We start from the raw sequence: 55783 nt of genomic DNA, 5'->3' as shown, positions 1-55783 counted from the left end.
TCCATGACGGCATCAAAAAAACGCGTTTTGCTTTTAAAGAAATCTGTACCGTTTCTGCAGCATCGGGTGCAGTGATTGATAATGAGTAATCGCTTTTTCATACATTGAATCCGTCATTTCACTTCTCTCTTTCGTTTTGTATGCCAGGCGCTCGGCAGCTTGGGCTTAAGAATCATTGCGGCTATCGTAAGCACCCCTAATGAGATCACGAATCCGCCGCCCGAATATAGCAGTGCCGTTACACAAAAGAAGACTGACTGCCCGGTGTGAATCAGCCACTTTCTCCGCATGGGAAGCAGCCATAATACCCCTAACCCCGTCTCCAGCGCTCCCCTCACGATCTCTGCATCGGCACAGCCATCATGAAAGCCTTGAAAAAACCAATACAGACTGAATACGAGACACATAAAGACATAGACAAACCCGAAACGGAATGATATCTTCGGATGTCTGTTTTGTTCTATCCAAAGCCGCAACGCATCAAAGCTCCATGCGGTAGCCCAGCTTAGCAGAGGACGAAATAAAAACCGGTCTATCCAACTTCCCGGCAGACCGCGGGCCGTTTCATATTGATATTGAGTCAAAAATGCGGTTTGTCCGTTATCCCGCTCTATATACTTCCAGTAGCCCCTGCCTTCTTTTATAAGTGACAGCGGATGATCAGAGGCAAAAGCGAGCGAAGACACTCTTTCTGACGAGCGAGGCCTTATGTCACCTATTGATTCGCCCGTGCCGGATACCTTCAGCCCAAAACCGATTCGTGTTTCATATAGAAATCTCTGCGGTTCATCTGGCAGCCTATGAAGATATGTAATGTCAGAAAAACGCAGATCCCATTCCTTATGAAGATGCGGGTTTTGCGTATATTCCCAAAGCGTTTCTATATCAGATGCAATATTGATTTCGACATATATCGGCTTCTGCTTCATGTCCCCTCCTCTTCCCTTCTTTTGTAAAAAATTCCTATATTATCATAGGAACAGATCAAGCGGCAGAACGAAAAGGCCATCCCGTTATCTGCAGGACAGCCTCAGTGGCTTTGATAACTTATCAATAAGGTATCGTGTCTTTTTTATCTTCAGAAGCGGTTTGAATGATAATCGGGCGCACGAAACGGATTACCGCAGCCGAGGCCAAAACGGCTAATCCGCCTGCAAGCAAAAACGCCCCGGAGAATGATCCGCTTTTGTCGGCGATAAAGCCGGTTAAAGCAGGCCCGATAATACCGGCCGTGTTTGCAAGAAAATGCATAAAGCCGCCGACTGATCCGACATTCCTTTGATCAACCACATCATGAATCACCGCCCAATAGATAGAGCCCGTTATATATAAAAAGAAGACTGATAAAGCAACGAGAATAACGGCACTTACGGTAGTGGTAACAAGTCCGGCCAATCCGATCAGGACAGCGGAAGCGAACAGACAAGTGACAAGAATGACTTTCCGTGAGAACAAAACCCCTTTTCCGGCGGTTTTTTTGAATACATAATCAGAAATCATTCCGCCTGCCGCCAAACCGATAAATCCAAGAATCCAGGGAATAACAGTCACCACGCTCATAAATTCAACACTTAAACCGCGTTCTTTCACCAGATAGCTCGGAAACCATGTTAAGAAGAAAAATAAGATGTAATTGTAGGCGAAAAAGGCAAAAGCCGTGAAGAGAACCGTTTTTTGTTTCAAATAAAAGGTCATCGGGATATGCTGCTCATGCGATTGAATCTCCGCTTTCATTGCCGGGGCGTCTTCCGTCGGCGCCGGCCGTTCTTTTACAAATTTAAACCAGATGACCGTCCAGACTAAACCGATGATCATGATCAGGACAAAGGAAACCTTCCAGCTGAACGCCACAGCAATCATCCCGACAATCGGGCCGGAAATCGCCCCGCCGAGCGGCGTGCCGCTGTTTGTCAGGCCGATGACCGTGGCGCGCTGAGACGGAGGAAACCAATTGTTGACCATTTTGCTTATGGCAGCCGACAGCGGCCCCTCCCCCATACCGAATAAAACACGGATAATCAAAAGACTTACAAATCCGAAAGCAAGCGCAACCGCTCCGCTGAAAAGAGACCAAACGATCATCGCCGTACACAATGTCAATTTAGCCCCGTACCGGTCAGATGCAACACCGCCGAGAAAGTTAAACACAGCGTATCCGACAGAAAAACTGCTGAAAATCAGCCCCATTTGGGTTGCAGACAATGTGAGATCCTGCTGTATGAACGGCGCTGCAATAGACAGCGCTGAGCGGTCTAAATAGTTAATCACCCCGGCTGAAAATAAAAGAAGAATAATAGGGAATCTATCCTTTGAGAACATAAAATCCCCCTCTCATTTCATAATATTCAGACATTTAAATTGCCGGAGTAAACCGGTTTATGCAATGAAACCGGTTATCCGGATTGCCTTGCGAGCAGCACCGGTTTATAGCGGTGAATCCGTTTTTCACCGCCATCTTTTTCTTGTATCTGGCGAAGAAGAAGGCTTCCCGCTTTTCGCGCCATTTCTGCCGCAGGCTGGACGATCGTCGTAATCGGGGGAGTAAAAAAACCCGCAAAAGGAACTTCATCAATTCCGATGACGGCTGCCTTATCCGGAATTGTCATATCATGCTCCTTCATATACTTCAGCACCTCAACAAGAACGATATCGTTTGCCGCCAATATCGCTTTCGGAGGCTCCTCAAGTGAGAACAGCTCTGACAAAACATTGGAAATATCAGCCGCATCGGCTGTTTTGATATATTCGTCCCGCACCATCATTCCGTGGCGGTCAAGCGCCTTTTTATACCCTTCAATCCTTTCTACCCTCGGACTGATTTCCCGAATAATAGACGTCGTAATAATCGCGATTCTCTTAATGCCGCTTTCGATAAATCGGTCAACGGCAAGACCGGCTGCATGATGGTTATCAAGCATCACTGTCGGAATCCCGAGTTCTTCAATGGTTCTGTCCATAAACACGACCGGAAACGTATCGCGTTTCATCTTTTCATATAAAGAGAGATTTTCGCCCGTCGGAAAAATAATAATTCCGTCCACCTGCTTAGCCCGCAGCATTTCAATATATTTCTTTTCTTTTTCCGGTTCATCATCCGCATTGCAGACAATAATATGAAATCCTTGTTCATGAAAATAGTCTTCCACCGCCCTGATGACCTGAGTGGAAAAGGTGTGAAGAATATTAGCCACCACCACACCTACCGTAAATGTTGATTTCTGTTTTAAGCTGCGGGCGACGAAATTCGGCTGATAGTTCAGCTCTTGAATGGCCGCTTCTATTTTTTGTTTCGTTTTCTCGCTCATATAGTCATAGCGCTGATTTAAAAATTGAGATACGGTGCTTTTAGATACGTTTGCATATTTTGCCACATCAGAAATTGTAATGGTTTTCATAGACTCATCCCCGTCTGTCTTCATTTTTCACTAGTATAAGTCAGAAGTAAATAGTTTACAATCTGACAGGGACATGGATTCTGTCACACTCCGGAATAAGCCATAAAACCTCCGTCGACGGGAACGGTGACCCCGGTGACAAAGCCTGAGCATGAATCATCCGAAAGCCACAGGAGCGTTCCCAGAAGGTCTTCCGGTTTCCCGAAACGTTTCATCGGTGTATGTGCCATAATCTTATTGGATCGGTCTGTCAGACTTCCATCTTCCTGTAATAACAACCCACGGTTTTGCGCAGTCAAAAAGAAACCCGGGGCGATGGCATTCACCCGCAGCCCTTTTTTTGCGAAATGAACAGCCATCCACATCGTAAAATTCTGAAGCGCCGCCTTGGCCGCGCTGTAGGCGGGCACCTTTGTCATCGGTGTATACGCACTCATAGAAGAAATATTAATAATCGCGGGACATTCCGCCTTCAAAAGGTCTTTTCCAAACACTTGCGATGCCAGAAATGCACCGGTAAAGTTGGTTGAAAATACGCTGGAAAACCCCGTTTCGTCCATATCAAAAAAGGATGTGCCCTGCTCATCCTCTTCATACGTCTCGCTGGCAGTGATCGCATCAGGGTGGTTTCCCCCGGCTCCGTTAATTAAAAGATTGACAGAACCGAACCGGCTGATAATCTCGTCTTTTGCCTTTTCGAGCGAATCACGGGCTGAAACATCAGCCGGTACAGAAACCGCGGTTCCTCCAGCGTCAGCAATCTCGCCCGCCGCACGCTCTGCTTTATCAGTATTCCGGCTGACGATCGCAATTTTCATCCCCTGCCGTGAAAGCTCCTTTGCCATTGCTGAACAGAGAACACCGCTCCCGCCTGTTATGACAGCGGTTCTTCCTGATAAACGTTCATGAATCGGTTTCATCTCTTCACCCCTTTCTCATGAGACGAGAACGCATCCCACAGCCCGTTCAAATACATAATTCCTAATGCACGATCATATAAACCATAACCCGGCCGGCATTGTTCGCCCCAGATATGACGGCCGTGATCAGGCCGTACATATCCTTTATAGTCTTGGCCGTGCAATTCTTTTACAACACCGGTAATATCAATGGACCCATCACTGGTAAGATGCGAAGTTTCCGTAAAATCACCGTTATCGCAGATTTTCACATTTCGTATATGGGCAAACGGCGCAGCTCCCGCATAGTGTTTGGTGATCTTCACCATATCATTGGCGGGATCCGCTCCCATCGAACCCGTGCATAACGTAATACAGTTGGCGGGTGAATCTGAAATCTCTCGCAGCTTTTCATAACTTTTCTCACCGGTGATAATACGGGGCAGGCCAAAAATTGACCAGGGCGGATCATCCGGATGAATGGCCATTTGAATGCCGTGTTCCTCCGCTACAGGAAGGATTTCATGTAAAAAGAATTCTAGATTGGCCCAAAGCTGTTTTTCTTCAACCGTTTGATAGGCCTCAAACAGTTCCTTGATCCGGGCCATTTTCTCCGGCTCCCACCCGGGAAGCGTCAAATCAGAAGATTCTTCAACCGTGCGGATGAGTTCCTCAGGAGGGAGACTTTCCACTTTCGCTTTTTCAAAAAACAAAGCGGTTGACCCATCCTCCAGCGCGCGGAACATATCGGTACGCGTCCAGTCAAATATCGGCATGAAATTGTAACAGATGACTTTCACGCCGAATTCGGACAGATTGCGAATGGTCTGTTTATAGTGCTCAATATATTGTCCGCGTTCTTCATGACCTAGTTTAATGGCTTCATGAACATTCACGCTTTCCACGACCTCTGCATGAAACCCATAGGATTGAATGAATCTGACTTCCGCTTCAATGTCCTCCTTTTCCCATACTTCGCCCGCGGGCTTCTGGTGAAGAGCCCAGACGATGCCTTTGACCCCGGGAATTTGTCTGACATGTTCAAGAGTCACCGTATCATTACCTTGGCCGTACCAGCGAAACGTGATATTCATGTTACACCCCCGTATATTCGTTTTTTCGGCAGACGTATTCTTTGCTGAGGGATACGGCAGCTTCATAGCCGCCCTTTTGATAAGCTTTTGTCAAGTCGCTTCCCACACCGACCGCGACCGCTCCGGCAGAGAGCCAGTCATTCATGCTGTTTAATGAGATACCCCCGGTCGGCATAATGCGGACATTCGGCAAAGGACCGTTGACCGACTTGATAAATGAAGGGTCAAACGAATTAGCGGGGAACAGCTTTACCACATCACATCCGGCTTCGAGCGCCAAAGCCATATCAGACACGCTCATGCATCCCGGAAGATACGGTACGCTGTACTGGTTGCATAGAGATGCTATCTCTTTTACAAAATGAGAGCTGACGATAAATGAGGCACCTGATAAAATGGCGTGTCTCGCCGTTTCTGTATCCATTACAGAACCGGCTCCAAGAAGAATATCTTGATGCCGGAGTTCCTTAAAGACATCTTCCACTTCAGGAGTTGTGTATGTAAGCTCAATGGCGCTGATACCTCCTGAAATGGCCGCTTTTGAAACTTCAAGCGCCTCTTGGCTGTTTTGTCCCCTTATGACAGCCACCACTTGTGCATGCAGAAGTTTTTCGTAAATGGCGTACTTAGGCAGCATTCTCGCTCCTCCTTTAATCAAACGTAATGATTGCTTTTCCCACCTTGCCCGGGTGCTGTTCGATCAACTGAAATGCTTGATGGACGTCATCTGCTGAAAATGTATGTGTAATAAGACCGCCGTGCGTTAACAGGCCTTTATTCAGTAAGTCTGTAATGTACGGAAACTGATTCGTCTGCAATCTTGAACCGGTTATCGTGACTTCCTTTTTTGTGATCGGAAGCTGAGAAATGCCGACAGTCCTCTCATCAAAACCAAGCACAACCACATGACCGGCCGGAGACACCGCGTCAATGGACGTTTCAAACGTTGACGGGAGACAGACGGCATCAATGACGACATTGGCGCCTTCTTTTTTTGTCCATTCGTTCACCCGCAAAACGGGATCTTCTTTTTGCGCGTTGACGGTAACGTCCGCACCGTTTTTTTCAGCGAATGCCAAGCGTTCATCATTCAAGTCGGTTATCATGACGGAAGCGCCTTTGAACTTTGCCATTTTTAATATGCAGATTCCGATCGGTCCCGCCCCATGAATCAAAACGGTATCTTCCTTCTCGACACGGCCTCTCCAAACGGCCTGGGCGCCGATCGTATATGGTTCTGCCATGACCGCTTCCTCCCAGGGCAGATCGGGGGAAACGGCATGCAGCTGCTTTTCCGGAACCACGATATATTCCCGCATCCCGCCATCTTCATGAACGCCGAACACCGAAAGCGCTTTGCAGACGTTCGGACGTCCTTTCCGGCAGGCATAGCATGTTCCGCAATAAGATATCGGTTCAACCACTACGCGGTCACCCGGCTTGAAACGCCGAACATGAGAACCGGTATTTGCGACTTCCCCTGTAACTTCATGTCCGATTACTCTCGGCAGGGACGCTAACGGATTTGTCCCATGATAAATATGCAAATCTGATCCGCAAATTCCGACCCGCTTCACCTTGACAAGAACATCATCCGCGTGGACAACAGACGTTTTCTCACATTCCGTCACCACCAGATCAAATGCTTTCCGTACTAGAACCGCTTTCATTTTCTCACCCGCTTTTTATGTTGTGCTTGCTACCGTTCAATCACAGTCTCTTTGTTTACGAATGACAGAACCTCTTCTAGATAGGGAAGCCCTTCATTGTCACCGGAAACTGTGGTGACGAGCGCACCGACCGCATTGGCAAACTCCAGACGTTTTTCCGGTTCAAAACCATGCAGATAACTGTACAGGTAGCCGGCATTAAAGCCGTCACCCGCTCCTACCGTGTCAACAGGCGCAACCGGGAAAGCCTCTTTGTGAATCCACTTATGATCATGATACAGCGCAGAACCTGATTCACCGTCTTTTATGACGAGCTGACTGATTGAATAGGTCTCTGCAAACCGGGCTAATGCTTCATTTTCCCCTATACCTGTCAGCTGTTTCATTTCGTCCCGGCCCGCCAGAAGAATATCAGTATGCGGAAAGATTTGATGAAATGCCGCACGCGCCTCCTCAATCGTCCACAGCTTCAGCCTGATATTCGGATCAAAAGATACGGGAATCTTTCTTGCTTTGGCGATGGAAAGCACCCTTTCAGCAATTTCAAGATTTTTCTTATCAAGCGCGAGGAACACACCGGTAAGATGAACGATGTGAATGCCGTCAAACATATTCTCTGTTATATCTTCCGGTGCAAGAGTCAGAATTGGTGAATTGAAACGATAATAAAACGTTTTGCCTGAACCGTCATTTCTGATCTCTTTGACATTTAAAGATGTAGGAAAGCCTTCAACATAGGAGACGTCAGTCACATCAATTCCTTCTCCTCTGGCAAACTGATAAATCACTCTGCCGAACTCATCCTTCCCCAGTCTGCTGACCCACTTTGAGTGCAGATTCAATCTGGCGCATGCAATCGCAAAATTCAGTTCAGCTCCTCCTGCTTTTCGTTCAAAATGGGTAACAAAACGCAAAGGTCCTGTGCTTGCGGGATTTAAGGTGATCATCGCATCACCGATCGTAAAAATGCCATAATCAGAAGCCACATCAATACTCCTTTCTTTGAAGACTAAATCGGTTTGGTAAACCGGTTTAGTAAAACTTTATATGAAAACCCTTACACACGCAAGAGAAAAATACAATAATTTCAAAAAAATCTGTTTTCAGTAAAAATAACCCGATTTTTCACATGAAAAAACCCCTCACAACAAAATGTAAGGGGTTTTTTGAAAATTGTATGCATGTTTCCTCAGTTAGCAGTCTTACGTTCGGGGCTTGTACCTTCTTCTTCCGCCCATGTTTCAATATGCTTGAGCTCCGGGGTATTCTCGGCTTTGAATACAGGATCAAGACCTTTTTTGCGCTGAGCGGCATAATCCTTATAGATCTTGTAGGCTACATTACTCAGCAGTAAGATTGCCACTAAGTTAATGAGAGCCAAGAGTCCCATAAACAAGTTTGCCATGTCCCAGACGATCTGGAAGTCAGCCAAACATCCGTACACCACCATCACTACAACGAATACGCGGTAAATATTAAGCCATGTTTTGCTTGTTTTAATAAATTCAATATTCGTTTCACCATAGTAATAGTTGCCGACGACAGAGCTGAATGCGAATAAAAACATCGCAATCGCAATAAATGTCGGCGCCCATCCGCCGAGGTGGTGCTGCAATGCGGCTTGTGTCACTTGGATGCCGTCGCCTTTAGGCGTAAAGCTGTACAATAAAATGATAAAGGCAGTCGATGTACAAACAATAAATGTATCAAAAAACACGCCGAGCGTCTGAATTAATCCCTGCTTAGCCGGATGCGACACATGTGCAGCCGCTGCGGCATTCGGCGCGCTTCCCATACCCGCTTCGTTTGAAAACAGGCCGCGCTGCGCACCGATAATAATGATGCTTCCTAAGCTTCCGCCGACGATCTGCTCAAGACCAAACGCATTTTTCACAATCGTCATAAGCAATTCAGGTACCGCGGTAATATTCACAATTACAACATACAACGCGATCAGAATATACATACCCGCCATGACCGGAACGATAAATTGCGAAACGGATACAACACGTTTCAGACCGCCGAATATAATGAAAGCCGTTAATACAGCTAAAATGATTGCGATAACTGTTTTATTCACATGGAATGCTTCGTCAAACGCCACAGAAATCGTATTTGACTGCACGGCGTTAAAGATAAGTCCGAAAGAAACGGTAATCAATACCGCGAATAAAATACCGAGCCAGCGGGCGCCCAGTCCCTTAGCCATGTAATATGCCGGACCGCCGCGGAATTCGTCACCGGAACGCACTTTATACAGCTGCGCCAAGGTGCTTTCCACAAAGCTGGAAGCCATACCGACAATCGCTACGATCCACATCCAAAATACTGCGCCGGGACCGCCTGTTGCAATCGCCAGCGCGACGCCGGTCAAGTTTCCGGTTCCGACACGAGAAGCGGCTGAGATAAAGAATGCCTGCATTGAAGACACTCCTTTATTTCCTTGCGGCTTCTCCCCGACGATTCTAAACATTTCAATAAAGTATTGGAATTGAATAAAGCGAAAACGGAACGTAAAGTACAATCCGATCCCGACTAAAATATAAACAAGATACTTCCAAATAAAATCATTTGGAACATTTATGATTTCACTGATGAAAGCCTCCATGTTTAACCTCCCTTTTACATATCTTTTACTGTCATTTTTGCTGCATATGTTAGATCTTTTAACACAACGAGTATTATTATATCACAACAACAGTGGTTGAGAAGTTTTTTTAAGAAAATGTTTCGGTTTCTTCATCACGTCTTTTGCTGTCATGCCCCGTTTTTTATCTTACTGCCCGAAAAATGTTTTCACGTCATAAGGAATGCGTGCATATCATAACAAATAGGTCTTTAAGAAAAAAGAGATGAAAAGATGAATGGAATGGTATATACTTAACCAGGATAATAATTTTTTAAATTTAATAAATATGTTTACTTTACATTTAAATTAGGGTATTATAATAAAAATATTCAGACTTATGAAGGGGGGAGAACATTTGAAAAAAATCTTGTTTTTAAAAGCTTCTATTTTATTTTTAGCGATTGCAAGCTTTCATTTGCTCTCCATTCCCCATGCGTTTGATACTGCTCATCATTTTAAAGCGGTAGCCGACCAGCAGGAAATGCACGAAATGAAGGCCGGCCAAAATGCTGATGATGAGAAAAAATCGCTGACGGGCTCATATATCTTGACGGCGCTTTTTGCCGCTTCTGTCTCACTGATCGTGATATCAGACAGGAGACGCCCCGCTTCCCGGAGAAGACAGCGAAAGAAAAGCTTTTTAATCGCTAAATTTTATCAGTCCTCTTATTTCGATGAGCTTCATGTTCAACATCGCCTATCTATGTAACATAAAATGAGGAGGTTGTTAAACATGTTGTTTATCTTACGAATGGTGATTTTAGGGTTATTTTCATTCACTGCATTGAATTTATTTGTATGGCAGGGAATCGAAGTCGTTCACGCTATCACTGACTTATTCGGCAACCATGAAAGCTAAATAGTAAAACCTCCGCTCAATGAGCGGAGGTTTTTTATTTTAATTTTACTCTTAAACATCAGACGCGGGGATACGCCATACGTCTGTTACCGGCCCTGTCTCATCTTCATCGGTAAAGAAGGAGCCGTTGCTGTATCGGTCATTCGCCCGCAAGGACTTCACGGCGATTTCGATTCTCTCGCCTTTTTCTGTTTCCGCAGCGATCATGTCGGCTAAAGCGCACGCGAATACGCCGACTGCGCGATGCGGGTTCTTTTTAAGCTCACGCAGCATGATGACACCGCGCTTCGCCCTGGATGTTTTTTCGAATTCAGATAGGTTCATCCGCTTGATTGCTCCCCGCTGTGTGACAAGGACAAGCGAATCTGTCTCATGCAGGATTTGTCCTGATACGACGGTATCACCGTCTTTTACATTTATGCCCTTTACGCCGGCCGCACGGGCACCGACTACATTTACTTCATCTTCACCGAACCATAAACCGTACCCGAGACGGGTGGCGATAAACAGCTGGCTGCCGCCGTCTGTGACATGAACATCAATCAGCTCGTCGTCCCCTTTAAGGTTAAGGGCAACAAGCGCTTTCGAGTAACGCTGCGCTTTGTAATGCGTCATTTCAGTTCTTTTCACCATGCCGTTTTTCGTCATAAACAATAAATATGAAGATGGATCAAATTCTTTTACCGGTATAGCTTTCACGATGGTTTCATCACGGTCAATCGTGATGATGTTCGTTACGTGCTGCCCCATGTCTTTCCACCTGATATCGGGAAGCTGGTGAACCGGACAATAAACATAGCTTCCCTTATTGGTAAAGAGCAGGAGAACATCCGTTGTATTCATTTCAAATTGGTGAATCAGCCTGTCAGTATCCTTCATACCGAAATCCTGGCCGTTAGAAGCGGCAAATGACCGCTGACTTGTTCGTTTTACATAGCCGTCTTTTGTGACTGTCACATATACGTCCTCAGAGGCAACCATGACTTCAAGATTGATTTTAATTTCCTCAATCTTTTCTTCAATGACAGACCGTCTGCTGTCAGCATAGGTCTTTTTCAATTTTTTCAGGCTGCTTGTAATGACTTTTAACAGCTTTTTATCATGACTTAAAATGGCTTCGAGCTCCTGAATTTTCTTGCTGAGCTCTTCCGCTTCCTCTTTTAGCGCCGTAATATCCGTGTTTGTCAGACGATACAGCTGCAAGGATACGATCGCTTCGGCCTGCGGCTCCGTAAATGTGAATTTAGACATTACGTTTTGTTTCGCATCTTTCTTGTCGCTGCTTGCCCGGATGACGGCTATGACCTCATCTAACACAGACAGTGCCTTCATCAGTCCTTCAACGATGTGGTGCCGCTCTTTTGCTTTTTGCAATTCAAAGACGGAGCGGTTTGTCACCACTTCCTTCTGATGGGAAATATACGCATCCAGGATGGCCGTAAGACTCATCAGCATCGGCCGGCGGTTATGTATGGCGACCATATTAAAGTTATAAGTTGTCTGCAGATCAGTGTTTTTATATAAGAAATTCAAAATGCCTTTTGCATCGGCTTCTTTCTTTAACTCAACGACGACCCGAAGCCCCGTGCGGTCAGTTTCATCCCGGACTTCAGAAATGCCTTCGACTTTTTTGTCTATGCGGTATTCGTCCATTTTCTTTACGAGATTGGCTTTGTTTACTTCAAACGGAATTTCTGTAATGACGATCTGCTCCCGTCCACCTCTTACGGATTCCACTTCAGCCTTGCCGCGGATAATAATTTTGCCTTTCCCGGTTTCATAAGCCTTCCGAATGCCGTCGACTCCTTGAATAATGCCTCCTGTCGGAAAGTCAGGCCCTTTAATCACCTGCATCAAGTCATCGACGGTGCAATCCGGAGATTCAATCCGTTTAATGACGGCATCAATGACCTCACCCAGATGATGAGGGGGAATATCAGTCGCATAGCCCGCTGAAATCCCGGTTGATCCGTTGACAAGCAAGTTAGGGAACATGGCGGGCAAAACAACCGGTTCTTTACTAGTGTCATCAAAGTTCGGAACGAATTCAACCGTATTTTTATCGATGTCACGCAAAAGCTCTGACGCGATAGAAGATAATCTCGCTTCCGTATAACGCATGGCAGCCGGCGGATCACCGTCAATGCTTCCATTGTTGCCGTGCATCTCAATCAGCACATTCCGCACTTTCCAATCCTGGCTCATCCGCACCATCGCTTCATAAACAGAGCTGTCACCGTGCGGATGATAATTACCGATAACGTTTCCGACCGTTTTCGCCGCTTTACGGAAATTTTTATCGAATGTATTTCCGTCCGCGTGCATGGCGTATAAAATTCTCCGCTGCACCGGCTTTAAACCGTCACGAGCGTCGGGCAGCGCCCTGTCTTGAATAATGTATTTACTGTAGCGTCCGAAACGGTCGCCGATTACTTCTTCTAACGGTAAATCATGAAATAATTCTGGCTGTGCCACTATTAAACCTCCTCAGCGACCGACAAGTTTTCATTTTCTAAAATATTGCTTTCCTCATCTAATCCGAAGGCAACATTTTTTTCAATCCATTTTCTTCTCGGTTCTACTTTGTCTCCCATTAATGTCGTTACACGGCGTTCTACCCGTGCCGCATCGTCGATCTTGACTCTGACGAGCGTTCGCGATTCGGGATTCATCGTCGTTTCCCAGAGCTGGTCTGCGTTCATTTCTCCCAACCCTTTATAGCGCTGGATGGTATACCCTTTGCCGACTTTCTTTAAAACGCCGTCCATTTCTTCGTCGGACCAAGCATATTCAATAATCTCTTTCTTACCGCTTCCTTTGCTCACTTTGTAAAGAGGCGGAAGGGCGATGAAGACTTTTCCGTGCTCGATTAAAGGTTTCATATAGCGGTAGAAAAATGTTAACAGCAAGACTTGAATGTGCGCGCCGTCGGTATCCGCGTCCGTCATGATGATGATCTTGTCATAATTGATGTCGTCTATCTCAAAATCTGCGCCGACACCGCCTCCGATCGCATGAATAATCGTATTGATTTCTTCATTTTTGAAGATGTCTGCAAGCTTTGCTTTCTCTGTGTTGATGACCTTTCCGCGAAGGGGCAGCACGGCTTGGAATTTCCGGTCTCTTCCCTGTTTTGCAGAACCTCCCGCAGAGTCTCCCTCCACCAGATACAATTCATTCTTCGCCGGATTTCTGGAACCGGCCGGTGTGAGTTTTCCGCTCAGCGTCGCTTCTGATTTTTTGCGCTTTTTGCCGCTTCTCGCTTCTTCTCTCGCTTTTCGGGCCGCTTCACGGGCCTGGCTTGCTTTAATCGCTTTTTTGACAAGCAGGGTTGCTGTATCGCGGTTTTCTTCCAGGAAATAAGCAAGATTCTCGGAAATGACGGCATCCGCGGCGGATCTCGCCTCACTTGTGCCAAGCTTCCCTTTCGTCTGGCCTTCAAATTGCAGCAGTTCCTCCGGGATACGCACGGAAATGATTGCGGACAAACCTTCCCTGATATCGGCGCCTTCAAGGTTCTTGTCTTTCTCTTTTAAAAGGGCGACCTTTCGCGCATACTCGTTAAACGCTCTTGTCATTGCCGTTTTGGCTCCTGATTCGTGGGTGCCGCCGTCCTTTGTTCTGACGTTATTAACGAATGACAGCATATTTTCTGAATACCCGTCATTAAACTGAAACGCGAAATCGACTTCAATGTCATGATGCTCGCCTTCAAAGGAAACCACTTCGCATAAAGCGTCTTTTTCCTCGTTTAGATAAGCGACAAACGCTTCAATTCCGTTCTCATAATAAAATACTTCTTTTACGCCGTTCCGTTCATCAATTAATTCTATTTTCAAACCTTTTAACAAGAAAGCCGATTCGCGCAGACGTTCTGACAGCGTGTCAAAATTATAAACCGTTGCGCTGAACATTGACGGATCAGGTTTAAAATGGGTAAGCGTTCCTGTTTTTTTGGTCGTTCCGATTTTTTCAAGTGAAGTCACGGGCTTGCCGCCGTTTTCAAACCGCTGTTTATACACATATCCGTCACGCTCAATAGTAACCGTCAGCCACTCCGATAATGCGTTTACGACAGATGCACCGACACCATGCAGACCGCCGCTTGTTTTATAGCCGCCCTGTCCGAATTTCCCCCCGGCATGCAGCACGGTGAAAATAACTTCCGGCGTCGGCTTTCCGAGCTTATGCATCCCGGTCGGCATTCCGCGTCCTCTGTCCTGTACGGAGATGCTGTTGTCCTTATGTATCGTTACGATAATATGATCTCCGTAGCCGGCAAGAACTTCATCGACGGAATTGTCGACGATCTCATATACCAGATGGTGCAGGCCGCGTGCGTCCGTCGAACCGATGTACATTCCCGGTCGTTTTCTGACGGCTTCCAGGCCTTCAAGCACCTGTATGGCATCTTCGTTGTAATCAAATTGCTGTTTTCTAGCCAAACGTACAAACCCCTTTCAAAAAACCTGCTCTTAATCATTTTCTTTTTTAAATGTTTTCATGTCTTTGTTTTTCAGTATGCGCAAGCTTCGGTCCAATTCTCCTCGGACTCACAATTATAACCAATATGCTTGATTTCGCAACATATTTAAGCGAATGGCTCGTTTTTTAGGCCGCAAGACATACATTCGAACGGCTTTTCATCTTTCTGGTGCCCTTTCCAGCGAATAAGAACATGAGTTCGCTTTCTATTATATAGCTTTATGCCGGCCATCGCAAACAGACTGTAAACCCCTGTATAAAGGGGTTTCTAAAAAAGCTGTTCATGCTTTATTGTATCTGTTTCATCATCATACGCAAAGAGTATTCTTTCAATAAAAAAGCAAAAACCCCTGATTTGCCAAGGATTTTTGCCTTTTTTGTTCCTATTTTATAACAGCGCGGGCGACTTTTATACATAAATCCATAACAGCCGTCCGTCCTTTGTCTGTAATCATGCGATACGCTTCTTCATTTGCAAGGCCCTGCTGCGCCCAAAAAACGGGAGCGTCCGTCTGTAAAAATTCTTCAGCGACGCCGGGAAGCTGCTCAGAGCGTCTGAACACATTCACGATATCAATCGGTCCCTCCACGTCTTTTAATGAAGCGACGGCTTTAACGCCAAGCGCCTCATCAATCGTTGGATTGACGGGAATAATTTCATACCCTTCATCCTGCATCGCTTTGGAAACCATGTAAGAAGTCCGGTCGGGACGGTCTGACAGCCCGACGACTGCGATCCGTTTGCTCCGATCCAGAATTTCTTTAATCTCTGATTTTGAAGGATTTTGCATCTTTACCATCTCCTTTTGATATATTGTACATGACCGCTTCGCCGGAATCAAAAAAAGCGCTTCGTCAGCTTAATTCTCAAAAAACTTGTCATCAGACGGTAACAACTCGTGTTAAAATAGAGTGAAGGGACATTGAAAAGGAGAAATGTAGATGTTGATTGCTTTATTGATTATTTTGGCCTATGTAATAGGCAGCATCCCGTCAGGTTTAATCGTAGGCAAACTTGCGAAAGGGATCGATATTAGAGAACACGGAAGCGGCAATTTGGGCGCTACAAATGCTTTTCGCACGCTTGGCGTTAAAGCGGGATCTGTTGTCATCGCAGCCGATATTTTAAAAGGCACCTTGGCCGCGGCGCTCCCATATTTACTGCACGTCCCCATTCATCCTCTTCTCGCAGGGGTGGCAGCAGTAATCGGCCATGTATTCCCCGTGTTCGCAAAGTTTAAGGGAGGCAAAGCCGTAGCCACATCAGGGGGCGTCCTGCTGTTTTATGCTCCGCTGTTATTCGTTACGATGGTTGCAGTATTTTTCGTATTTTTATTCCTTACGAAATTTGTTTCTCTGTCTTCAATGTTAACAGGGATTTATACGATTATTTACTGTCTGTTTGTAAAAGACCCTTATTTATTAGTCGTAGTGACGCTCTTGACCGCGTTTGTTATCTACAGACACAGGGCAAACATCAAACGGATTATAAACAAAACAGAACCGAAGATCAAATGGTTTTGATGAAACTTCAATTTTGACATCAAAATGCCATATGCGTTTATAATAGAGATAATTTCTTTATATGAGAAACAAAAAGGGAGTGTTCCGGATGAACATGAAAGTAACGAAAGGCGCGCTGGATTGGTACAAAGAAGAGCTCGATCTGGAAACAGGCGACCATGTCCGTTTCTTTGTCCGTTACGGGGGATGCAGCAACGTTCAGAAAGGCTTTTCTCTCGGCATTTTAAAAGACCGGCCGATGAACATCGGCACCAGCACGGAAGTTGAAGGCATTACCTTTTTTATTGAAGAAAGCGACTTATGGTACTTTGATAATCACGATTTGTCAGTCACATATTCAGATCAGGCAGAAGAGCCGGTATTTGATTACGTGTAAGAAAAAAAGAACGCAGCGGATGCGTTCTTTTTTTTACAGCCTGAACCTTTTGAGATGATCAGTCAGATGTTCTTTTTCTAATATGCTTCTTTGCGTATCACCGAGCAGGTCAAAGTGGGGAAATTCATTTTTATGGTGAATCCACTCCGGCTTCAGCCCGTATTCCGCTCCCCATCTGATCAGTTTATTGAGATCGCTTGAACCGGCCTTCGTCACGGTCTTAGCCTCCGGAAAGCGGTCGTCCAGCCAGTAATGCGTTAAAAAAGCGATTTTCCCTTCCGATACATCCCGCTTCCATCTTTCCAGTTCCTTACGCGTAATTCCAAATGCCATAACTGCAGCCGCTCCTTATTTTTTTGCCTTTTCGTAAGCGGCATGCCAATCAGGAAAAGCCTTGCGAAACTGAATCGGTTTGAAGCTCTCTTTATCAACGCATATATGAGAGGATGTCGCTTTGATGGCAAGTTCTTGATCCGGATTATAGATGTGGTAGCCGTAAACGGTTTTAAATCCGTTAGATTCTTCAATCCAAGTATGTACGACAGCCGTTTCTCCGTAGCGGAGTGGCTTTTTATAAGAAATGCTGATATCCAATACAGGGGACAGCACTCCTCTATCTTCCATATCCTTGTAAAGGAATCCGAGTTCCTTAATCAGCGCCGTTCTGCCGACCTCCATCCAGACTAAGTAATTGGCATGATAGACGATGCCCATTTGATCTGTTTCCGCATAACGCACTTCTATTTCTTTTTTTGACACATGCAACGTTCTCTGCTCCCTTATTATCAGATTAGCCCCATTTTATCACAACGAGCCGGAAAGAGAAAAAAACCAGGTTTCCCTGGTTTTTATTATGATTGATAGCCGTTTTCTCTTGCAGCCGATTCATCCTGGATTTCACTGCGGAACGATTCAATGCTTTCATTGCGTCTGGCATTCTTCTCTTGAATGCGCTGTTTTTCCTCATCTGTCGCAAATTCCATTGATTCTTTGGCTTCTTCTATATTTTCAATTGTATTCTGCACCATATCCTGCAGCTTTTCAACGTTATCGGAACGGTCATCCGGATTCGGTTTTTGATAATTGTTTGTCATAATGTCTGCTCTCCTTTGATGATGTTATTCGCCTTTCGTCTGCATGACAATCGGATGTCCGTTTGACTTGTCATGAAACTTTTCCCCTTTGTTGCGTTTATATTTAACGGGTTTTGTCCCTAAGTGGCTCGGAGCGTATTGCGGCTGGCCGTCTTTCTTGTTTATGCCCATGTTCATCCCTCCTTAAGAGTATATTTTGCAAAAGGAGGTGCAAACATGACTGCAAATTAAAGGTTATTTTTGTTTGAACCGCTGCTCCAGCTTTTCTTCAAGCTGATTCAAATATTCCGTATTGGTCATCAGCTCACGTTTATTTTCCATAACCAATTCATGAAAAGAACGTTTTCGCATTTTTTTCAATCTTCTCACCTCCGTGTTTTCATTCATTTTTTCCAATTTTTCAAAACCTAAGCCCTTCACAATAAAAAAACTGAACCTCTATTTGAGATCCAGTTTTTCTTTCATTTCTTTTTTTGTCATCGTGCCTACGCGAATATGCTGAATGGTTCCTTTTTCGTCTAATATGTATGTTGTCGGATAAGAAAGCACGTTGAAATCTCCGTTAATTCCGCTTTTGTCAATCAGAATAGGAAAGGTCAGCTGATAATGATCAGCAAATGATTTCACAGCCTGTATATTTTTTTCAGAGGATGTAAAATTAACGGCTGCTACCGCAATATCAGGATATTCTTTCTGCAGCTCCTGCATATCGGGCATTTCCATTCGGCACGGCTTGCACCACGTCGCCCAGAAATTGAGGAGCACTTTTTTTCCTTTATAATCAGAAAGGGAGATACTTTTTCCTGACAATGTATCAAGTGTAAAGTCAGGGGCTTTCATCCCTTCTTCCGTCCCTTCTTTCGGACTTTTTTGTACAGAATAAATGTTCCAGCCCGCATACACTAACAACCCGATAAGTAACATTCCGCCCAGCCATTTCGCAAGCATCTCAAGGCCTCCCGCATAAAAAGAGAGAAAGCAGACTGCTTTCTCTCCTTTGTTCATACTGCTACTGTTTCATTTTATCGCGAAGCACCATTTGTAAAATGCCGCCGTGGCGATAGTAATCAATTTCCACTTCACTGTCAAAACGGACAACAACTTCAAATGTTTTTACCGTACCGTCTTCACTGATTGCTCTGACAGTCAGCAAGTCGCGCGGACGTACAGATTCATCAACATCCACCTCGATGACTTCCTTACCGGTTAAGCCGAGTGTATCCGCGTTTTCACCCTGTTTGAACTGAAGCGGCAGCACACCCATGAAGACGAGGTTGCTTCTGTGAATTCTTTCAAAGCTTTCGGCAATGACTGTTCTGATGCCAAGCAGGTTTGTTCCTTTTGCAGCCCAGTCACGTGAAGAGCCCATTCCGTAATCTTTTCCGGCCAGGACGACAAGACCCGTTTTATCTTCTTTATACCGCATGCAGGCATCATAAATAGATGTCACTTCCCCGGTAGGCCAATGTGTTGTGTATCCGCCTTCTGTACCCGGTGCGATTTGGTTTTTAATGCGGATATTGGCGAATGTTCCTCTCATCATGACTTCATGGTTTCCGCGGCGTGAGCCGTAAGAGTTAAAGTCACGAGGAGAAACGCCTTTTTCCTGCAGGTATTTGCCCGCCGGTGTGTCTTTTCCGATCGCTCCGGCCGGAGAAATGTGGTCAGTCGTCACAGAATCGCCGAATTTGCCGACAACGCGAAGTCCTCTTAAAGGCTCAACTTTTCCCGGCTCTACAGACATTTCCTCAAAGAACGGCGGGTTTTGAATGTAAGTGGAATCCTGATCCCACTTGTACAGCGCTTCATCCGTCGTTTCGATTTCGTTCCAGCGCTGGTTGTCGTCAAATACCGTTTCATACTCTTTGCGGAATAATTCCGGCGTAACAGTCTGTTTGACGAGAGAATTGATTTCATCCATGGACGGCCAGATGTCATCGAAATAAACATTTTGTCCGTCATTTCCGACACCGATCGGATCCGTTTTCAGGTTGATATTCACAGTGCCTGCTAATGCGTATGCGACAACAAGCGGAGGTGACGCAAGGTAGTTTCCTTTGACAAGCGGATGGATCCGGCCTTCAAAGTTTCTGTTACCTGACAAGACAGAAGTGATCAAGAGATCATTTTTAGCAACCGCTTCTTCAATCTCTGGAGAAAGCGGGCCGGAGTTCCCGATACATGTCGTACAGCCATACCCTACGAGGTTAAAGCCAAGCTCCTTCATGTAAGGAAGCAGACCTGAGTTGACTAAGTATCCAGTAACAACCTTAGACCCCGGTGCAAGTGATGTTTTAACATAATTCGGCACTTTCAAGCCTAATTCTACCGCTTTTTTGGCTACCAATCCGGCACCGATTAATACAAAAGGGTTTGATGTATTCGTACAGCTTGTAATAGCGGCGATTGCAATCGCCCCTGTTTTCATAACCGCATCTTCACCGCTGTTAAGTTTAAATGAAATTTCTTTGTTCTCTTCAGCAGCATCCGCTCCGAATCCTTGGTTGCCGGCCGGGCTGACAAGATGTTTTTTAAACGTTTCCTGCATAACGGAAAGCGGGATTAAATCCTGCGGACGTTTCGGTCCTGATAGGTTCGCTTCAATTTTTGACAGATCAATTTCCACAACGTCTGTAAAAATCGGCTCTTCCGCGTCAGGCGTATAGAATAAACCGTTGTTGCGGCAGTATGCTTCCACAATATCGATCTGCTCTTCTTCACGGCCGGTCAGACGCAGGTAAGAAAGTGCTTCCTCGTCAACCGGGAAGAATCCGCAAGTCGCTCCGTACTCCGGCGCCATATTGGCAATAGTCGCCCGATCCGCAAGCGGAAGCTCAGCAACACCAGGACCGAAGAATTCAACAAATTTATTGACTACGCCTTTTTCGCGCAGCACTTGAGTGACTTTCAGCGCCAAGTCAGTCGCCGTCGTTCCGTTAGGCAATTTTCCGACAAGTTTCGCGCCGATGACCTCAGGAACAGGGAAATATGAAGGCTGGCCGAGCATTCCCGCTTCCGCCTCAATACCGCCGACACCCCAGCCGAGGACGCCGATTCCGTTAATCATTGTTGTATGGGAATCTGTTCCCACCAATGTATCAGGATATGTCACAAGTTCTCCGTCTTCCTCTTTCGTATGAACGACACTTGCCAAAAACTCAAGGTTTACCTGGTGAACGATACCTGTTGCAGGCGGAACGGCCTGATAATTGTTAAACGCTTTCTTTGCCCAGCTTAAAAATTTATAACGTTCTGCATTTCTTTCGAATTCTAAGTCCATATTAATGGCTAACGCGTCTTCCGTACCGGCTTTGTCGACTTGTACGGAATGGTCAATGACCAGGTCAACCGGAATTTCAGGATTGATTTTATCAGGGTCTCCGCCGACAGAAGCCATGGCTTTTCTTAAAGATGCCAGGTCAACTACGGCCGGAACGCCGGTAAAGTCCTGTAGAATAACCCGTGACGGTTTAAACGGCACATCGATATCTTTTAATTCAGCAGTACCCCATCTTGCTAAATTTTCAACATGTTCTTTTGTAATGACGCGTCCGTCTACCTGACGCAAAACGGATTCCAAAAGAACCTTAATAGAATAAGGAAGTTTTGAAACATTGCCGACCCCTGCGTCTTCCAATGCTTTTAATGAATAGTAGTTGTATGTTTTCCCATTTGAAGAAAATGTTTTTCTTGCTTGGAAAACGTCTTGTGTTGCGACTTTTTGCTGATTTGTCATTTCCCAAAATCCCCCTTCAATGATCAAGATCGTTCTTTAGATGAATGTTCACATTCCATCACAATTTTCTCACAATTTCATCTTAGTATAAAATCATACATAAGTAAATATCAATGTTTTTATTAAATACAATAAGATCGTCTTATCAGCATGATTTTCGGTAAATTTTGTCCGATTTTCCGCCTCATACAACGGGCTGTAAAGAGCCATATTAATGTTGAGGTGATGATCATGGTAAAACGGAAAGCCAATCATGTCATTAACGGCATGAATGATGCGAAAAGCCAAGGCAAAGGCGCGGGTTATATAGAAAATGACCAGCTCGTCCTGACGGAAGAAGAACGGCAGAACAATAAAAAAAGAAAAACAAACCAATAGCCGGAACACCTTAAAAAGGAGGCTTTAACATGACAAATAAAAATACGAGTAAAGATATGCATAAAAATGCTCCGAAGGGCCATAACCCCGGCCAGCCGGAACCGCTGAGCGGAAGCAAAAAAGTGAAAAACCGCAACCATACAAGACAAAAACATAATACAAGCCACGATATGTAAAACAGACCCCGTGTCTGTTTTTTTGTGCCATTCACCCATTCAAAGCTTCTGCATACGTTATAGCAAGGCTTTTTAATATGGAGGGATGCTTCCATGAATCACTCAAAAAACGCTGAAGAATTTGATGATACGGAAGAATGGCTGCGGCAGTTTTACGAGGACCCGTATGCTTGGTATGACGAGACGCTGCCGATCGATCTATATGAAACAAGCAGTCAATATATCATTGAAGCCGACCTGACGATGCTGAAGCAGGTGCAAGCGATAACCGTCACTCTTTCGGGGAATGAATTTATGCTCTCTGTTAAAACGCTTGAACGGACGTTAAACAAACAAATGGTGCTTCCTTTTTATCTGAATGACAAACATATTTTCACTGATTTCACCAACCATATTCTGACCGTCTCCATGAACAAGGAGCCAAATGAGACTCCTGCCTCATTTTCCTTTCAATTTCCTCTATAACATAAAAAAAGCCGCTTTCATCCCTCAATGGAAGCGGCTTTTTTGTCCGGTCATATCAGTCATATACCCTCAAAGTGAATCTCCCATGGCCAAATAGCAGAATCACTATACGATAGAATATGTTCTAGCAACCGGAATGACTGGACATCTATCATTTTTTCTATTCTTTTTTTCATGTGTTCTTCTATTCTGTCTTCGTTTACAATATGGTTAAAGTAAGGAGGAGATAGAACAATGCTGGAAGGCTGGTTTATGTGGTTTATTTTATTTTGGGTCATCGTGATGATCGGATTGCTGTCTATCGGCGGGTTTTTTATGTTTCGAAAATTTTTAAAACGCTTACCGAAAGAAGACGGCCGGTCAGAACTGGATTGGCAGGACTATTATATTGAAAAAAGCAGGCACTTATGGAATGAGGGTGACAAGGCGTTTTTGGATGAACTGGTCGCCCCCGTGCCGGAGCTCTTCCGGGATGTAGCCAAAGCGAAAATCGCCGGAAAAATCGGTGAACTTTCCTTAGCGGAGGAAGCTGAACAAATAAACCGTGATTTAATCATCAGGGGTTACATACTGGCCACTCCTAAGCGTGATCATCAATTTTTAAAAAAGCATCTCCGGGAAAAACAGATTGATCTTACTCCTTATCAAGCCCTGCTCAAATAAAAAACCTTTCCGGCGGACGGAAAGGTTTTAATTCATCTGAATATCAGCGGTCTTCAGTTCATTCGAAAGTTTGCGGTAAGACAAAAACATCGCGATGCGCCACGGGACAATCATTCCGAAAGCCAGAATCCAAAACATTCCGCTTAAAGCTCCGTAATCAATCGTCGTGCTCAAAATGGATTTCATAGCGATTCTGATAACCAAGAGACCAATCAGGATAAACACAAACGCTTTTGACCGTTTTAAATAGATTTCATTATTTTTAATCTCAAATTTAGATGTTTTAATCAGAAAAATAGAGAAGATCACGCCCAGCGTAATGGCCTCCAAAAATTCTTCGCCCGTCACTCTGAAAATCGGAAAAAGGAACATAAGCGCTCCCGTACTCATGAAAATCGGCGGGAGAATTATTTTTTTAGGTGAAGCGGGCTTGTCGGAGGATTTAATCCTGACGATCATCACGGAAATTGCCATGGCCGCTGCAATAACGGATGAAATTATAATCATCATCTTTATCATTCCTTTGCTTGCACGGAGTTTGATACTATATACTATACTCCAAAAACATAAAAAAAACCAATTTGAAAAGAGAACACGTTTACGTTCCCGTTACCCGGCCTACGGCCTCCAGCACTTTAGATGCTTCAAACGGTTTAACGATAAAGTCTTTAGCGCCTAATTCAATCGCTTCCAGAACGATCCGCTGCTGCCGCATGGCGGTGCACATGATGATCCGGGCTTTCGGGTCAAAAGCTAAAATATCCTGCAGGGCCTGTATACCGTTTTTGACCGGCATGGTAATATCCATTGTCACCAGGTCGGGACGGATTTTTTGATATACTGCCAGGGCTTCCTCGCCGTCAGCCGCTTCCCCGGCCACTGTGTAATTCGCCGATTCCAGAATCTCTCTGATTTTCACCCTCATGAACTTGGCGTCATCTACAACTAAAACTCGTGTCATATTCCCCTCCACATATTTAACATTAACTAGTCTTATTGTACCAAAAACAAAAGGGTATATAATAGTTCAAAAGTTATTAATCCGTTACAGACCCGTAAATCCTCCGAAAAGATTTGACAGAACGATCAGAATGTAGCTCATCCAGTTAAAAAACAGCATAACTCCGATCAGAATCATAAGAATGCCGCCGATTTTCATGATAAGCAGCTGATGCTTGCGAATCCAATTCATTCTGGTAATAAAAAATGAAAGAACAAGAAAAGGAATCGCAAATCCGAGAACATATAAAAACATATACGGCACTGCTGAAGAAGGATTTGTATTGGCCAGCGAAAACACGGCTCCTAAAATGGGCCCGCTGCACGGCGACCAGCCGGCTGCAAACGCAAGACCGATCAGAACCGAACCGATAAACCCCTCCGGACGGCGCTTAAAGTGAATGCGCCGCTCTTTCATCATGAATTTCGGCTGAAACACACCGGCAGTAACCAGCCCGAAAAGGATCAGCATGATAGCGCCAAACTGGCGGATCGCTTCATGATATTGGGTAAAAAAACTGCCGATAAACGAAGTTCCATATCCCAATGCGATAAAAATCACGGAGAAACCAAGCAAAAAACAAAGTGTATGCACGAGGCCGCGCTTTTGCAGCATCACCTTTTCTGTTTTCACCTCGTCCATACTGACACCAGTTATGTAAGATAAAAAGGCGGGGTACAACGGCAGACAGCATGGAGAAATGAAAGACAGAAATCCGGCCCCAAACGTCAGAAAGTAATTAAAACTCACGATGACACACTCCCTTCGAGTTATGACAAAATCATTTCATTTTTTTAACACTTTTCCGAGAAGGATTACTTTTTATAGAAAAAGCTTATATAATTTAATTTGACATCGAGATATTATACTCCTTCTTATTTGAAAAACAGTATAAATGTGGATATAATAATAGGAACTCAGGTGAAAGATTTATGTATGAAAGGATATATCCCTGTGATTAGAGAGCATCTATTAAATGAAATTGAAAAAAAACGGGCAGAGCTGCTTAAAATCGTCATGACAAACGGAATGACATCAAACATTACGATAGAACTCAGCCAGGAGCTTGACCACCTTCTCATACAATACCAAAAAGAACTGCACACCGGCAGTTGGGGTGAAACATGACGCCAAAATAAAAAACCCTCTCCGGGTTTTTTATTTTTATAACCATGTATATCTATATCATAATCTGTACGTATTATTTCGCTTGATTATTCATGGCTTTCATCATTTGATTAATTTTCTTTTGAGAAGGTTTCATTCCCATTTGCATCATCATCATGCGTAACATTTGTTCATTAATAGGCGGATTCTTTTTCAAATAGCTCATCATATATTTACGAGCAATAAAAAACCCGAGTGCAACACCTATGAGCAATGCGACAACGCCCACTAGGATGCCAACCCATAAAGTCATTTTATTTCCTCCTTCATGTTGTCTAGTTTAAAGTGTACTAAACCAAAGGCTATTATACAACATTTACATCTCTTTTTCCTCGTTTTTAGACAAAATTTCTTTCTCTGACCGGATTTAACCACCCGTAGCGCCGTGTCTTGAAATCCATTGCAAGAAAACAGGGGCTGATTTTACGCAGAATCTCAAAGAAAATCGTTTCCGCCTCATAATCTCCCGAAGCCGCAATCTCAATTAAACTGTCTTTCATCATGAAGGTGGCGCGGCCCTTTTCTCCGGGCAGTGTAAGCCGGTAAATGGAATCCAAACGGCTGTAACTCATTCGGTTTAAATGCAGCTGGAGACGCTGATGCATATGTATCACCGGAATCGGTTCCGTTATATATTGAACTTGCTTTTCTGTCATTTGATATTCCTGGGGTGTCAGGTCTGTCCAATGATAGTCTCGAAACAACTCAAACATAGCCGTTTCCCGCCCGAAGTAGTGGTTCGCAAACTCATCCTTTATCAGGTGTGTATAGTAATGACGTTCCATTTCCTCATCCCCTTTTACTGCGCTTCGTTATTGCTTTCTATTATACAAAAGGAGAAAAGAAAGAATTGTCTATTACTGTTACGCCGCCCCTTCTATTTTTGTCGCATAAACAGGAAAAAGAGGATGATTTGACTCATCCTCTTTTGTCTCGTTATTTGTTTAAAAGTTTTTTCACGCGGTCAACCACGTTTTCTGCAGTAAACCCGTATTCTTTCATAATTGTTTCTCCCGGAGCTGAAGCACCGAAACGGTCAATTGCGAGAACGTCTCCTTCAAGACCAGTAAATTTACCCCATCCGAAGCTTGAACCCATTTCGATCGCAAGACGTTTCGTCACATTCGGAGGAAGCACGCTGTTTTTGTACTCTGCCGATTGTTTTTCAAAGCGGTCCCAGCTCGGCATGCTGACTACAGATACGTGAATGTTTTCTTCAGCCAGTTTCGCTTGAGCTTCGATCGCAAGTCCGACTTCAGAACCTGTCGCTAAAAGAAGAGCGGCCGGTGATTCCGTTTGGGCTTTGGAAACGATATAAGCCCCTTTTTCCACGCCCGCATACGCTTCTTCAGCCTGCTGATCAATCGTCGGCAGGTTTTGGCGTGTCAATACAAGAGCTGTCGGATGATCTTGGCTTTGAACGGCAACCTTCCATGCAGCTGCGGTTTCATTTCCGTCAGCAGGTCTGATCACAGAAAGGTTAGGAAGTGCGCGTAAAGAAGCAAGCTGCTCAATCGGTTCGTGAGTCGGCCCGTCCTCTCCTACGGCAATACTGTCATGTGTGAATACATAAGTGACGGGAAGACCCATCAATGACGCCAGACGAATGGCAGGTCTTAAATAATCAGAGAACACAAAGAATGTGCCGCCGAATACGCGGAGGCCGCCGTGAAGCGCCATTCCGTTTAATGCAGCGCCCATCGCAAATTCACGGACACCGAACCAGAAGTTTTTCCCGGCGTAGTCTTTGGCCGTGAAGTCTCCTCCATTTTTGATTGTCGTTTTATTTGAACCCGCAAGGTCAGCAGATCCCCCGACAAAGAAAGGAATTTTCTTGGCGATCCCGTTCAGCACCTCACCTGAAGATGCGCGGGAAGCAAGGCTGCTGCCTTTTTCATAAACGGGAACTTCCTGATCCCAGTCTTTAGGAAGCTCGCCTTTCATGCCGAGTGACAGCTGTTCAGCAAGCTCAGGATATTTTTCTTTATAAGCCGCGAACAGTTCATTCCATTCCTGTTCTTTTTTCGAGCCGGCTTCTTTTACAGCTTGATTGAAATGCCCGTATACTTCTTCCGGAACATAAAAATCTTCTTCAAACGTCCAAGCATACGCTTCTTTTGTCAGCTTGCTCTCTTCTAGTCCTAACGGAGCGCCGTGAACGCCGGATGTCCCCGCGCGGTTTGGAGAACCGAAACCGATTGTCGTTTTCACTTCAATCAAAGTCGGTTTTTTATCATTCTGGCGCGCTTTTTCAATTGCAGCCGTCAATTCAGCGATGTTGTTTCCGTCCTCAACATAAAGAACTTCCCAGTTCATTGCTTCAAAACGCTGCTTTACATTTTCAGAGAAAGAACGGTCTAAATCGCCGTCTAAGGAAATGTCATTAGAATCGTATAATACGATCAGGCGGCCTAATTCAAGATGGCCTGCAAGAGAAGCGGCTTCGGAAGAAATGCCTTCCATTAAATCGCCGTCTCCGCAAATACTGTATGTATAATGATCAACTACGTTGAATGAATCACGGTTATATGTCTCAGCCAGATGGCGTTCTGCAATTGCCATTCCCACTGCCATTGCAATACCCTGTCCAAGCGGCCCGGTAGTTGCGTCTACTCCGGCTGTATGCCCGAACTCCGGATGTCCCGGTGTTTTGCTTCCCCATTGACGGAACTGTTTCAAGTCTTCAATGCTGAGGTCATATCCGCTTAAATGCAGCATGCTGTATAAAAGCATTGAACCGTGGCCTGCTGATAAAACAAAGCGGTCGCGGTTAAACCAGCCCGGATTCTGCGGGTTTACATTCATAAATTTCGTCCACAGCGTATATGCCATCGGAGCGGCTCCCATCGGCATGCCCGGATGTCCGGAATTCGCTTTTTCAATTGCGTCTATAGATAGTGTACGAATGGTGGCAACTGATTTCTTTTCAATTGTATCCATTATAATCCCCTTCCATATTGTTGTACCTTTTCATCATAAAGCGATGCTGACTTTTTCTCAACTCTTTCAGCTTAAATTTGAGATAAACTTGTTGAAAATTGTCGTAAAGCACATCCTGATATTAGTATATACGAAAAAAGAATACGTATTGCCGTATTCTTTCTGTTTAATGAAGATTATTTTTCTGTTGTTCTCTTTTTAATTTTTCAGGGGTGACATCGTTGCCTTCCGGATCAATCACTTTTACGCTCTTTAACGTATTTTTCATTGAGGAGCGGAATCCTTTCAAATACTCCTGGCGAAGCTTTTGCTGTTCAGCTTTTTCCTCATCCGTTATCGTGTTTGATTTAGCTTTTTGAGCCAATTCGTTAATTCTTGCGATTTTTTCTTTAGAAATCATAATAAGCTCCTTTGGTGCGTGTTGATTATATACTACTAAAACGCAGTCTTTTTTACAACTGATGCGCGTCAGCTGCCTTCTGTGTCTGCGGTATATTCCTGAAACCGCCGGTGAACCGTGGCTTTGGACACATCGTAGCCGAATCCCCTTAAGGTCGCTGCGATTTCTGCAAAGGTAAGCTTGTTGGCTCTCAGCCTGATAATTTCCGAAACCGGAACCTCTTTTTTTTCTTTTCCGCTGTTTTCATGTCTGTTTTTCAGATTCCGTTCAGGTTTGTAGCCGTTTTTCACGGCTCTTTTCATTCCCCGCCGGATTTTCATATTGTGAATTTTCCTTTGATATTCCTCAACAATACTGACGATTTCGAGTACCATCGAATCAGCTTCGGAAAGCTCCAGTTCACCTTTATGAGCCGTCGTATATATTTTTACGTTCTCCCTGTAAATGCAATGCAAAAGCGCAATCTTGGCGTTTCCTCTTCCCAATCTCGTTTCGTCCTGCACCAATATCGCGTCAATATGTGATTTTTTAATTTCATCAAGCATTTCAAATACTCCGTCGCGGTCCATTTCGTAACCGCTGGCTTTCTCAGAAATGACTTTCACGACTTCCATGCCGTTTGCAGCAGCGATCTCACTGAGCTCCTCTTCCTGTCTTTTTAATGACGTTTGCTGCTGTTCTTTGTTTGTGCTTACGCGGGCATAAATGAGCGCCTTCATTTCTCTCTTTCCTCTCTAATTGACAATGGCCAGCTGATATACGGCCGGATGCTTTTTCTTAACCGGAAGAATAAGTTCGTCTCCGGGCTTTATATCAGCAGTTTGGAGATGATTATTCTCCGTCACCCACTCAATGAAATCTTCTTTATTAATGTGTTTCTTTTCTGCTACATGATCCGCAAGTGACCAGAGTGTATCGCCGTCCTGAACCTTTATTTTAACATATTGGCTGAGGGACTGATCATTTCCCGCACATGAGACAAGTAAAATAGCGGCACTTAAAATCGCAGTAAACAGTCCGACAAATATAATAGATTCTTTCGCCATGTAAACAACCTCCGATAAGAATGTTTGTTCGCTTTTTATACCTTTCAGTATATACGAACAAACGTTTCTGTCAATCGTTTTTTTCGAACCTATGTTTGTACTGTCAGGAAAATCATGCTATAATCTACTTAAAATCGACGTTTTGAGGTGCGAAATATGACGAAGCTATCAAAAAGGCAGCTTGATATCCTGCGTTTTATTAAAGAAGAGGTAAAAACGAAAGGATATCCGCCTTCTGTAAGAGAGATAGGAGAAGCAGTAGGACTGGCTTCCAGTTCAACCGTGCACGGCCATTTGGCGCGGCTGGAGACAAAAGGCCTGATCAGACGGGACCCAACTAAACCGAGGGCGATTGAGGTATTGGATGAAGAAGAAGTCCAAATTCCGAAAAGCCAGGTCGTAAACGTTCCGGTCATCGGGAAAGTGACGGCGGGTATTCCGATTACGGCTGTTGAAAATATCGACGAGTATTTTCCGCTTCCTGACCGGATGGTTCCTCCGGGCGAACATGTCTTTATGTTAGAAATCATGGGAGAAAGTATGATCGACGCCGGCATTTTTGACAAAGATTACGTCATTGTCAAACAGCAAAACACGGCCAATAACGGAGAAATCGTCGTAGCTATGACCGAAGATGATGAAGCGACGGTCAAGCGCTTCTATAAAGAAGACAATTATGTGCGGCTGCAGCCGGAAAATCCGACGATGGAGCCGATTATCCTGCAAAACGTAAGCATTTTGGGGAAAGTTATCGGCGTATTCAGGACCGTACATTAATTCTATTAAACTTCATTTATCGTAAAAAACCCCTTACAGAGGGGTTTTTTTGCATAAAAAAGCAGATTCGCCCTGGCTTAAGAAACGAATCTGCTAAGGAGGAAAAACTTACATTCTTATTATCCGACATCACACTTTTGAAGTCAACTAATAATGTTTCCCTCGAGAAACTTTTCATTCATTTTTTAACTTTGTATATTTGTGCGTGATGAATTTACTTTTGTTTATGTTTTCTTTGGGCGGGTGCATTAAAATTTATGTATGAATATTTAGTACATAGTATAATAAGTTATATTTAAATATAAAAAAACCCGCTGCCTTTAGCGAGTATCTATTTTCAATCAAAATGATAATATTCTACACCGTAAAACCCTTTAATATAGACGGGGCCACAGACGTTTGAAGAACTTTCAACCAGAATTCTGTATTTGTGATACGGATCAATTGATTTTTTATCCTGGGCACTGAGGTTTAACCAGCTGCCGCTGTAGTTTTTAGAACTTAATGTATAAAAATTCCCGTTCAGCGCCATCCGCTGGAGTTTCATGCTTAAACCGCACGAAGAGTTGTTCATTATGGTGAACTTATATCCTAAAAAGTAATCGTCGGCAGCTACAGCCCCCGGATTTTCAATATGAAACTCTTTTGCATTTCCCTCCAAAGTGAAGCTTGTTTTTGATCCGAATTCAGTGGTAGCTGCTTTAGCTGAGTGTATTCCGCTAAAACATAATAAAAAAACAGCAATACATATCCAGTATTTTTTCATTTGCATCCCCCTTTTTACATATTTTAACTTGCGAATCCTGTGATGTCTATTCACATTTTATTAAAACGTATACTTTATAACCACTATATACCAGTTTAAAAATTTGCGGATTGCTTACAATGAAGACTAAACGAAATAACGAAGGTGGTTCAAATGAAACACGTAATTGCTTTCGCTTCTAAAACGGCGCTCACACTTGCTTTACTGTACATTGTTTTGGATCTTATGTACCAAGTAACCTTTTTAAACGTTCTGTTTATTACAGTGATCTTAAGTTTAATCACTTATTTTGCGGGTGATTGCATGATTCTGCCGAGAACAAGCAATTTCACAGCCGTTGCAGCTGATTTCGGAATTTCATTCATTATATTATGGATATTCCTTATGAACATTGGCGGATTTAATGTCTCTCCTGCCGTGGCATCAGTTATCTCTGCACTTTGCATTTCTGTTTTTGAGGCATTTTTTCACCGGTATTTGCAGCAATATGTACTTCCCGAAGATTATCAGGACACAACAGAGACGGATAGCACGCTATGGAGCTATCAAACCGAGGCGTCTGAAGAATTAGTGCCGGAAAAAGACCCTCAGGAAAAAACATAAAAAGGAGGCAATCGCCTCCTTCTCTTTTTATTTTTGCTTCTGATCGTCCAGCGGCAGCTGCAGCAGTGAGTCTGTGCCTGTCGCTTTCGGCGTTTTTCCGTCCCATTTTTCAATCCATTTATATTTGATCATTTCATCGGACATTGATTTCTTTATGATTTCGTTATAATCAGCGATCCCTTCCGCTTCAATTTTTTTCTTTTTCGCTTCGGCTTCGGCTATTTTAATTTCAGTTTGTGTCCGTTCAAGTTCCTGTGAAGACTTCACCCTTGCATCGATAGCTTCCTGTGTGGCTTTATCCGGCTTCGGTACGCCAAGCGTCAGATCATCAATTAAAAATCCAAGACTCTTCATATCATCAGCAAATCTCTTTTGAACATCGGCAGCGGCTTCTGCAGATTTTTGCCCGTATGTGTCAATAACCGAGTATTTGCTGATTGATTTTCGCGCCGCATCCCACAGCCTTGTTTTTAAATATGTATTTTCAATCGTTTCAACGTCTACCGCTCCGAATTTGTTAAACAGATCGACTACTTTATCAGGCTGCACGACATAGTTGTAAGCGATATCCATTTCTATATTTTTACCGTCTGAGGTTGCCACTTTTATATTTTCATTATTCACTGTCTGCATACGCACGGGATATTCCGTTACTTTATTAAATAATCCGACTAAGTGCCAGCCTTGGTCCAATGTGTCGGATTTTACCCCGCCATTCGGTGAGTATACAACCCCGACATAACCGTTCGGTATTTTTTCAATGAATAGTGACGCTGTAACGCCCGCAATTAAAAGGGCTGCACCTATAATCACACCGCCGATAATTTTTTTTGTGTTTCCGCGCTTATTTTCGCTCATGCTGATCTTCTTCCTCCCATGACTTTTTGAATTTTTTGGCTCCGCTTCCCACTTGTTTAAAGATTGGACTAAGCATCAGCCATAAACCGAATCCGATGATGACAAGAAGAATGATAGACCCGATCATCACTTTCATTTGCCCACCTCTTTTCTTTCATCCTGTCAATTATGTATACGATCTTAAGAACTTAAAGTTTCATAAATTTCAAAAGAAAAAGCCCCGCCGACAAAATAGGCGTGCTTATTAATAATTGTCACTGATAAAATCAGAAATCGTTTTTGTGAATTGATAAAAGGTCCCATTTTGTGTGGATGCTCTGCTTTTCAGCGTAAAAGTGTCAAATAGTGATCTTCTGAAGCCGGTGCTCATTTCGATTTGAATACTCAATCCGGATGAAGATTGATTGGCAAGGTTGTTCGGACTGACGCCTGCATATTTATCATTTATGCCAAGAAGAACGGCAGGATACCCGTGCCGTTTCAGCACATCGGTCAAAAGTTCGGCCCGTTCTCTGTCTGTACCGCCGATTTTTATCTTTTTATCGTCACTGCCGTAACCGTGCAATGAAATGACATGAGAGTGCTCTTTCACCATTTGCACGGCCTTCGGTTCATCGAAATGCGAACTTGTCAAATGCAGAGCCGCATTACCGGCTGGTTTTAACCCTTCAAATAAATATAAACTCCGGTTTTCGGCAATTTCACTGGCTAACTCACTGGTCCCCGGCTCTATGCCTCCTCCGTGTATAGCTAATATGAGGACAGAAGGGTCATGCTCTCGCGTTGAAATGGAAAAATCGAAAGGATCTTCATTCAGCTTTAATTCCTCGAAACTGCCGTAAATATCTGAAGCGGCATCAGCCCGAAAGAACGGCAGAAGCAAAAACGGTAAAATTAAAACTAAAATTCCTTTTTTGGTTATTGATGGCATTTGTATGTTTATGTTACAATACAAATGCTTCAGCCTTTGAAGCGAACGGCAGAACAGGGTGACTTTGGACGGTTTCTTCTGCTCTGCCTCTTTGCCAGCTGCTTTACAGTCTACTCTTCTAACCCTTTTTGCCATAACATCATCCTTTCTTTTGTTTACACTTTTGTCACAATATTATATACGTTGGACAAAACCTCCGTTCATCTTGAAGAATAAAAACATCAAAACAACTTCTATCCTTTAACCTAAAAAAGTCTTTCTGTTCAAAGAGACGGAAGGCTTAAATGATAAAAATGAAACCCTTCTCCTTAGTTTTGGAGGAGAGTGAGGACTGCTGGGAAATCATTTTATCAATATGCTGAGCTGGGCTGGCGTCCGGCTCAAATATTTGCTCCCGGCATAGACGGTTACGGAGCGGCCGCTTATTTCGAAGTCAAATTCGAACGTGACGTATGATTTCCCAATTCAAGAATCCCCGAAACAAATTGAATGTAACTGCTGTTTCCATAAAAAAAAGACTGCTGTTAAGCAGTCTTTTTTCGTTTTATTTCGTGCCTGTTGATCCCAGTCCGCCGCGGTCATTGTTCCCGAGCTTGTCTACTTCGATCAGCTCCACTTCAGGCATTTTCTTCATGATTCTGAATTGGCAGATCCGCTCCCCCTTGGAAATGTCGGTATCCCGAAGCGCGAATGCAGGAAAAAACCAGAAGTCATTGTCGCCTTTATAAGATTCATCAATGACTCCCATTGAATTTGTCTGAATGATACCGAAATGCTTATATGTACTTGAACGCGGAACGACATGGGCCTCATATCCTTCCGGCAGTTCCATCGCAACTCCAAGCGGGATAAGTTTGAATTCACCTTTTTTGATTGTTATATCTTCAGCTGCCCGCAGATCAATCCAATCGCCCTGTTCAATTTTACTGATTCTCGTTTGCGTATCATCTGAATATTTAATTTTGATTTGTAAAGTCATGTTCGCTGCTCCTTTTGCTTCCCTATTTCAGTCGTATTGATGACCAATCCGTGCCCCATTATACCATTTAACTGATAAGAATGTTGATTTTGGTGTATATACAGCCGAAGAGGAAGCACTGCGAAGCCAATGAGAATAAACCTAAAATGAGGGCCCCTCCTATCAGTTTTTTCCTCCATTTTCACATGACAGCTTCAATTACCATAATGCAAAGCTTTATATCCGTTCTTTCAACAGAGCTTTTTTAAAATTTCACCTTGGTTTCAAAAGGAATTTCGTTCTGAATAAAGAATTTGAAGAATAAGCGCTTAAAGGGCGCGCGACTCTTTTCTGTCCCCTGCCTCAGGCGCTTATATCAAAAGAAAGAGGTGTCTTTAGAATGGTTCAATTTAAAAACTTTCCTGATCCGTCTTTAAACGCCCCATTGCAGTCTCGCCCTGCACAGCCCTCTGAATTGGAGCATCTCAAAGCAAGGATGCAGAATTTTATTAAGCATTCCGCAACGGATGATAATCTTGAGATCGCAGATGCCCGGGTGACGGCGGAAGGAATGGTCACCTCACTTTTAAAAGAACGGCTTGATACAGAATACGAAATGCTTATGAATAAAATCACCCGGGAAGTGAATGTGGAGGACTACGGAGCGATCCCTGACGGCCGGGACAATACGGAAGCCTTTCGGAGAGCGATCGGGAACGGCCGGGTCAAAGTAAATGTTCCCGCAGGAGAATTTTTGGTTCAAGGGATAAAACTCCCCTCATGGACTACCATTTACGGTGAGGGACAAGGGATTACCGTGCTTAAGCTTCATGAGGACACTCCCGCATTCGAATGGGTCATTACTAACGATGATTACGAAAATGGAAACCGTAATATTTTTGTCGAAAACATGACTTTAGACTGGAATCCTGATCGTCAATGCGGGGTCAGGAACCCCGGAGGACAGTTTTCCAGCTGTTTAACGTTTGCTAATGTGCAATACGGCTGGATTAAGAATGTTGAAACGGTTAACGCGGGTCTCCATGGTATTGATATTACATCTCCGACTTACGATCATTTGCCTGAAACAGAATGGACGAAAGACGGCTGCCGATATATATGGATTGATAACTGTGTGGCATACGGCGCCGGAGACGACGGCATTACCACCCATTACAGCGAGTATATTTTCATCTCCAACTGCCATTCCGGAAACCCCCGCGGCACAGAGCATGCTGAGGGCAGCGCAAACTCGAACGGCATTGAAATTGACGACGGCTCTAAACATGTATGGCTTTTAAATAACTATACGAGCGGAAATATCCGCGGGATTGAGGTAAAGGCGCACAGCCTGTGGCCGGCTTCTCAAAATGTTCATATTATCGGTCATGTTTCGTATCGTGATGTACGTTCATTTGATATTCGTCATATCGGCCATCATCAGGCCTCAGACCCCGAAAGCACGACGGCTTATGATGTTACTTTAACCGATTGCACCGCGATTGAACCGGTATTCAATGCTCTCTATGACGGTGTGACCCCGAGGGCGCTGGTCATCTCTGCCTATAAAAACGTTAATGTAAACGGATTCACAGCTATTGGTGATCCCTCATACGACTATGGCGGGAATCCAGTCGTGGCTCTTCAATACCGCAGTCAAAATATCACGATCAACGGCATTAAAATACGCGGCTTTACACAAGCAGGTGTTGACATCAATATATCCGGCGGATCAAATAAAACCGATTATGTTAAAATTTTAAATTTTGATATATACAAGTCATCTCCTAAAGGCATCTCAATCGGCGGAGGCCAATATAACGTAAATATTATGAACGGTACGATGATCGGAGACGGCGGTTCCGTCGGAATTACGTCCCCTAACAGTCAGGCCGTCATTCTCGGGGTGCAAGCGGAAGGTTACAGCGCGGCCGCATCTATAAAAGGACAGACTTATGAGCAGATCCCCGTCAATTTAAAGGGAGGCGCACAGCTCGCGACCAGCTCCGGTTTTGCATTCAACCCGACAAGCGCCGTTATTGCGGGAACAGGCGATATTACGGCCAGAGGTGACAGAAATGCGATCATCAGCTCTTCCGGAGGTTCAAGTTCTGAAGGTTCAAGGGCATTTATCGCCGCTTCAAACAATGCCCATATTACGGGCAGCAAAGTCTCCAGAACGATTCTGTCATCAGAAAGCATTACATTGGAAGAACCATACACGGTTGCCGGAGGGCATCAGTCCATCAAATGGAAACTGGATTCAGCGGGCGGCCACGGTACGTTCGCCGGAGCTGTCACCTCTTCCCTGTCAGGGTACGGAGAATATTTTGAAAGTGTAACCGGCCAGACAATTCCCGCCGGGACGATCGTCACAGTGAAAGGCGAAAAAATTGAATCGGCTCACGTCGGAGATTACATGCTCGGCGTCATTTCAGAAACAGCCGCTTTTATCTCAGGAGCCGCAAGCTTCGGATGGCAAAGCCGCTTTTTGACAAACGAGTTCGGCGGTTTCATATACGAAAATGTGACTGACGAGGAAACAGGAGAAACGGTACGCGTGCCGAAACAAAACCCAGACTGCAGTCCGGCTCTTGAAGCTGACTATGAAGCACGCGCGGCCAGAGACGAATGGCACATTGTCGGACTCAACGGCCGGCATTACGTACGGGTCGACAGTACGGTCAGCCCGGGAGATTATATCACGGCCCATAACGGAATCGGGACTAAAGCCGCGGAAGGCTGGAAGGTATTGAAACTGACAGCCTTATACAGTTCTGAAAAAGGGTACGGCATTGCAATTGCGGTTATCAAATAGGGTCTCAATATCAGGATCATCTCCTCTCTTTTCTATCGGGCGGGTATGATCCTGTTTTTTATACCGAATGAGATGCCTCTTTTTCAGCATACCGTTTCATTTGTCCAAGCCATCCATGCTTTCTGTCATAGAATACTACCGTCAGATGAAAAAAGGAGGAATATGAGTATGGATATGGATATGGGTATGGATATGGGTATGGGTATGGGTATGGATATGGATATGAACGGACATTATGATCACCACCCAAAGCAGCCTAAACAAAAAAAGAAGAAACAAGATAAAAAGCACCTTGATTATGATTACATCGTTGTTTATAAAAGAAAATGCAAAAAATGTAAAAAATGCTGCTAACTTGACATATCAACACTTTTTACACCCGGTAAACTCCGGGTGTTTTTCTTATTATGGCGTTTCTCCGGGCTATTTTCACCCAAAATCCGGTCATCCTATCACAATACATAAAAAGACTCTATTATTTTCTTCCCTTTTCACCTAATGAAAAGTATTTCATTTACAGAAAACAACACAAATAGAATGACATGACTTTTGAGAAAATCTACTCTTTGCTTGGTCAATTTTTCTGCGATACCATGAATTTGCAACAATTTTTAAAAATTTCCTCAGGAGGTCATAGCCATGAAAATCGCCAGAACGATAGTCGGATCATGCTTAGCTTTATCTCTAACAATTCCTTTCACAGCCAGTGCCTCAGCAGCCAGTCAGTCTGAACACGCAAACGCGTCTCACGTTTCACCCGTTGCAAATCCGCTAGAAAGTAAATTATCCCAAACAGCAGACCAAAACGTAAAAGCAGCAGGTGTTGATGCCGGGCTGAACGTAAACGTAGATGTTCTCGGAATCTCAGATCGCATTGCTGAAGCGGTTAAGTCAGATCAAAACCGAACCGGCTGGGTAAAAAATGTCATGGAAACAACATTTTACGCATCAGGACAGAAGTACAACGTCATGGTGTTCAATTTAAATCAAGAATATGAAGACCGGTTTAACGGCGTTCAATTTTACGGATCAGCCGTTTATGACGGTATTACTTACGGAATCTGGGTCTTCGAAGACGGGTCCTTCGATAACAAAGGAGACGGGGGCTGGATCAATTGGGCATTCAGAGGGTGGTTCGATCGTGATAATCAGCATATTGAATTCCACAGACCTTAATACGGAGAAAACTTGCGGCAGCGCCCGCAAGTTTTTTTTAACTGGACTGCACATTTTTCACCGTGATAACGACTATACTTGAAGTGCGGGCTCCGATCGCAGCCCCGGTAAAGTCTTTCAAAGTGAGGGTATACCATGTCAAAGTCTTTAAAAATAGTGTTGTGGAGCATATTGGTGTTCATCATCTTGTTAGTGATTATCGGAATCGTTTCTTACAATCAAACTCCGTCTGCAGAAAGCGCAGCAAAAAGAATGCTTTACAGCGTCTAATCCATGTTAAGCCTTCATCGGCTTTTTTTATTTACCGCAGAACACTTGAAGTTCTTCTATTTAGATCGTTAGCATTTCCATTCGGAATGGAGTATACGCGTGTATCATCAGGCAATCCGTTTTGATACATGGTTCCGATTATGCCCTTCGCATCTTTTTTCTCGATTCCCCATCACATTCCCTTTTTTCATAATACTGCTCTTGAAACCAACCAATCATTTCTTCAGCCTGTTCCGTTGAATCAAAAGGTTCCAATCCTAATAGCGTGTTGCATTTTCATTTTTAAAAAAACAAGCCAGCTGCGCATCCTCTTCGCAACTTCTCAATGTATGAGCCTACCCGTTTCTATTACAGGAAGCAGTACGATGCCTCCTTTTACTCATTTTAACGGATGGTCATGTAAAGGAAATATAGACTAAAAAACCTTTTTTCAAAAAGTAAACTAGCATCCCTATCAAACTTTTCATTTCAGCATAATATGTATTAATCCTCTTTAGGAGGTGAGATTATATGGGATTCTCAGGTGGTTATGGTAGCTCCTTTGCGTTAATCGTGGTGCTATTCATTTTATTAATCATCGTTGGGGCTTCTTTCCTCGGCGGTTATTAAGAATCCCCTTACCTCCGCATCCATGTCAGCAGCACCTCCATGATCGTACGGCGCCATAAATGAAATGTTTATGGCGCTCTGCTGTTTTTCCCCTTTTCATTCACACATTAAAACTAAAAAGATCGGCCGATGTATCAACATGCAGCCGATCAGTAATTCATAGATTATTGTGTAAGGTTTACATCGATGACGTTATAGAAGGCATTGGAAGTATCCGCAACGTCCCATACCCCTAAAATGACATGATACCCGCTTCGATCAGTCGGCACAAAAATCTTATGAGTCAGATTCGTATCTGCCTTGGAACCGTCGTGGTTTACCGTTCCGATTAATTCGAATTCATCTCTTGACAAAGGTTTATTCGGATTCCAGTTTTTCTTGGTGATATAATAGTGCCACTTTGATGTCGCATGAGGGGCCGTGTAGTACCAAGTAAATGTGTTAAAACCGCCGCGGATGTTTTGTTTTACCCAATAATCTGCAGTCTGCTTGTCTAAACCGAAGTCAATTTGTCCCGATCCCCCATTTGCAGACGCAATTCTTCCATCCGGCGGACCTGCAGCCGGAAATCCTTTCGGCCCTTCTACAGACTGAGGATTATCAATGACGGAGCCATATTTCTGCGCAGCGGCCGTCCAGCCCAATGTTTGTTTCTCTAATGCTCCCATGTACGCTCTGCTGACGGGCTCTTTTATATACCCGTGCGCAGATGCATCACTTGAATAGAAAGCGCCTCCAATACCAAGAGTAACAGTTAAAACTGCAGCTTTTACTAAACCCTTCATTACTGCATCATCCTCCCTCTTTTGTTAATAAAAACCTTTCAGTGTATACACTTCACGATGGAGGATGAAATGACCTTCCTTTTCTTGATAGGAAAAAGCAATGAGGTTGGCGCTTTTCCCTTTGTTTTTTATAATCATAAAGAAAAAGCCGGGCCGATTCTGTTATCGAATCCGCGATTGACCGGCCCGCCCCTTTTGCTCAGAACTTCATTCGCTGGATTTGCCGGTTTCCTTTCGGATAACCGGTGCTACTTCCGCTGCTAATCGTTCGATGTTTTCCGCGGCTTTTTTAAACGGCATACCTCCTATATCGATTTGCGCGAGAAATCGCTGATGTCCGAATAACTCGTATTGATGCATGATTTTTTCAATGATCTGCTGTGAGCTTCCCACAAATAAAGCTGTTTCTTTTCCGGACGCCCGCTCAAAATCTTCCTTCGTTAAAGGCTCATCGATCCCGTGATATGAATGAACGTGAGACCAGTAATTTGAATGATACGGATAAAATTCTTGTATTGCCTGTTCATTCGTTTTTGAAATGAACATATGTCCGGTTACGGCAACCTTCACATTTTCCGGAGGATGACCGGCTTTAGAAGCCGCTTCCCGGTATTTGTCAACAAGCGGCTTAGATGACATCGGATCACCGCTCAGTACAGCTAATGCCAACCCCGCACCTGCACGCCCGGCCCGTTCTGCGCTTTCCGGAGTCCCTGAAACACCTAACCATAGCGGAATGCTTCCGCGAAAAGGCCGAGGAGAAATTTCTGCCTCGCGCAGCGGCGGCCGGTAACGTCCTTTCCAGGTAACCGATTCTTCCCCGGAATTTAATTTTAAAAAAAGGTCAATGTGTTCTTCAAACAGTTCTTTATAATGGCCTACGTCATAACCGAAAAGAGGAAACGAGTCTAAAAATGCGCCCCGTCCCGCAATGATTTCCGCCCGGCCGTCTGAAATCAGATCAAGCGTTGCAAAATCCTCAAATAAACGGACGGGATCTGCGGTGGATAATACAGTCGTGGCACTGGTCAGCTTAATATTTTCAGTGATCTGTGAAATCGCTGATAAGATGGCCGGCGGCGAAGATACCGCATAATCAAGACGATGATGCTCGCCTACACCGAATACATCAAGCCCTGCGTCGTCAGCCAGTTTCGCCAGCTTCATCAATTCATCTATCCGCTGCTTTGCGCTGACTGTTTTCCCTGTCAGAGGATCGGGATATAATTCTGCAAATGAATAAATTCCAATTTCCATACAATCACGGTGTTCAGCCCTCACATTTCTCTCCTCCTGCACTGTGTAAAAAAGCTTTTATGTTATTCTATTCAGCCGTTTTACAAATAGGAATTCGTTCAAAATAAATACAGAAGTTTAACATGCAGAAGGTCGGTATGAGAGAAAAAAAGTTTCAGGCGTCCTTCAATTCTGCCCATTATACTCATGCAGCCGGACTAGGCAAGAACAAAGCCGGCACAAGCGGATCCGAATTCATGTGTTCATTTTCAGTCCAATTCAATCCAATCGTGATATTGATCATAAAGCTTTCGTATTCTTCCGGCATCAAGAGCAATGACTTCACACCCTCTGTCATCATACAGAAAGAAAATAATATCTTTTGTCATATCCACAAAGAAAACATCAGGATACCCAACGGAACAGCCCCCGAACCTTGGCTTCAGCGGAAAATCTTCGTGGACGGCTGCCTTAAGTAATTGGGGGATACGCAGATCTTTCCGTTTACATAATAAAGAAAACTGCTGCATTTCATATTCTTCTTCGACCGGGCATGGACAGGTCTTCACTTGAATCCGATATAAATCATCCTTACACTTCAGAAACGGCTGATAAACCTTTAATTTTCTCGCATGATTACCTTGAGTTTTGTGCTTATACACGTTGGCAACAAGAAACAAGTCATCGCTATGTTCAAACAGCTCATTGAAAAGTGCGGCGGTTTGATGATGGACAAGCTGAAAATACTCAAGATTCAAAGCACCGCTTTCATTAAATTGATACATATTGCCGCCGAGAGAAAAATGAATTCCCACGTGCCATTGATGATAAATGCCGGGCACTAATTTTAAAGTCGGAAACCTTTCCTTCAGATAATCATTTATTTTCATTCAAACATCTCACTTTCCTTTTCCCGCTCCAGAAGCAGAAGAAGCCGAAAACATTCCGCTTATTTCTTTTTCACCCTTGTAATATTATTCCGATTGGAATACAATGAAATAGAACACTGTGAACCCCATTGATCAGGGTGGATGCTGGTCACATTCATCCTGATCCTTTCTTTTACACAAGATCGCCCAACTTTGAACCCCTCCGTTTCCAACCCTATTCATTGATATTACATATATTTCAATGGTATTATTTTCTTATGCATAAGCATCAAGAGGTGTTCGCTTTGAACAACATCAGAAGATTAAGAGCATATTTTCAGTCTCACCGTAAAACAGGTCTGGCTGCAGACTTGCTTACGGCTGTATTGCTTATCTCATTATCCATTCTTTTTTACGGATGCCGGCAGGGAGCTTTTAATGGTTTCTTTATGTATGTCTTAGTAAGTAATTTTATCGGCTCCAATGCCTCTTTTATCGACTTCAGCAAATCGAGGAAAAACAGACAAAAATAAAGGCTCTGCGTCAAAAAGAGGGTTATACCGCCCTCTTTTTATTCTTTCAGTCATACCAATGCGTTCTTTTCAGATTGAATTTTTCTGAATAGGACTCATGATCGGTTTTCCATGCTGCTTCAACAGTGATTTCATGACCGATCACTTCATGTTCCGGCATATATTCAAATGTCTGAATATGGTCTTCTCCCGTTCCGCCGCCTTCTAATTTCTCTCCGGTGTATTCTGAAAGATGATAGTCTTTATCTTCACCATATTTCCGGCCGTCAACAAATAATGTTAATCTCTTAATCACCGTGTTCTTTTCATTCACTTTATTACCTCTGTAATACAAATTCAAGAAATAGTTAGGGCCGATAGAGGTCTTGCCTGATTTTTCGATTGACGCTTCCCACGTCTTGCTTTGGCTATAGCCGATATATTTAACTTTTTCTCCTGAAATTAAAGAAAACAGTGCAAATCCGGCTGCTATTATGAGAACAGTGATAATAACCAGCAATGTTTTAATGACTTTACGTTTTTTCATGACATCCCGCCTTTATCATTTAGAACGTATGAATATTAGAATTGTTACATTTAATTTGAAAGAATAATAAAAAGGGATTCTAATTCCAGGAATAAAAAAAATACTAAGAAGATCATATTCCCCTTAGCTTCACATCCCAGACTGCCATGCAATAATGATAAAAGTCGTCCAAAAAGTTGTGACTAAAATAAGCATAACGGTTACAATCATTAAAATGAGACAACTTATTGTTAGAATTGAGTCTTTGTTTTTGTTAAGAATCAGAGTAACCATTGATCCTGCAGCAAATAGATACGACAAAACCGCACCGACCCAATACCACAGCATAGAGTCATTGCTCCAGTAAGCCATTGACTGCATATAAATACTGAATATAAATCCTGACAATGCTAATAGAAACGAAACTAAATTTGATTTCACGTTAGAGTTCCTTTCTACATAAGTTTTATTTTTAGGAACGGTCATACATCTGATAACACCTTTTATGCGATATGCTTCGCTGCTTTGTCTGCATATTTTAATTCTTATTTCGTTTTTAAATTGGTATGATCGGTAACCTAATGAAGTATTTAACTTAAACACAAAAAAACCTGCTTTCAGCAAGGTTTTTTCGACAAAGGGGAGATTATTTCCCCACAAATTCTATTAACTATGTTTTTGTTTTAACCATTCTTTCTTTAGCAATGCGTATTGGTAAGTGTTTTCATATTTAGGTGTTCCATCCTCGTGTGCAGTAAATGAAATAAATTCAAGAAAATAACCTTCTTTACGCATTCCTAATCTTTCACATAATTTTTGTGACCTGCAGTTATCATCTTCAACATATGCATAAAGCCTTCTTGCTTTTTTTTGCATAAAGAGATACTCAAAGAAAGCCTTCGCACTTTCACTTGCGTATCCCTTCCCTTCAAAACGGGCATTGAAATTCCAGCAAACGGAATAGGTATCTGGCTCTTCTTTTAAATAAAATAGTTCTCCGACTAGATCATTACTGTCTTTTAAACAAACTGCAATATAAGAGTCATCTCGGCTTCTTTTTTGAACGTTTACGGCAGCTTCTTCTAACGTAGACATTCTGTCATCAAGAAAGCAATTCACTCTCGGATGTGCCGAATATTCCAACAGACCTTGCGCATCTCTCTCCGTAAAATTTCTTAAAATTAAGCGATGGGTATCAATTTTTTGCATTTGCAGTCTCCTGTTTCATTGTTATCGATCTTTGAAAAGAACTTCTTCAACAGATCTTCTTTGTTTGTTGAAGAACTTATCTCAATCTATTTTTACTATAATGATGAACATTATCATCTTTGTCAAAAACAATAATCATTCATTTGCCGCCCGCATGTAAAGTACTGGACAATTTTCGTGAAAAACCCTCAGTATCGAATATAGAAACGAGCAATAGTAATTAAAACAAAGTTAAGCCATTAAAAGCTTATTAAGTATTTTTTCAAACTTATTCATGCTCATCATCTCATGAGTGAGAAATGTCCCATTATAAAACACGCTGAAAGTCGTCCAAACTGCCGGGGATTTTTGCGCCATGTCTTTTGACGTTATTCGCCGGGCCTGAAAATGAAGTCCTTTCTTTTCAGTCAGTTCCTTTAAATCCTTTAACAATCCGACTGCAAATGGACATTGGGCTGTATAAAATATTGTGATTCCCTCATCATTAACTGAATTACTTTTCACCTGTTTTTTAAATACAGGAGGATGTGCATGTTCATTCCACGTCAGTGACATCAACTGAAAATAGGGTTCTGCTTCATCTTGCACAGCAAATCCCATATGTTCAAAGAAATGCTTATCACTTAAATAAGGGAGTTTTTTCTTCCCCACTATATGAACTATCCCATCCATACCGCGGGATTTTGCATCTGACACACATTTTTCTAACAAGTGTTTCGCATGTCGGTTATTCTTATATTTACCTGAGACCCAAAGACAATTAATAAACATAAAATGAGGTGCGCTTACCGGAACCCACGCTTCTTCTGCAGGTAAATATTCAATAAAAACTTTTGCCCGTTCGTTTAGGCGATAGAACACCAAGCCATCAATCATCCGATCTTTGAGCCAGCTCTTCTTTTCATTTACCGCATCCTCATATTGTTTCGTGCCTAATGCACAGCAAATATGATTGTCATCAATATTGTCCCTAGTCAACTCAATGTATTCCATTTTTCCTCACCCGCTTTCTGGATTCATCACATGAATTTCAATTTGAACAATGCAGACTGGGCATGGCGCTAGTCGGTCTTTTCTTTTTTAGAACATCAGCTTTACTTCTGGGGAGTATTGTAATTTCTCAGAAATATAGAGTCCCAGAACCAATATATGAACGCAGCAACAATGCTCATTATGTAATAAATGAAAGTTCTGAAAACTGTGAAATCAATTGGCGGATTATCTATGTACCAGAACAAGAACACAGCTAAAAAAGCGACTGCTGTATAAATGAAAAGATGAACCAAACTAAACTTTTTAGGCTTCTTTCTTAGCCATAGTTGCACAGGAACAGCAAACAAAAAGTAAGTAATCAATGCGTAAAAAGCAATGATAACCACAGTAACCAATGCAAATGGCACAAAACCCGAGTATACAAACATATATAGCCCGAAGATCAAACCATACGACAAACTTGAAAAAGCCAATGTGTAAGTATAGCTTTGCCTTTTGCTCCAAGACGCCGCTCCCATAATTTCACCTGCTTTTTATAAAAATACATTTACCATTTTTCCTATTGTTTAAAATCAGTATATATCCATCACTTTAAAAGATCTATGTTTTTTTGGCAGATCATCAATTCACTATCTTAATATACAGAAATTTTTTTGCCATTAAAAAAGGTCAAGGAAATACCTTGACTGTGTATCGCTCACCAATCTACATCCGGCTCATCGTGTTCGAATTCGTAAAATCCTTTAATCCACACGTCTCCGCAGCCGGCTCCTTTTGTGATCAATAAGTAATGATTTCTGTTTGCATCACCATTCACCTTATCAGCCGCGCTCAAGTTCAAATGATTACCCGTGAAATTCTTTTCACTAAGGGTAAAATCATATCCTGCCAGTGTAATTCTCTGCAGTTTAAGCTCAAATATCGACAGAAAGATTACGACCACAAATTCAAAGCAATCTGTGCATTTGGAGATGACACATAATATCCATATAATCCTCCCTGCATAGCTCCCTCAACTTTTGTAGAGACACTTGTCCGCAAAAAATGTAAGGGTTTTCAAAAGGAGAGCAGTGTGCTAAATTGTAAGATAAGTAAAAATTTTCTGCTAATATTCGAAAGGGGTGCATGATTTGAAAGCAGTAGTAGCAACAAAAGACAAAAGTATAGCGATCGTACAAAAAGAATTACGTCCTTTGCGACATGGTGAAGCCAAAGTTAAGATGGAATACTGTGGTGTATGTCATACTGACTTGCATGTTAAAAATGCTGATTTCGGGGATGTTACTGGCGTCACTTTAGGTCATGAGGGAATAGGCATTGTAACTGAGATTGGTGAAGGTGTAACAAGTCTGAATAAGGGCGACCGCGTCTCTATTGCCTGGATGTTTGAAAGCTGCGGCTGCTGTGAATATTGCTTAACTGGCCGTGAAACCTTGTGCCGGGATGTAAAAAATGCCGGCTATACAGTTGACGGCGCAATGGCTGAAGAAGCAATCGTAGCGGTTGATTATGCAATAAAGGTGCCGGAAAATTTAGACCCTGCAGCAGCAAGCAGCATTACTTGTGCAGGTGTAACAACTTATAAATCCGTTAAAGTCAGTGAAATTAAGCCAGGTCAATGGATCGGTGTATTTGGAGTTGGCGGTTTAGGCAACTTGGCTGTTCAATATGCAAAAAATGTCTTTAACGCTAAAGTAATTGCTTTCGACATTAGCGATGAAAAATTGAATTTTGCTAAGAGCTTAGGCGCTGATGCGGTTGTAAACAGTTTAAACGAAGACCCCGTCGCTAAGGCAAAAGAAGTGACTAACGATTTAGGGCTTGATGCTGTGGTCATCACAGCTGTCTCTAAAACCCCTTTCAATCAAGCGATTGATGTTGTAAAAGCAGGAGCTCGCGTAGTCGCTGTCGGTTTACCGGTGGACAAAATGGATTTAGATATTCCCCGTCTCGTGTTAGATGGCATTCAGGTAGTAGGTTCATTAGTAGGTACCAGAGAAGACCTGAAGGAAGCTTTTCAATTTGCTGCAGACGGTAAAGTTGTACCTAAAGTGACAAAACGCCCGATCGAAGATGTGAATGATATTTTTGAAGAAATGGAGCAAGGTAAAGTGACCGGCCGCATGGTTATCGATTTTACTTCCTAATCATTAAGGCTGCCGGGAATGATACGGCAGCCTTTGATCTCGATTCTTGCTCGGCGCCCTACCCAGACTGAATGAGACTTTGTCATTTTGTTCAGAAAAGAAGCTCTACAGACCATTCGGCGGTTATGCATTTTGCAAGTACTCTCTGAACTAACCCTGATATCAATATAAAGCAAGGTCATTCATTGCCGAAGCGTAGCCCTGCTGTCTTAACATAGTTGTTATGCTGCCCCGATGATAAGTTCCGTGATTGGCAACATGGAATAAAATTTCTGAGTAAGCAGTTTCTCTGTAACCTAACCAAGGATTATTTAAGTTCATTTTTTGTTCTACATCTGTTTGGCTATTCATCCATTCTTCAAACTGTGAAGCCAGTTCTTCATAAGACGCCGCAAATTCATCTGCAGAATACAAATGAGTCCTTTCCGCATAAGCCATAGAACCTTCCAATGCTTCCTGCATGTCTATCCCTTTAAGCACTTGCAGCCACATAACATCCACCGCGCAGATGTGACTGAACGTTTGAGCAATTGTAGGATATGAACTGTGAACTTCTTCATATTCATCTTCACTGAGTAATTTGAGGCCTTTTTCGAACTTCTCTAATTTAATCTACATAATAGTTCACTGAATCTCTCAACAATTTTAGATAAACATCTTCTTTTTATAGAGATGTTCGTTCAATCGACATCCTTGTGATAAATATGGTAAAATTCATAAAAACAAGGGAGTGTTGTTACATATGAGTCTTATCATTTTAGCATCCATGCTTTTATGGGGTGCAGTGATCCACGAGCTAAACAAACCTTCAAAAAAGCAAAGTAAACGAAAAATGATCCCTTTGGTATCCCTCAGTTCTTTATCTACTTTAATCATCACAATTTCGCTTTTTTCTAATTTAATTGGTTGATATTTGTTATGAGGAAACCCGCCAGAGGTTCCTCATAACACTAAAAACCTACTCACTGCACTTTTTACAGCAGACCTTATCAGAGTGTTTGCTTAACACTTTATCCATTCTCCCCACAGGCATCTTCTTCACACTCGGAAGTGTAAGGTAAGCTGTTATCTCATCCCCTGATTTTAATGTTTTTCCGCAGATAGAGCATTTTAACTCAGTATTAAAGAAATTTTTTAATCCCATTCATAAGCCTCCTTATTTACCTTTATAAAGTAATACGTTAATGCTTTATAAAAGTTTCAGGTTAAAGAAATACTCCTTGCCTGGGAATATACTTCGTTTCAGTTGATCCGCAGCCGCACCGGTCATCGTTATACCTCACTCAATCAGGCAGCTTCTTCCTTATTCTGAACTGGCAGATACGCTGATGTCCCCGCGCAGGGTTAACGATCGCCTTTTTTAACTCCAGATACTTCCAGTGAGGAGACCGCCGTTCAATGCAATCTCTGCGTTTCATATTGATTGTAAAACATTAGAGTGAAATCATCTTCATGCTTTGACCAGTTTACTGCAGTGTACGGATTGTTAATTTGTGACATTTATTTGTCCTCTTTAAATTTTTTCTTCTTCTCTCAACTTGAAAAAGAAGGAATTATTTTATAAATATTGTAAATTTATAGCTGTACCACATTCACTATTAAGAGGAGGAATACGAATGAAAAAGAAAATTATTGCCGGCGCTCTTGCTTTTGGGTTAATTCCATTAATGGGGACTGCAGATGTTTCTGCAAAACCTTTGCCAAATCAAGATAAAATCATGAAACCTGCTGGTTGGTCATGTGACGCTCCGTATATTGCGTGTCAGCCTTTTTCTGGCGGTACCGGTAAGGTTTCATTCAACTATCAAGGCAGCTCTCCAGGAAAAATCAGAGTTTTTGTTGCGAATGACGGCAGCAAATCTTTCAAATTCACCATTAATTATCCTAATGGGAATACACTCTTATCCTCTACGACATTAAATGCGGGGAAAACGTTCATTCAGGAATTCAGCGTTAACCAAAAAGGAGAATACATCCTGAAATATGATAGCGGCACCGGTGATAGTGTCGATGGTTTCTTTAGATCTGTTGAGATCTAAATTCCGTTAGGAAAGTCGGCAGTTTTGCCGACTTTCTTTTACAAGCATTCTGCAGGAATAAACGTAAAGTTTCGAATAAACATATGACCTTTTTGAAACGGAAACTTTATCTGCACCACAAACTCGCAAGCAGCCTCCTTGTATCGTACCTTCCGTCCCTTTGTGATTTGTTTTGATTTGTCGTATACTGCGCTTGCCCGGGAAATGATGAATATTTTCGTTAACTATAATTTCCCTGTACCTCACGTATGTGACTTTGCATGATGAAGTAACTTCATGCTCACCACTTTCATACACAGTTTTATTGCATGTTTAGCCATATCCCTCCTCTTTAAACAGCAAACCGTCCCATCCATTTCTCTCTTTCAGTTAACCTCCCATTTTTAGAAGCTCTTCATTTTAGACATAACATCCATTTTTTCTTATTTAGACTTAAATCTATGTCGAATTTTATCGTCCGGCATATTATGTACTATCCTAACAACAGGAGGTGGCAATAATATGGGGAACTACGGTGGAAATTATGGCGGAAACTCTTTCGTATTGATTGTTGTACTGTTCATTTTGTTAATCATTGTAGGTGCTGCATTCCTTTTCTAGCACATTGACGATTTATATTCGTCTCCCAAACATTGCATCCCTTAGTTCGGACAGACGCCATAAGAAGTTTTATGGCGTTTTTACTTTTTAAAAAAACCAATCTGAGATAAACATTTTTTATTTTTACTCTGGTAAGCGGGAGAGTTTCCACCCCTGCCTGCGCCAATATTGCCTCTATGAAGAAAGAGGCGAACAATCCAAAAGGCGTTGTGATCCATTCTTTAAAAACGATTCCGAAAATCAACAATTCGCAAGAAGTTCCATATAAAATAGCTAAACCAGTGATTGCCCATTGGCTAATATTCTTATCGCCTAAACAATCTGATACATATTCCGTCCAATACTTAGCACTCAGCATGTTTGATGATGGGTCCGTTGTATCTTCTGCAGACTTTTCTCTTTCAAAGACACCAGACTTATCTTCATCTTTAACGCCATTAACCCAATAGGTCATTTTGTTTTGAATAAAGACTTGTTCATGAACATAGCCCCTAAATAATTGTTACTAAGGCGTTTTTAATTCATCGGATTACAGATGTTGTGAACTTAAAAAGGATATTACTCACCTTCATAAAAAGATTTAGTCACTGAAGGGCTCACCCGCAAAATGCGGTGTTCACACATTGAGTCATTTTCACATAAAAAAAACCGGATTCCTCCTCTAAGAGGTTCCGGCTTTTCTTAGTAAAATGCGGGAAATATCTGGTGACGTGCTGCACACCCCCGCTATTATAATATTTCAATAGAGCCTTCTGTTCCATGAACGCGGATTCGCTGCCCATCTTTTATCAATTGGGTTGCATTTTCAACTCCGACAACTGCAGGTAAGCCGTATTCACGCGCGATAACCGCTCCATGGGTCATCAGTCCGCCAACTTCAGTGACCAGGCCTTTTATGGATACAAACAATGGTGTCCAGCTGGGATCAGTATAGGAGGTAACTAATATATCCCCATCTTCCAAATCGGCATCTTCCATGTTTAAAATAACCCGTGCCCGCCCCTCTATGACTCCCGAGGAAACGGGCAGCCCTGCAATCGCTCCTGCCGGGAGATTTTCTCGTTTGTACTCGCCTGTAACGATTTCACCGTCAGACGTGATAACACGCGGCGGAGATAGTTTTTCATATACTTTATACTCGCCTTTTCGTGTGCTGATGATTTGGTAATCCAATTTATGTGTGCGTACGACTTCCTGAAGTTCTTCAAAGGTGAGATAGTATATGTCCTCTTTTTCATGAATAACGCCCGCTTCTGCGAGTTGTTCGGCTTCTTTCAGTAAAGCCTGCTTATAAACGAAGTAGCGGCTGATCATGCCGTATTTTGGATATTCTCTGAACCCGCTGAAGTTCCGGATGATGCGGATCATTCGCTTGGTTTCTTTGGCTTTTTGTTCACCATCCGGTAATTGCTTCAATCGGTCTAATAACTCTTGTTCTTTCTTCAACGCCTCCTGCCGACCTTGCTCAAATTTCCGCTGGCTGGCATTTGGCTCAAAGTTTTTGAGATTATTAAGAATCATAGGGACAAGTGCAGTTGGTTTTTCGCTCCATCGAGTTCTTGTCATATCAATTTCTCCGGCACATCGCATTCCGTACTTGTTGAGATAAGCATAGATAGCGTCACGGGTTTCCCGCCCGCCTTCAAACGTCACAAGCCCATCCAAAAAGTGATCATCTTTTACATTCTCTAAATAGGCAATTACTTTTGGATAAGGGCGGATCACATCGGCGACGTCCAATAGCGCAAGCCCCATTTCTGAAGTAATATTATGGGATACAGATTGAGAAAGCGTATCTGCTGCGTTTTTTTCACCTAACCACTCGTTCATTTTTTCGTTAATCCATGATGAAGCATCCATTGCAGTTCGAATCAACACCGAACTTTTTGGGTTAAATAGAATCTTCTTTAATTCCTTGATATCTTCCAAAATAAAACGAAATAAATCATCTCCTGATTTCGTCTGGATGTTTTGTTTTAACTCTTCTATCGATGCTTGACTGCTCTTAATCAAATCAGAAACAATTGCCGGATCGTTTTCAGCTTGATCCGGCATATCTGCATTGCCTTTGCCGGGAATTGGTGCCGTTTTACCAGGTACCGGCTTAATGAAATCATCTCGCTCTATTATGGTCATAAGTGCGTCTTTTAAGAGCGGATCGTGCTGCCCCATGCCTTTTAAGAAAACTTCTCTGACAGCAGGAGATGCCAATTGATGTGTGACATCAACGAATAGCCTTCCGCCGGCTTTACGCATGGGTGCAGCAGTCGTCAACAGAAAAAAAGACAATCCAAGGGGTTTTATGGGATCCGTCATCATTTGCTGATGACCAACAGAGATATAGACGTGATTTTCTTGATCGTTCGCTTCAGGAACGGGGTATAACGTTGTGATCGGCCGGCTTTGGACAATATAAAAAGTATCGCGGTCCAAACACCATTCGATATCTTGCGGCTGGCCGAAATGAGCTTCGATCTGTCTCCCGATACGTGCCAGCTGTAAAATTTGTTCATCAGTCAGTGTTTGAATCTTTTGCTGATCAAGAGCGATCTCCTGTGTTTCTGTTCCGCCTTCTTTTCGTCCATAGATAGCCAATTTTTTAGTTTCTATTCTCTTATCGACGATTTGCCCGTCCTGTACTTTATAACAATCGGCAGAGACTAAGCCGGAGACCAGTGCTTCACCAAGTCCAAAACCGGCATCGATGGATAGCAGCTTTCGGTTTCCGGTCATCGGATCAGCGGTAAATAAAATTCCCGAAGCCTGTGGGAACACCATCCTTTGGATGATAACGGATAAATAAACTTGGCTGTGATCATATCCATTTTGCATACGGTAAATGACCGCGCGATCCGTAAATAAGGACGCCCAACATTTACTGATATGCTGCAAGATCGCATCGACGCCGGTAATATTTAAATAGGTGTCTTGTTGACCGGCAAAAGAGGCATGCGGTAAATCCTCAGCTGTCGCACTGGAACGTACGGCATAGGCATGTTCTTCGCCGAACCGGGAGAGATGGCAAGCAACTGCTTTGACTACATCTGAAGGAATTTCTGTTTCCATAATGGTTTGCCGGATTTTTTTGCTGACTTCACCAATTTGATCCCGATTCTCCACTTTCAGCATGTTCAGTTGATCCAACAGCGCTTGTAATGTTTCGTTTTGTTCAATGGCTTTTTGATATCCAGCGGTTGTGACACAAAATCCTTCCGGTACTTGTATTCCTTGAATTTTTGATAATTCCCCTAAATGTAACCCTTTTCCTCCAACGAGCAAAGGCTGTGTTTTTTCAATTTCGTGAATGCCGAGAACCAAAGAACTCATTCTATATCTCCCCTTCAAAAGAATTTGACAAGAGCTTTTCAGCATGATATAATCATAATATAAGATGGATAACTATGACTTTTCACACAAAAAGCGCGCGTGTTCTGATTATATCACCGTGTCTGTTTTTGTGCAATATAAAAAGAACCTGGCCAATTTGGCGAGGTTCTTTCTTCATTTTTGTCTAAAGCTCTTTAAAGCTGTATTGAGATCTTTTGTGTGAACGTAAATGTTCTTATACAACTCGAATAGTGTTTTATATTTTTGAACATTTTGTTCTTTTGGATAAAATGCAGCTGCTTCATGAATGAACTGCTCTGCACATTCTTCAAGAGAGTCAAACCACCCGCTTCCGAAGGCAGCTAACATCGCAGCCCCCATGGCGGGACCTTGTTCATTCTCTAACTTAACAACCCTCGTATTGAAAATATCAGCCTGCATTTGAAGCCACGTTTCATTTTTAGCTCCCCCGCCAATAGAGACAACCGTATCAACTGATTTTCCCGCTTCGCGGAATAGCTCAATTGATTCATATAAAGAGAATGTGATGCCTTCCATTATCGCCCTCAAAAAGTGCTCTCTTTTATGGGCTCCGTCCATTCCGATCAAGCTTCCCCGAATAGATGAATCAGCATGCGGCGTTCTTTCACCGACTAAGTAAGGAGTGTACAGCAGTCCATTTGCTCCTATCGGAACAGATTCCACCCCCCGTAATAATTGTTCAAACGATTCGTTCGGCGCAAACGTTCTTTTAAACCAGTCCAAGCTGTACCCTGCAGCGAGCGTGACTCCCATCGTATAAAAAGAATCCTTCTTTCCATGATTAAAAAAGTGCACTTTCCCTTTAAAGTCCCTTTCTTTGTCTTCTTCACAGGAAAGTATGACTCCTGACGTCCCGATACTGCATAATGTTTTTCCGGAAGAAAGAATACCGGCTCCGACAGCACCGCAAGCATTATCTGCTCCCCCGGCGTACACTTTTGTTTTTTCCAACAGCCCAGTCTCCGCCGCAACGCTCGGAAGCAGCGATCCTACACAGTCATGGGATTCAACAAGCGGAGGACAAACTTCCGCTGACATACCAAATTGATTGCAAATCTCATCGCTCCACTCTTTGCGGGTCATATGTAAAAGTAACGTTCCTGCCGCATCGGAGTATTCAGTGTGAATGGCGCCAGTCATGCGGAATCTCACATAGTCTTTCGGAAGCAAAAAAACAGCGGTTTTGTGAAAAAGTTCAGGCTCATGTTCCTTCACCCATAACATTTTAGGTAATGTAAACCCTTCAAGGACACGGTTTTTTGTGATATCAAGCAGACGATCGCCAAATGTCTCGGTTATCCTGCTACATTGAGGCGTCGTTCTGGTATCATTCCAAAGAATCGCATGACGCAGCACCTGAAGATCTTGATCAAGCAGCACTAACCCATGCATTTGTCCTGAATAGCTAATCCCGTCAATATCCCCGGGTTGAACGTTGGATATCGAAATCAATTCAGCCAATGCTGCAATTGTTTGCTGCACCCAGTCTTCAGGATTTTGCTCACTATATCCCGCCTTCTCTTGGATGAGCGGGTAACTTTTGAACGTTTCTGCACAAACCTTGCCATTTTGATTGACTAAAATGGTTTTAACGGCACTCGTACCAAGATCTATTCCAATGACATACTTCATTTTTTCACTCCTTCCTCTCTAAATAGATCCCCATTGAAATGACCCGCCATAACAGTAACTTCATGACGGGCAATTCCGGGAACTTGGCTGCCTGCATCTTTTTA

The 55783-nt window shown here is 43.1% G+C and carries 67 protein-coding genes and 3 pseudogenes (1 of these 70 running past the window's edge); 21 read left to right on the top strand and 49 right to left on the bottom strand.

From position 1 onward, the window contains the following. The 10 genes and pseudogenes from ACKTRM_RS09160 to ACKTRM_RS09115 form a co-directional block, all read right to left on the bottom strand. Positions 1-53 (bottom strand): annotated as a pseudogene (locus ACKTRM_RS09160) (DUF4166 domain-containing protein); its annotated part reaches 304 nt to the left of the window's first position; the annotation flags it as partial. 60 nt (positions 54-113) lie between these two features. Continuing rightward, positions 114-929, bottom strand: a complete 816-nt coding sequence (locus tag ACKTRM_RS09155; RefSeq protein WP_012117663.1) for a hypothetical protein — start codon at positions 927-929, stop codon at positions 114-116. Between the two features lie 121 nt (positions 930-1050). Beyond that, positions 1051-2319, bottom strand: a complete 1269-nt coding sequence (locus ACKTRM_RS09150; protein ID WP_012117662.1) for an MFS transporter — start codon at positions 2317-2319, stop codon at positions 1051-1053. A gap of 74 nt (positions 2320-2393) precedes the next feature. After that, positions 2394-3395, bottom strand: coding sequence for a substrate-binding domain-containing protein (locus ACKTRM_RS09145; protein WP_012117661.1), 1002 nt, complete (start codon positions 3393-3395; stop codon positions 2394-2396). An 83-nt stretch (positions 3396-3478) separates the two neighbouring features. After that, positions 3479-4315, bottom strand: a complete 837-nt coding sequence (locus tag ACKTRM_RS09140; protein ID WP_012117660.1) for an SDR family oxidoreductase — start codon at positions 4313-4315, stop codon at positions 3479-3481. Further along, positions 4312-5388 carry a mannonate dehydratase gene (gene uxuA, locus ACKTRM_RS09135; protein WP_023356927.1) on the bottom strand — a complete coding sequence of 359 codons (1077 nt, stop codon included), beginning with the start codon at positions 5386-5388 and terminating at the stop codon, positions 4312-4314. The genes ACKTRM_RS09140 and uxuA overlap by 4 nt, the downstream gene beginning before the upstream one ends. A 1-nt stretch (position 5389) precedes the next feature. After that, on the bottom strand, positions 5390-6025 hold the full coding sequence (locus tag ACKTRM_RS09130) for a bifunctional 2-keto-4-hydroxyglutarate aldolase/2-keto-3-deoxy-6-phosphogluconate aldolase (RefSeq protein ID WP_012117658.1): 636 nt from the start codon (positions 6023-6025) through the stop codon (positions 5390-5392). 13 nt (positions 6026-6038) lie between these two features. Next, a complete protein-coding gene (locus ACKTRM_RS09125) occupies positions 6039-7058 on the bottom strand; it encodes a zinc-binding alcohol dehydrogenase family protein (protein ID WP_012117657.1) in 1020 nt (339 codons plus the stop codon). Between the two features lie 29 nt (positions 7059-7087). Beyond that, the gene (locus ACKTRM_RS09120; protein ID WP_012117656.1) at positions 7088-8044 is read right to left on the bottom strand and encodes a sugar kinase; all 957 of its coding nucleotides are present in this window, start codon (positions 8042-8044) and stop codon (positions 7088-7090) included. 203 nt (positions 8045-8247) lie between these two features. After that, positions 8248-9666 (bottom strand): alanine/glycine:cation symporter family protein, encoded by a 1419-nt coding sequence (locus ACKTRM_RS09115; protein WP_012117655.1) that lies wholly within the window; start codon positions 9664-9666, stop codon positions 8248-8250. Positions 9667-10042: 376 nt separating this feature from the next. Between ACKTRM_RS09115 and ACKTRM_RS09110 the strand changes: the two genes are divergently transcribed. Together ACKTRM_RS09110 and ACKTRM_RS09105 are read left to right on the top strand one after the other, a co-directional pair. Continuing rightward, entirely contained in the window at positions 10043-10396 is a 354-nt protein-coding gene (locus tag ACKTRM_RS09110; RefSeq protein WP_003153956.1) for a hypothetical protein, read from the top strand. 24 nt (positions 10397-10420) lie between these two features. After that, positions 10421-10546: a hypothetical protein gene (locus ACKTRM_RS09105; protein WP_012117654.1), complete on the top strand. Its 126-nt coding sequence runs from the start codon at positions 10421-10423 to the stop codon at positions 10544-10546. Between the two features lie 51 nt (positions 10547-10597). Here ACKTRM_RS09105 and parC read toward each other — a convergent pair whose 3' ends face one another. The 3 genes from parC to ACKTRM_RS09090 form a co-directional block, all read right to left on the bottom strand. Then, positions 10598-13021, bottom strand: a complete 2424-nt coding sequence (gene parC / locus ACKTRM_RS09100; protein WP_012117653.1) for a DNA topoisomerase IV subunit A — start codon at positions 13019-13021, stop codon at positions 10598-10600. Between the two features lie 2 nt (positions 13022-13023). Beyond that, on the bottom strand, positions 13024-14991 hold the full coding sequence (gene parE / locus ACKTRM_RS09095; protein ID WP_007611767.1) for a DNA topoisomerase IV subunit B: 1968 nt from the start codon (positions 14989-14991) through the stop codon (positions 13024-13026). 423 nt (positions 14992-15414) lie between these two features. Beyond that, positions 15415-15822, bottom strand: coding sequence for a CoA-binding protein (locus tag ACKTRM_RS09090; RefSeq protein ID WP_007410316.1), 408 nt, complete (start codon positions 15820-15822; stop codon positions 15415-15417). Positions 15823-15973: 151 nt separating this feature from the next. On the opposite strand from ACKTRM_RS09090, the gene plsY reads away from it, so the two are divergent. Together plsY and ACKTRM_RS09080 are read left to right on the top strand one after the other, a co-directional pair. After that, the gene (gene plsY / locus ACKTRM_RS09085; protein WP_007410317.1) at positions 15974-16555 is read left to right on the top strand and encodes a glycerol-3-phosphate 1-O-acyltransferase PlsY; all 582 of its coding nucleotides are present in this window, start codon (positions 15974-15976) and stop codon (positions 16553-16555) included. Between the two features lie 88 nt (positions 16556-16643). Continuing rightward, complete coding sequence (locus ACKTRM_RS09080) at positions 16644-16931, top strand: HesB/YadR/YfhF family protein (protein WP_007410318.1); 288 nt, start codon at positions 16644-16646, stop codon at positions 16929-16931. Between the two features lie 33 nt (positions 16932-16964). Here the strand turns inward: ACKTRM_RS09080 and ACKTRM_RS09075 are convergent, their stop codons facing one another. The 7 genes from ACKTRM_RS09075 to acnA form a co-directional block, all read right to left on the bottom strand. Then, a complete protein-coding gene (locus ACKTRM_RS09075) occupies positions 16965-17264 on the bottom strand; it encodes a hypothetical protein (RefSeq protein WP_007410319.1) in 300 nt (99 codons plus the stop codon). Positions 17265-17279: 15 nt separating this feature from the next. Then, the gene (locus ACKTRM_RS09070) at positions 17280-17696 is read right to left on the bottom strand and encodes a YbgC/FadM family acyl-CoA thioesterase (protein ID WP_012117652.1); all 417 of its coding nucleotides are present in this window, start codon (positions 17694-17696) and stop codon (positions 17280-17282) included. 86 nt (positions 17697-17782) lie between these two features. Next, a complete protein-coding gene (gene tlp / locus ACKTRM_RS09065) occupies positions 17783-18025 on the bottom strand; it encodes a small acid-soluble spore protein Tlp (protein WP_007410320.1) in 243 nt (80 codons plus the stop codon). A gap of 24 nt (positions 18026-18049) precedes the next feature. Beyond that, positions 18050-18196, bottom strand: a complete 147-nt coding sequence (locus tag ACKTRM_RS09060) for an acid-soluble spore protein N (RefSeq protein WP_003153977.1) — start codon at positions 18194-18196, stop codon at positions 18050-18052. Positions 18197-18259: 63 nt separating this feature from the next. Next, entirely contained in the window at positions 18260-18385 is a 126-nt protein-coding gene (locus ACKTRM_RS09055; RefSeq protein WP_012117651.1) for an FbpB family small basic protein, read from the bottom strand. Between the two features lie 78 nt (positions 18386-18463). After that, positions 18464-18973 (bottom strand): TlpA family protein disulfide reductase, encoded by a 510-nt coding sequence (locus ACKTRM_RS09050; protein ID WP_003153980.1) that lies wholly within the window; start codon positions 18971-18973, stop codon positions 18464-18466. A 61-nt stretch (positions 18974-19034) separates the two neighbouring features. Continuing rightward, entirely contained in the window at positions 19035-21761 is a 2727-nt protein-coding gene (gene acnA / locus ACKTRM_RS09045) for an aconitate hydratase AcnA (RefSeq protein WP_012117650.1), read from the bottom strand. Positions 21762-21992: 231 nt separating this feature from the next. On the opposite strand from acnA, the gene sspO reads away from it, so the two are divergent. The 4 genes from sspO to ACKTRM_RS09025 all read left to right on the top strand — a co-directional run bounded on the left by sspO (position 21993) and on the right by ACKTRM_RS09025 (position 23443). After that, a complete protein-coding gene (gene sspO / locus ACKTRM_RS09040) occupies positions 21993-22139 on the top strand; it encodes an acid-soluble spore protein SspO (RefSeq protein ID WP_003153982.1) in 147 nt (48 codons plus the stop codon). Positions 22140-22168: 29 nt separating this feature from the next. Next, positions 22169-22315, top strand: coding sequence for a small acid-soluble spore protein P (locus ACKTRM_RS09035; protein ID WP_003153984.1), 147 nt, complete (start codon positions 22169-22171; stop codon positions 22313-22315). Between the two features lie 93 nt (positions 22316-22408). Then, the gene (locus ACKTRM_RS09030) at positions 22409-22780 is read left to right on the top strand and encodes an Hsp20/alpha crystallin family protein (protein ID WP_012117649.1); all 372 of its coding nucleotides are present in this window, start codon (positions 22409-22411) and stop codon (positions 22778-22780) included. Between the two features lie 234 nt (positions 22781-23014). Then, positions 23015-23443, top strand: coding sequence for a DUF2621 domain-containing protein (locus tag ACKTRM_RS09025; RefSeq protein WP_007410325.1), 429 nt, complete (start codon positions 23015-23017; stop codon positions 23441-23443). A gap of 27 nt (positions 23444-23470) precedes the next feature. On the opposite strand, the gene ACKTRM_RS09020 is transcribed toward ACKTRM_RS09025, so the two are convergent. From ACKTRM_RS09020 to ACKTRM_RS09010, 3 genes are all read right to left on the bottom strand, one after another. Further along, on the bottom strand, positions 23471-23962 hold the full coding sequence (locus ACKTRM_RS09020) for a CcdC family protein (protein ID WP_007611735.1): 492 nt from the start codon (positions 23960-23962) through the stop codon (positions 23471-23473). A gap of 79 nt (positions 23963-24041) precedes the next feature. Then, positions 24042-24404: a response regulator gene (locus ACKTRM_RS09015; RefSeq protein WP_007410327.1), complete on the bottom strand. Its 363-nt coding sequence runs from the start codon at positions 24402-24404 to the stop codon at positions 24042-24044. A gap of 84 nt (positions 24405-24488) precedes the next feature. Further along, entirely contained in the window at positions 24489-25196 is a 708-nt protein-coding gene (locus ACKTRM_RS09010; protein WP_087920767.1) for a cytochrome c biogenesis protein CcdA, read from the bottom strand. A gap of 201 nt (positions 25197-25397) precedes the next feature. On the opposite strand from ACKTRM_RS09010, the gene ACKTRM_RS09005 reads away from it, so the two are divergent. Next, complete coding sequence (locus ACKTRM_RS09005; RefSeq protein WP_012117647.1) at positions 25398-25571, top strand: aspartyl-phosphate phosphatase Spo0E family protein; 174 nt, start codon at positions 25398-25400, stop codon at positions 25569-25571. A 73-nt stretch (positions 25572-25644) separates the two neighbouring features. Here the strand turns inward: ACKTRM_RS09005 and ACKTRM_RS09000 are convergent, their stop codons facing one another. The 6 genes from ACKTRM_RS09000 to yneA all read right to left on the bottom strand — a co-directional run bounded on the left by ACKTRM_RS09000 (position 25645) and on the right by yneA (position 29996). After that, positions 25645-25863 (bottom strand): YneF family protein, encoded by a 219-nt coding sequence (locus ACKTRM_RS09000; RefSeq protein WP_003153994.1) that lies wholly within the window; start codon positions 25861-25863, stop codon positions 25645-25647. An 85-nt stretch (positions 25864-25948) separates the two neighbouring features. Next, positions 25949-26395 (bottom strand): sporulation inhibitor of replication protein SirA, encoded by a 447-nt coding sequence (gene sirA / locus ACKTRM_RS08995; RefSeq protein WP_003153995.1) that lies wholly within the window; start codon positions 26393-26395, stop codon positions 25949-25951. A 151-nt stretch (positions 26396-26546) separates the two neighbouring features. Further along, positions 26547-28550 carry a transketolase gene (gene tkt / locus ACKTRM_RS08990; RefSeq protein WP_007611727.1) on the bottom strand — a complete coding sequence of 668 codons (2004 nt, stop codon included), beginning with the start codon at positions 28548-28550 and terminating at the stop codon, positions 26547-26549. A gap of 166 nt (positions 28551-28716) precedes the next feature. Further along, positions 28717-28950, bottom strand: a complete 234-nt coding sequence (locus ACKTRM_RS08985; protein ID WP_003153997.1) for a DUF896 domain-containing protein — start codon at positions 28948-28950, stop codon at positions 28717-28719. Between the two features lie 68 nt (positions 28951-29018). Next, a complete protein-coding gene (locus ACKTRM_RS08980; protein WP_003153998.1) occupies positions 29019-29669 on the bottom strand; it encodes a YneB family resolvase-like protein in 651 nt (216 codons plus the stop codon). Between the two features lie 15 nt (positions 29670-29684). Beyond that, on the bottom strand, positions 29685-29996 hold the full coding sequence (gene yneA, locus ACKTRM_RS08975; RefSeq protein WP_003154001.1) for a cell division suppressor protein YneA: 312 nt from the start codon (positions 29994-29996) through the stop codon (positions 29685-29687). A gap of 156 nt (positions 29997-30152) precedes the next feature. Between yneA and lexA the strand changes: the two genes are divergently transcribed. Further along, positions 30153-30773 (top strand): transcriptional repressor LexA, encoded by a 621-nt coding sequence (gene lexA / locus ACKTRM_RS08970; RefSeq protein ID WP_012117646.1) that lies wholly within the window; start codon positions 30153-30155, stop codon positions 30771-30773. Between the two features lie 337 nt (positions 30774-31110). Here the strand turns inward: lexA and ACKTRM_RS08965 are convergent, their stop codons facing one another. Beyond that, positions 31111-31539 carry a hypothetical protein gene (locus ACKTRM_RS08965; protein WP_003154006.1) on the bottom strand — a complete coding sequence of 143 codons (429 nt, stop codon included), beginning with the start codon at positions 31537-31539 and terminating at the stop codon, positions 31111-31113. A gap of 153 nt (positions 31540-31692) precedes the next feature. Here ACKTRM_RS08965 and ACKTRM_RS08960 point away from each other — a divergent pair, with 153 nt between their 5' ends. Continuing rightward, positions 31693-32142 (top strand): YndM family protein, encoded by a 450-nt coding sequence (locus tag ACKTRM_RS08960; protein WP_012117645.1) that lies wholly within the window; start codon positions 31693-31695, stop codon positions 32140-32142. Positions 32143-32169: 27 nt separating this feature from the next. Here the strand turns inward: ACKTRM_RS08960 and ACKTRM_RS08955 are convergent, their stop codons facing one another. The 3 genes from ACKTRM_RS08955 to ACKTRM_RS08945 form a co-directional block, all read right to left on the bottom strand. After that, complete coding sequence (locus ACKTRM_RS08955; RefSeq protein ID WP_007410333.1) at positions 32170-33000, bottom strand: prohibitin family protein; 831 nt, start codon at positions 32998-33000, stop codon at positions 32170-32172. Continuing rightward, positions 32987-33136: a hypothetical protein gene (locus ACKTRM_RS08950; RefSeq protein WP_007410334.1), complete on the bottom strand. Its 150-nt coding sequence runs from the start codon at positions 33134-33136 to the stop codon at positions 32987-32989. The genes ACKTRM_RS08955 and ACKTRM_RS08950 overlap by 14 nt, the downstream gene beginning before the upstream one ends. A gap of 108 nt (positions 33137-33244) precedes the next feature. Further along, positions 33245-34066, bottom strand: coding sequence for a poly-gamma-glutamate hydrolase family protein (locus ACKTRM_RS08945; protein ID WP_012117644.1), 822 nt, complete (start codon positions 34064-34066; stop codon positions 33245-33247). Positions 34067-34279: 213 nt separating this feature from the next. On the opposite strand from ACKTRM_RS08945, the pseudogene ACKTRM_RS08940 reads away from it, so the two are divergent. Beyond that, positions 34280-34387: pseudogene (locus ACKTRM_RS08940) on the top strand (DUF4177 domain-containing protein); the annotation flags it as partial. Between the two features lie 88 nt (positions 34388-34475). On the opposite strand, the gene ACKTRM_RS08935 reads toward ACKTRM_RS08940, so the two are convergent. After that, positions 34476-34910, bottom strand: a complete 435-nt coding sequence (locus ACKTRM_RS08935; RefSeq protein WP_003154017.1) for a dUTP diphosphatase — start codon at positions 34908-34910, stop codon at positions 34476-34478. 379 nt (positions 34911-35289) lie between these two features. Here ACKTRM_RS08935 and ACKTRM_RS08930 point away from each other — a divergent pair, with 379 nt between their 5' ends. The 5 genes from ACKTRM_RS08930 (at position 35290) to ACKTRM_RS08910 (ending at position 39762) form a co-directional block, all read left to right on the top strand. Then, positions 35290-37707 (top strand): peptidase G2 autoproteolytic cleavage domain-containing protein, encoded by a 2418-nt coding sequence (locus tag ACKTRM_RS08930; RefSeq protein ID WP_012117643.1) that lies wholly within the window; start codon positions 35290-35292, stop codon positions 37705-37707. A gap of 168 nt (positions 37708-37875) precedes the next feature. Then, positions 37876-38061, top strand: coding sequence for a hypothetical protein (locus ACKTRM_RS08925; protein ID WP_012117642.1), 186 nt, complete (start codon positions 37876-37878; stop codon positions 38059-38061). Positions 38062-38346: 285 nt separating this feature from the next. Next, a complete protein-coding gene (locus ACKTRM_RS08920; RefSeq protein WP_012117641.1) occupies positions 38347-38883 on the top strand; it encodes a hypothetical protein in 537 nt (178 codons plus the stop codon). A gap of 135 nt (positions 38884-39018) precedes the next feature. Then, positions 39019-39153, top strand: a complete 135-nt coding sequence (locus ACKTRM_RS08915; RefSeq protein ID WP_023356917.1) for a hypothetical protein — start codon at positions 39019-39021, stop codon at positions 39151-39153. A 510-nt stretch (positions 39154-39663) separates the two neighbouring features. Beyond that, positions 39664-39762: a YjcZ family sporulation protein gene (locus tag ACKTRM_RS08910; protein ID WP_003154022.1), complete on the top strand. Its 99-nt coding sequence runs from the start codon at positions 39664-39666 to the stop codon at positions 39760-39762. Positions 39763-39926: 164 nt separating this feature from the next. Here ACKTRM_RS08910 and ACKTRM_RS08905 read toward each other — a convergent pair whose 3' ends face one another. From ACKTRM_RS08905 to ACKTRM_RS08895, 3 genes are all read right to left on the bottom strand, one after another. Beyond that, entirely contained in the window at positions 39927-40547 is a 621-nt protein-coding gene (locus ACKTRM_RS08905; RefSeq protein ID WP_003154023.1) for a lytic polysaccharide monooxygenase auxiliary activity family 9 protein, read from the bottom strand. 207 nt (positions 40548-40754) lie between these two features. Further along, positions 40755-41828, bottom strand: a complete 1074-nt coding sequence (locus ACKTRM_RS08900) for an LLM class flavin-dependent oxidoreductase (protein ID WP_012117638.1) — start codon at positions 41826-41828, stop codon at positions 40755-40757. A gap of 224 nt (positions 41829-42052) precedes the next feature. Then, positions 42053-42673 (bottom strand): DUF3885 domain-containing protein, encoded by a 621-nt coding sequence (locus tag ACKTRM_RS08895; protein ID WP_012117637.1) that lies wholly within the window; start codon positions 42671-42673, stop codon positions 42053-42055. A 284-nt stretch (positions 42674-42957) separates the two neighbouring features. On the opposite strand from ACKTRM_RS08895, the gene ACKTRM_RS08890 reads away from it, so the two are divergent. After that, a complete protein-coding gene (locus tag ACKTRM_RS08890; RefSeq protein WP_012117636.1) occupies positions 42958-43185 on the top strand; it encodes a hypothetical protein in 228 nt (75 codons plus the stop codon). A 46-nt stretch (positions 43186-43231) separates the two neighbouring features. On the opposite strand, the gene ACKTRM_RS08885 is transcribed toward ACKTRM_RS08890, so the two are convergent. The 6 genes from ACKTRM_RS08885 to ACKTRM_RS08860 form a co-directional block, all read right to left on the bottom strand. Then, entirely contained in the window at positions 43232-43711 is a 480-nt protein-coding gene (locus ACKTRM_RS08885; RefSeq protein ID WP_007410343.1) for a DUF4944 domain-containing protein, read from the bottom strand. 129 nt (positions 43712-43840) lie between these two features. Further along, positions 43841-44176, bottom strand: a complete 336-nt coding sequence (locus ACKTRM_RS08880) for a DUF3902 family protein (protein ID WP_023356913.1) — start codon at positions 44174-44176, stop codon at positions 43841-43843. Between the two features lie 180 nt (positions 44177-44356). Further along, a complete protein-coding gene (locus ACKTRM_RS08875; protein ID WP_012117634.1) occupies positions 44357-44899 on the bottom strand; it encodes a GNAT family N-acetyltransferase in 543 nt (180 codons plus the stop codon). Between the two features lie 231 nt (positions 44900-45130). Further along, positions 45131-45892, bottom strand: coding sequence for a GNAT family N-acetyltransferase (locus tag ACKTRM_RS08870; protein ID WP_012117633.1), 762 nt, complete (start codon positions 45890-45892; stop codon positions 45131-45133). 101 nt (positions 45893-45993) lie between these two features. Beyond that, entirely contained in the window at positions 45994-46410 is a 417-nt protein-coding gene (locus tag ACKTRM_RS08865) for a UPF0715 family protein (protein ID WP_012117632.1), read from the bottom strand. Between the two features lie 179 nt (positions 46411-46589). After that, entirely contained in the window at positions 46590-46733 is a 144-nt protein-coding gene (locus tag ACKTRM_RS08860) for a hypothetical protein (RefSeq protein WP_225367697.1), read from the bottom strand. A 289-nt stretch (positions 46734-47022) separates the two neighbouring features. Between ACKTRM_RS08860 and adhP the strand changes: the two genes are divergently transcribed. Continuing rightward, a complete protein-coding gene (gene adhP, locus ACKTRM_RS08855) occupies positions 47023-48039 on the top strand; it encodes an alcohol dehydrogenase AdhP (protein ID WP_012117630.1) in 1017 nt (338 codons plus the stop codon). A gap of 162 nt (positions 48040-48201) precedes the next feature. Here the strand turns inward: adhP and ACKTRM_RS08850 are convergent, their stop codons facing one another. The 3 genes and pseudogenes from ACKTRM_RS08850 to ACKTRM_RS08840 all read right to left on the bottom strand — a co-directional run. After that, positions 48202-48651 carry a DinB family protein gene (locus ACKTRM_RS08850; RefSeq protein ID WP_049753388.1) on the bottom strand — a complete coding sequence of 150 codons (450 nt, stop codon included), beginning with the start codon at positions 48649-48651 and terminating at the stop codon, positions 48202-48204. Positions 48652-48997: 346 nt separating this feature from the next. Then, entirely contained in the window at positions 48998-49183 is a 186-nt protein-coding gene (locus ACKTRM_RS08845; protein WP_012117627.1) for a hypothetical protein, read from the bottom strand. Between the two features lie 234 nt (positions 49184-49417). Then, positions 49418-49530, bottom strand: a pseudogene (locus tag ACKTRM_RS08840) (class 1b ribonucleoside-diphosphate reductase subunit beta); the annotation flags it as partial. A gap of 125 nt (positions 49531-49655) precedes the next feature. On the opposite strand from ACKTRM_RS08840, the gene ACKTRM_RS08835 reads away from it, so the two are divergent. After that, complete coding sequence (locus tag ACKTRM_RS08835; protein ID WP_012117626.1) at positions 49656-50078, top strand: hypothetical protein; 423 nt, start codon at positions 49656-49658, stop codon at positions 50076-50078. 501 nt (positions 50079-50579) lie between these two features. Next, positions 50580-50678: a YjcZ family sporulation protein gene (locus tag ACKTRM_RS08830; RefSeq protein ID WP_072589120.1), complete on the top strand. Its 99-nt coding sequence runs from the start codon at positions 50580-50582 to the stop codon at positions 50676-50678. Here ACKTRM_RS08830 and ACKTRM_RS08825 read toward each other — a convergent pair. The 3 genes from ACKTRM_RS08825 to xylB all read right to left on the bottom strand — a co-directional run bounded on the left by ACKTRM_RS08825 (position 50650) and on the right by xylB (position 55679). After that, on the bottom strand, positions 50650-51132 hold the full coding sequence (locus ACKTRM_RS08825) for a hypothetical protein (protein WP_012117624.1): 483 nt from the start codon (positions 51130-51132) through the stop codon (positions 50650-50652). The genes ACKTRM_RS08830 and ACKTRM_RS08825 overlap by 29 nt on opposite strands. A 275-nt stretch (positions 51133-51407) precedes the next feature. Beyond that, positions 51408-54005 (bottom strand): phosphoenolpyruvate synthase, encoded by a 2598-nt coding sequence (gene ppsA, locus ACKTRM_RS08820; protein ID WP_012117623.1) that lies wholly within the window; start codon positions 54003-54005, stop codon positions 51408-51410. A gap of 174 nt (positions 54006-54179) precedes the next feature. Continuing rightward, positions 54180-55679 (bottom strand): xylulokinase, encoded by a 1500-nt coding sequence (xylB, locus tag ACKTRM_RS08815; protein ID WP_012117622.1) that lies wholly within the window; start codon positions 55677-55679, stop codon positions 54180-54182. Between the last annotated feature and the right edge of the window lie 104 nt (positions 55680-55783).

This window comes from Bacillus sp. D7-8, from assembly GCF_052055895.1.
In the GTDB taxonomy this organism is placed as follows: Bacteria; Bacillota; Bacilli; order Bacillales; family Bacillaceae; genus Bacillus; species Bacillus velezensis.
The sequence above is the reverse complement of the archived record's forward strand: the minus strand, read 5'-3'. Positions and strand labels throughout refer to the sequence as shown.

What these genes read in the sequence shown, in the direction of transcription:
- ACKTRM_RS09105 (WP_012117654.1), top strand. Translation starts at nt 10,421, where the DNA reads ATGTTGTTTATCTTACGAATGGTGATTTTAGGGTTATTTTCATTCACT.
- ACKTRM_RS08915 (WP_023356917.1), top strand. Translation starts at nt 39,019, where the DNA reads ATGTCAAAGTCTTTAAAAATAGTGTTGTGGAGCATATTGGTGTTCATC.
- ACKTRM_RS09025 (WP_007410325.1), top strand. Translation starts at nt 23,015, where the DNA reads ATGCTGGAAGGCTGGTTTATGTGGTTTATTTTATTTTGGGTCATCGTG.
- tkt (WP_007611727.1), bottom strand. Translation starts at nt 28,550, where the DNA reads ATGGATACAATTGAAAAGAAATCAGTTGCCACCATTCGTACACTATCT.
- ACKTRM_RS09140 (WP_012117660.1), bottom strand. Translation starts at nt 4,315, where the DNA reads ATGAAACCGATTCATGAACGTTTATCAGGAAGAACCGCTGTCATAACA.
- ppsA (WP_012117623.1), bottom strand. Translation starts at nt 54,005, where the DNA reads ATGAGTTCTTTGGTTCTCGGCATTCACGAAATTGAAAAAACACAGCCT.
- ACKTRM_RS08945 (WP_012117644.1), bottom strand. Translation starts at nt 34,066, where the DNA reads ATGGCAAAAAGGGTTAGAAGAGTAGACTGTAAAGCAGCTGGCAAAGAG.
- ACKTRM_RS09090 (WP_007410316.1), bottom strand. Translation starts at nt 15,822, where the DNA reads ATGCAAAATCCTTCAAAATCAGAGATTAAAGAAATTCTGGATCGGAGC.
- ACKTRM_RS08870 (WP_012117633.1), bottom strand. Translation starts at nt 45,892, where the DNA reads ATGGAATACATTGAGTTGACTAGGGACAATATTGATGACAATCATATT.
- tlp (WP_007410320.1), bottom strand. Translation starts at nt 18,025, where the DNA reads ATGACAAACAATTATCAAAAACCGAATCCGGATGACCGTTCCGATAAC.
- sspO (WP_003153982.1), top strand. Translation starts at nt 21,993, where the DNA reads ATGGTAAAACGGAAAGCCAATCATGTCATTAACGGCATGAATGATGCG.
- ACKTRM_RS08875 (WP_012117634.1), bottom strand. Translation starts at nt 44,899, where the DNA reads ATGCAAAAAATTGATACCCATCGCTTAATTTTAAGAAATTTTACGGAG.
- ACKTRM_RS08885 (WP_007410343.1), bottom strand. Translation starts at nt 43,711, where the DNA reads ATGAAAAAACGTAAAGTCATTAAAACATTGCTGGTTATTATCACTGTT.
- acnA (WP_012117650.1), bottom strand. Translation starts at nt 21,761, where the DNA reads ATGACAAATCAGCAAAAAGTCGCAACACAAGACGTTTTCCAAGCAAGA.
- ACKTRM_RS09130 (WP_012117658.1), bottom strand. Translation starts at nt 6,025, where the DNA reads ATGCTGCCTAAGTACGCCATTTACGAAAAACTTCTGCATGCACAAGTG.
- ACKTRM_RS09050 (WP_003153980.1), bottom strand. Translation starts at nt 18,973, where the DNA reads ATGCTTGCGAAATGGCTGGGCGGAATGTTACTTATCGGGTTGTTAGTG.
- ACKTRM_RS09020 (WP_007611735.1), bottom strand. Translation starts at nt 23,962, where the DNA reads ATGATAAAGATGATGATTATAATTTCATCCGTTATTGCAGCGGCCATG.
- ACKTRM_RS08985 (WP_003153997.1), bottom strand. Translation starts at nt 28,950, where the DNA reads ATGATTTCTAAAGAAAAAATCGCAAGAATTAACGAATTGGCTCAAAAA.
- ACKTRM_RS08910 (WP_003154022.1), top strand. Translation starts at nt 39,664, where the DNA reads ATGGGATTCTCAGGTGGTTATGGTAGCTCCTTTGCGTTAATCGTGGTG.
- ACKTRM_RS08830 (WP_072589120.1), top strand. Translation starts at nt 50,580, where the DNA reads ATGGGGAACTACGGTGGAAATTATGGCGGAAACTCTTTCGTATTGATT.
- ACKTRM_RS08845 (WP_012117627.1), bottom strand. Translation starts at nt 49,183, where the DNA reads ATGGGATTAAAAAATTTCTTTAATACTGAGTTAAAATGCTCTATCTGC.
- ACKTRM_RS08950 (WP_007410334.1), bottom strand. Translation starts at nt 33,136, where the DNA reads ATGAAAGTGATGATCGGGTCTATCATTCTTCTTGTCATCATCGGATTC.
- ACKTRM_RS09115 (WP_012117655.1), bottom strand. Translation starts at nt 9,666, where the DNA reads ATGGAGGCTTTCATCAGTGAAATCATAAATGTTCCAAATGATTTTATT.
- ACKTRM_RS09060 (WP_003153977.1), bottom strand. Translation starts at nt 18,196, where the DNA reads ATGGGCATAAACAAGAAAGACGGCCAGCCGCAATACGCTCCGAGCCAC.
- ACKTRM_RS09125 (WP_012117657.1), bottom strand. Translation starts at nt 7,058, where the DNA reads ATGAAAGCGGTTCTAGTACGGAAAGCATTTGATCTGGTGGTGACGGAA.
- yneA (WP_003154001.1), bottom strand. Translation starts at nt 29,996, where the DNA reads ATGGCGAAAGAATCTATTATATTTGTCGGACTGTTTACTGCGATTTTA.
- ACKTRM_RS09075 (WP_007410319.1), bottom strand. Translation starts at nt 17,264, where the DNA reads ATGGCATTTGGAATTACGCGTAAGGAACTGGAAAGATGGAAGCGGGAT.
- ACKTRM_RS09080 (WP_007410318.1), top strand. Translation starts at nt 16,644, where the DNA reads ATGAACATGAAAGTAACGAAAGGCGCGCTGGATTGGTACAAAGAAGAG.
- plsY (WP_007410317.1), top strand. Translation starts at nt 15,974, where the DNA reads ATGTTGATTGCTTTATTGATTATTTTGGCCTATGTAATAGGCAGCATC.
- ACKTRM_RS08965 (WP_003154006.1), bottom strand. Translation starts at nt 31,539, where the DNA reads ATGAAAAAATACTGGATATGTATTGCTGTTTTTTTATTATGTTTTAGC.
- ACKTRM_RS08930 (WP_012117643.1), top strand. Translation starts at nt 35,290, where the DNA reads ATGGTTCAATTTAAAAACTTTCCTGATCCGTCTTTAAACGCCCCATTG.
- ACKTRM_RS09035 (WP_003153984.1), top strand. Translation starts at nt 22,169, where the DNA reads ATGACAAATAAAAATACGAGTAAAGATATGCATAAAAATGCTCCGAAG.
- ACKTRM_RS09145 (WP_012117661.1), bottom strand. Translation starts at nt 3,395, where the DNA reads ATGAAAACCATTACAATTTCTGATGTGGCAAAATATGCAAACGTATCT.
- ACKTRM_RS08865 (WP_012117632.1), bottom strand. Translation starts at nt 46,410, where the DNA reads ATGGGAGCGGCGTCTTGGAGCAAAAGGCAAAGCTATACTTACACATTG.
- ACKTRM_RS08935 (WP_003154017.1), bottom strand. Translation starts at nt 34,910, where the DNA reads ATGACTTTACAAATCAAAATTAAATATTCAGATGATACGCAAACGAGA.
- ACKTRM_RS08905 (WP_003154023.1), bottom strand. Translation starts at nt 40,547, where the DNA reads ATGAAGGGTTTAGTAAAAGCTGCAGTTTTAACTGTTACTCTTGGTATT.
- ACKTRM_RS08825 (WP_012117624.1), bottom strand. Translation starts at nt 51,132, where the DNA reads ATGACCTATTGGGTTAATGGCGTTAAAGATGAAGATAAGTCTGGTGTC.
- ACKTRM_RS08920 (WP_012117641.1), top strand. Translation starts at nt 38,347, where the DNA reads ATGAAAATCGCCAGAACGATAGTCGGATCATGCTTAGCTTTATCTCTA.
- ACKTRM_RS08880 (WP_023356913.1), bottom strand. Translation starts at nt 44,176, where the DNA reads ATGACCGTTCCTAAAAATAAAACTTATGTAGAAAGGAACTCTAACGTG.
- ACKTRM_RS09155 (WP_012117663.1), bottom strand. Translation starts at nt 929, where the DNA reads ATGAAGCAGAAGCCGATATATGTCGAAATCAATATTGCATCTGATATA.
- ACKTRM_RS09150 (WP_012117662.1), bottom strand. Translation starts at nt 2,319, where the DNA reads ATGTTCTCAAAGGATAGATTCCCTATTATTCTTCTTTTATTTTCAGCC.
- ACKTRM_RS08835 (WP_012117626.1), top strand. Translation starts at nt 49,656, where the DNA reads ATGAAAAAGAAAATTATTGCCGGCGCTCTTGCTTTTGGGTTAATTCCA.
- ACKTRM_RS08960 (WP_012117645.1), top strand. Translation starts at nt 31,693, where the DNA reads ATGAAACACGTAATTGCTTTCGCTTCTAAAACGGCGCTCACACTTGCT.
- ACKTRM_RS08895 (WP_012117637.1), bottom strand. Translation starts at nt 42,673, where the DNA reads ATGAAAATAAATGATTATCTGAAGGAAAGGTTTCCGACTTTAAAATTA.
- uxuA (WP_023356927.1), bottom strand. Translation starts at nt 5,388, where the DNA reads ATGAATATCACGTTTCGCTGGTACGGCCAAGGTAATGATACGGTGACT.
- ACKTRM_RS08925 (WP_012117642.1), top strand. Translation starts at nt 37,876, where the DNA reads ATGGATATGGATATGGGTATGGATATGGGTATGGGTATGGGTATGGAT.
- xylB (WP_012117622.1), bottom strand. Translation starts at nt 55,679, where the DNA reads ATGAAGTATGTCATTGGAATAGATCTTGGTACGAGTGCCGTTAAAACC.
- ACKTRM_RS08955 (WP_007410333.1), bottom strand. Translation starts at nt 33,000, where the DNA reads ATGAGCGAAAATAAGCGCGGAAACACAAAAAAAATTATCGGCGGTGTG.
- ACKTRM_RS09015 (WP_007410327.1), bottom strand. Translation starts at nt 24,404, where the DNA reads ATGACACGAGTTTTAGTTGTAGATGACGCCAAGTTCATGAGGGTGAAA.
- ACKTRM_RS09030 (WP_012117649.1), top strand. Translation starts at nt 22,409, where the DNA reads ATGAATCACTCAAAAAACGCTGAAGAATTTGATGATACGGAAGAATGG.
- ACKTRM_RS08980 (WP_003153998.1), bottom strand. Translation starts at nt 29,669, where the DNA reads ATGAAGGCGCTCATTTATGCCCGCGTAAGCACAAACAAAGAACAGCAG.
- sirA (WP_003153995.1), bottom strand. Translation starts at nt 26,395, where the DNA reads ATGGAACGTCATTACTATACACACCTGATAAAGGATGAGTTTGCGAAC.
- ACKTRM_RS09000 (WP_003153994.1), bottom strand. Translation starts at nt 25,863, where the DNA reads ATGACTTTATGGGTTGGCATCCTAGTGGGCGTTGTCGCATTGCTCATA.
- lexA (WP_012117646.1), top strand. Translation starts at nt 30,153, where the DNA reads ATGACGAAGCTATCAAAAAGGCAGCTTGATATCCTGCGTTTTATTAAA.